This is a genomic window from Actinomycetospora sp. NBC_00405 (genome assembly GCF_036044095.1).
Lineage (GTDB): Bacteria > Actinomycetota > Actinomycetes > Mycobacteriales > Pseudonocardiaceae > Actinomycetospora > Actinomycetospora callitridis.
Genome location: NZ_CP107938.1, coordinates 2,271,493 through 2,326,599, shown reverse-complemented (window position 1 = coordinate 2,326,599; position 55,107 = coordinate 2,271,493). Strand labels below are relative to the sequence as shown.

58 protein-coding genes (2 of these 58 cut by a window edge) are annotated in these 55,107 nt (G+C 74.8%); 38 read left to right on the top strand and 20 right to left on the bottom strand.

Translation table 11 applies throughout. The features are described from left to right. Positions 1-1,245 carry the 5' portion of a 1,4-alpha-glucan branching protein domain-containing protein gene (locus OG774_RS11510; RefSeq protein ID WP_328309515.1) on the bottom strand. It extends 303 nt beyond the left edge of the window, so only the first 1,245 of its 1,548 coding nucleotides appear in the window; its start codon is at positions 1,243-1,245; its stop codon lies off the left edge, out of view. A gap of 163 nt (positions 1,246-1,408) precedes the next feature. Between OG774_RS11510 and OG774_RS11505 the strand changes: the two genes are divergently transcribed. Continuing rightward, the gene (locus OG774_RS11505) at positions 1,409-1,699 is read left to right on the top strand and encodes a hypothetical protein (RefSeq protein ID WP_328309513.1); all 291 of its coding nucleotides are present in this window, start codon (positions 1,409-1,411) and stop codon (positions 1,697-1,699) included. On the opposite strand, the gene OG774_RS11500 is transcribed toward OG774_RS11505, so the two are convergent. Beyond that, on the bottom strand, positions 1,677-2,438 hold the full coding sequence (locus tag OG774_RS11500; RefSeq protein ID WP_328309511.1) for a class I SAM-dependent methyltransferase: 762 nt from the start codon (positions 2,436-2,438) through the stop codon (positions 1,677-1,679). The two genes, OG774_RS11505 and OG774_RS11500, sit on opposite strands and share 23 nt — an antisense overlap. Positions 2,439-2,522: 84 nt before the next feature. Between OG774_RS11500 and OG774_RS11495 the strand changes: the two genes are divergently transcribed. From OG774_RS11495 to OG774_RS11440, 12 genes are all read left to right on the top strand, one after another. Continuing rightward, positions 2,523-2,936 (top strand): DoxX family protein, encoded by a 414-nt coding sequence (locus OG774_RS11495; RefSeq protein ID WP_328309509.1) that lies wholly within the window; start codon positions 2,523-2,525, stop codon positions 2,934-2,936. A 228-nt stretch (positions 2,937-3,164) separates the two neighbouring features. Continuing rightward, positions 3,165-3,473, top strand: coding sequence for a hypothetical protein (locus OG774_RS11490; protein ID WP_328309507.1), 309 nt, complete (start codon positions 3,165-3,167; stop codon positions 3,471-3,473). A gap of 215 nt (positions 3,474-3,688) precedes the next feature. After that, positions 3,689-5,134: a lysine N(6)-hydroxylase/L-ornithine N(5)-oxygenase family protein gene (locus OG774_RS11485; protein ID WP_328309505.1), complete on the top strand. Its 1,446-nt coding sequence runs from the start codon at positions 3,689-3,691 to the stop codon at positions 5,132-5,134. Continuing rightward, positions 5,131-5,892, top strand: coding sequence for an SDR family oxidoreductase (locus tag OG774_RS11480; protein WP_328309503.1), 762 nt, complete (start codon positions 5,131-5,133; stop codon positions 5,890-5,892). Before OG774_RS11485 ends, OG774_RS11480 begins: the two co-directional genes overlap by 4 nt. An 81-nt stretch (positions 5,893-5,973) precedes the next feature. Continuing rightward, on the top strand, positions 5,974-7,236 hold the full coding sequence (locus tag OG774_RS11475) for an isochorismate synthase (protein WP_328309501.1): 1,263 nt from the start codon (positions 5,974-5,976) through the stop codon (positions 7,234-7,236). Beyond that, positions 7,233-8,999 carry a (2,3-dihydroxybenzoyl)adenylate synthase gene (locus OG774_RS11470; RefSeq protein WP_328309499.1) on the top strand — a complete coding sequence of 589 codons (1,767 nt, stop codon included), beginning with the start codon at positions 7,233-7,235 and terminating at the stop codon, positions 8,997-8,999. Before OG774_RS11475 ends, OG774_RS11470 begins: the two co-directional genes overlap by 4 nt. Next, positions 8,996-9,694: an isochorismatase family protein gene (locus OG774_RS11465; RefSeq protein WP_328309497.1), complete on the top strand. Its 699-nt coding sequence runs from the start codon at positions 8,996-8,998 to the stop codon at positions 9,692-9,694. The genes OG774_RS11470 and OG774_RS11465 overlap by 4 nt, the downstream gene beginning before the upstream one ends. Continuing rightward, positions 9,691-10,761, top strand: a complete 1,071-nt coding sequence (locus OG774_RS11460) for a FecCD family ABC transporter permease (RefSeq protein WP_328309495.1) — start codon at positions 9,691-9,693, stop codon at positions 10,759-10,761. The genes OG774_RS11465 and OG774_RS11460 overlap by 4 nt, the downstream gene beginning before the upstream one ends. Continuing rightward, positions 10,758-11,798, top strand: coding sequence for a FecCD family ABC transporter permease (locus tag OG774_RS11455; protein WP_328309493.1), 1,041 nt, complete (start codon positions 10,758-10,760; stop codon positions 11,796-11,798). Before OG774_RS11460 ends, OG774_RS11455 begins: the two co-directional genes overlap by 4 nt. Positions 11,799-11,893: 95 nt before the next feature. Beyond that, positions 11,894-13,198 (top strand): condensation domain-containing protein, encoded by a 1,305-nt coding sequence (locus OG774_RS11450; protein WP_328309491.1) that lies wholly within the window; start codon positions 11,894-11,896, stop codon positions 13,196-13,198. Continuing rightward, a complete protein-coding gene (locus OG774_RS11445) occupies positions 13,195-13,557 on the top strand; it encodes a phosphopantetheine-binding protein (RefSeq protein ID WP_328309490.1) in 363 nt (120 codons plus the stop codon). The genes OG774_RS11450 and OG774_RS11445 overlap by 4 nt, the downstream gene beginning before the upstream one ends. Positions 13,558-13,585: 28 nt before the next feature. Beyond that, a complete protein-coding gene (locus OG774_RS11440; RefSeq protein ID WP_328309489.1) occupies positions 13,586-14,611 on the top strand; it encodes an ABC transporter substrate-binding protein in 1,026 nt (341 codons plus the stop codon). 42 nt (positions 14,612-14,653) lie between these two features. On the opposite strand, the gene OG774_RS11435 is transcribed toward OG774_RS11440, so the two are convergent. Then, positions 14,654-14,827 (bottom strand): hypothetical protein, encoded by a 174-nt coding sequence (locus tag OG774_RS11435; protein WP_328309487.1) that lies wholly within the window; start codon positions 14,825-14,827, stop codon positions 14,654-14,656. Between the two features lie 261 nt (positions 14,828-15,088). Here OG774_RS11435 and OG774_RS11430 point away from each other — a divergent pair, with 261 nt between their 5' ends. From OG774_RS11430 to OG774_RS11405, 6 genes are all read left to right on the top strand, one after another. Further along, positions 15,089-15,871, top strand: coding sequence for an electron transfer flavoprotein subunit beta/FixA family protein (locus OG774_RS11430; RefSeq protein ID WP_328309485.1), 783 nt, complete (start codon positions 15,089-15,091; stop codon positions 15,869-15,871). An 82-nt stretch (positions 15,872-15,953) separates the two neighbouring features. Then, the gene (locus tag OG774_RS11425) at positions 15,954-16,913 is read left to right on the top strand and encodes an electron transfer flavoprotein subunit alpha/FixB family protein (protein ID WP_328309483.1); all 960 of its coding nucleotides are present in this window, start codon (positions 15,954-15,956) and stop codon (positions 16,911-16,913) included. 148 nt (positions 16,914-17,061) lie between these two features. After that, positions 17,062-18,249, top strand: a complete 1,188-nt coding sequence (locus OG774_RS11420) for a cysteine desulfurase family protein (protein WP_328309481.1) — start codon at positions 17,062-17,064, stop codon at positions 18,247-18,249. An 88-nt stretch (positions 18,250-18,337) separates the two neighbouring features. Beyond that, a complete protein-coding gene (gene mnmA, locus OG774_RS11415) occupies positions 18,338-19,411 on the top strand; it encodes a tRNA 2-thiouridine(34) synthase MnmA (RefSeq protein WP_328309479.1) in 1,074 nt (357 codons plus the stop codon). A 55-nt stretch (positions 19,412-19,466) separates the two neighbouring features. Further along, a complete protein-coding gene (locus OG774_RS11410; RefSeq protein ID WP_328309477.1) occupies positions 19,467-19,931 on the top strand; it encodes a hypothetical protein in 465 nt (154 codons plus the stop codon). Positions 19,932-19,942: 11 nt separating this feature from the next. Then, complete coding sequence (locus OG774_RS11405) at positions 19,943-20,299, top strand: PRC-barrel domain-containing protein (protein ID WP_328309475.1); 357 nt, start codon at positions 19,943-19,945, stop codon at positions 20,297-20,299. 4 nt (positions 20,300-20,303) lie between these two features. Here the strand turns inward: OG774_RS11405 and OG774_RS11400 are convergent, their stop codons facing one another. The 4 genes from OG774_RS11400 to OG774_RS11385 are packed head-to-tail and all read right to left on the bottom strand — an operon-like array spanning position 20,304 to position 25,024. Beyond that, positions 20,304-21,197 (bottom strand): cyclase family protein, encoded by an 894-nt coding sequence (locus OG774_RS11400; RefSeq protein WP_328309473.1) that lies wholly within the window; start codon positions 21,195-21,197, stop codon positions 20,304-20,306. Next, complete coding sequence (locus OG774_RS11395) at positions 21,194-23,623, bottom strand: xanthine dehydrogenase family protein molybdopterin-binding subunit (protein ID WP_328309471.1); 2,430 nt, start codon at positions 23,621-23,623, stop codon at positions 21,194-21,196. The genes OG774_RS11400 and OG774_RS11395 overlap by 4 nt, the downstream gene beginning before the upstream one ends. Beyond that, entirely contained in the window at positions 23,620-24,132 is a 513-nt protein-coding gene (locus OG774_RS11390) for a (2Fe-2S)-binding protein (protein ID WP_328309469.1), read from the bottom strand. Before OG774_RS11390 ends, OG774_RS11395 begins: the two co-directional genes overlap by 4 nt. Beyond that, positions 24,125-25,024, bottom strand: a complete 900-nt coding sequence (locus OG774_RS11385; protein WP_328309467.1) for an FAD binding domain-containing protein — start codon at positions 25,022-25,024, stop codon at positions 24,125-24,127. The genes OG774_RS11390 and OG774_RS11385 overlap by 8 nt, the downstream gene beginning before the upstream one ends. Positions 25,025-25,319: 295 nt before the next feature. Here OG774_RS11385 and OG774_RS11380 point away from each other — a divergent pair, with 295 nt between their 5' ends. Both OG774_RS11380 and OG774_RS11375 read left to right on the top strand, forming a co-directional pair. After that, positions 25,320-26,252, top strand: a complete 933-nt coding sequence (locus tag OG774_RS11380) for a 3-keto-5-aminohexanoate cleavage protein (RefSeq protein WP_274193281.1) — start codon at positions 25,320-25,322, stop codon at positions 26,250-26,252. 16 nt (positions 26,253-26,268) lie between these two features. Next, complete coding sequence (locus OG774_RS11375; protein WP_328309463.1) at positions 26,269-27,372, top strand: LacI family DNA-binding transcriptional regulator; 1,104 nt, start codon at positions 26,269-26,271, stop codon at positions 27,370-27,372. Here the strand turns inward: OG774_RS11375 and OG774_RS11370 are convergent. Further along, on the bottom strand, positions 27,317-28,000 hold the full coding sequence (locus tag OG774_RS11370) for a PucR family transcriptional regulator (protein ID WP_328309461.1): 684 nt from the start codon (positions 27,998-28,000) through the stop codon (positions 27,317-27,319). The genes OG774_RS11375 and OG774_RS11370 overlap by 56 nt on opposite strands. On the opposite strand from OG774_RS11370, the gene OG774_RS11365 reads away from it, so the two are divergent. The 3 genes from OG774_RS11365 to OG774_RS11355 all read left to right on the top strand — a co-directional run bounded on the left by OG774_RS11365 (position 27,917) and on the right by OG774_RS11355 (position 29,019). Further along, entirely contained in the window at positions 27,917-28,336 is a 420-nt protein-coding gene (locus OG774_RS11365; protein ID WP_328309459.1) for a hydantoinase B/oxoprolinase family protein, read from the top strand. The genes OG774_RS11370 and OG774_RS11365 overlap by 84 nt on opposite strands. 102 nt (positions 28,337-28,438) lie before the next feature. Beyond that, a complete protein-coding gene (locus OG774_RS11360) occupies positions 28,439-28,789 on the top strand; it encodes a hypothetical protein (RefSeq protein ID WP_328309457.1) in 351 nt (116 codons plus the stop codon). Next, entirely contained in the window at positions 28,786-29,019 is a 234-nt protein-coding gene (locus OG774_RS11355; protein ID WP_442873977.1) for a hypothetical protein, read from the top strand. The genes OG774_RS11360 and OG774_RS11355 overlap by 4 nt, the downstream gene beginning before the upstream one ends. Before the next feature lie 81 nt (positions 29,020-29,100). On the opposite strand, the gene OG774_RS11350 is transcribed toward OG774_RS11355, so the two are convergent. From OG774_RS11350 to OG774_RS11330, 5 genes are read right to left on the bottom strand one after another with little or no spacing between them, the layout of a single operon-like run. After that, positions 29,101-30,264 (bottom strand): xanthine dehydrogenase family Fe-S subunit, encoded by a 1,164-nt coding sequence (locus OG774_RS11350; RefSeq protein ID WP_328309456.1) that lies wholly within the window; start codon positions 30,262-30,264, stop codon positions 29,101-29,103. Further along, entirely contained in the window at positions 30,261-31,103 is an 843-nt protein-coding gene (locus OG774_RS11345) for an FAD binding domain-containing protein (RefSeq protein ID WP_328309454.1), read from the bottom strand. Before OG774_RS11345 ends, OG774_RS11350 begins: the two co-directional genes overlap by 4 nt. A 1-nt stretch (position 31,104) precedes the next feature. Beyond that, positions 31,105-31,884, bottom strand: coding sequence for an enoyl-CoA hydratase/isomerase family protein (locus tag OG774_RS11340; protein ID WP_328309452.1), 780 nt, complete (start codon positions 31,882-31,884; stop codon positions 31,105-31,107). Beyond that, positions 31,875-34,274: a xanthine dehydrogenase family protein molybdopterin-binding subunit gene (locus OG774_RS11335; RefSeq protein ID WP_328309450.1), complete on the bottom strand. Its 2,400-nt coding sequence runs from the start codon at positions 34,272-34,274 to the stop codon at positions 31,875-31,877. Before OG774_RS11335 ends, OG774_RS11340 begins: the two co-directional genes overlap by 10 nt. Further along, positions 34,274-35,806 carry a class I adenylate-forming enzyme family protein gene (locus OG774_RS11330; protein WP_328309448.1) on the bottom strand — a complete coding sequence of 511 codons (1,533 nt, stop codon included), beginning with the start codon at positions 35,804-35,806 and terminating at the stop codon, positions 34,274-34,276. The genes OG774_RS11335 and OG774_RS11330 overlap by 1 nt, the downstream gene beginning before the upstream one ends. A gap of 97 nt (positions 35,807-35,903) precedes the next feature. Here OG774_RS11330 and OG774_RS11325 point away from each other — a divergent pair, with 97 nt between their 5' ends. Next, entirely contained in the window at positions 35,904-36,434 is a 531-nt protein-coding gene (locus OG774_RS11325; protein WP_328309446.1) for a PadR family transcriptional regulator, read from the top strand. Here the strand turns inward: OG774_RS11325 and OG774_RS11320 are convergent. Continuing rightward, positions 36,431-37,657 carry an acyl-CoA dehydrogenase family protein gene (locus tag OG774_RS11320; protein ID WP_328309444.1) on the bottom strand — a complete coding sequence of 409 codons (1,227 nt, stop codon included), beginning with the start codon at positions 37,655-37,657 and terminating at the stop codon, positions 36,431-36,433. The two genes, OG774_RS11325 and OG774_RS11320, sit on opposite strands and share 4 nt — an antisense overlap. A gap of 97 nt (positions 37,658-37,754) precedes the next feature. Further along, positions 37,755-38,723: a helix-turn-helix domain-containing protein gene (locus OG774_RS11315; RefSeq protein ID WP_328309442.1), complete on the bottom strand. Its 969-nt coding sequence runs from the start codon at positions 38,721-38,723 to the stop codon at positions 37,755-37,757. Between the two features lie 367 nt (positions 38,724-39,090). On the opposite strand from OG774_RS11315, the gene OG774_RS11310 reads away from it, so the two are divergent. Then, complete coding sequence (locus OG774_RS11310) at positions 39,091-39,384, top strand: DUF222 domain-containing protein (protein WP_328309440.1); 294 nt, start codon at positions 39,091-39,093, stop codon at positions 39,382-39,384. Here OG774_RS11310 and ykgO read toward each other — a convergent pair. From ykgO to rpmG, 3 genes are read right to left on the bottom strand one after another with little or no spacing between them, the layout of a single operon-like run. After that, the gene (gene ykgO, locus OG774_RS11305) at positions 39,375-39,497 is read right to left on the bottom strand and encodes a type B 50S ribosomal protein L36 (protein WP_274193297.1); all 123 of its coding nucleotides are present in this window, start codon (positions 39,495-39,497) and stop codon (positions 39,375-39,377) included. The genes OG774_RS11310 and ykgO overlap by 10 nt on opposite strands. Positions 39,498-39,512: 15 nt before the next feature. Further along, positions 39,513-39,818: a 30S ribosomal protein S14 gene (gene rpsN / locus OG774_RS11300; protein ID WP_328309436.1), complete on the bottom strand. Its 306-nt coding sequence runs from the start codon at positions 39,816-39,818 to the stop codon at positions 39,513-39,515. A gap of 55 nt (positions 39,819-39,873) precedes the next feature. Continuing rightward, positions 39,874-40,038, bottom strand: a complete 165-nt coding sequence (gene rpmG, locus OG774_RS11295; RefSeq protein WP_274189482.1) for a 50S ribosomal protein L33 — start codon at positions 40,036-40,038, stop codon at positions 39,874-39,876. Between the two features lie 59 nt (positions 40,039-40,097). On the opposite strand from rpmG, the gene mrf reads away from it, so the two are divergent. Together mrf and OG774_RS11285 are read left to right on the top strand one after the other, a co-directional pair. After that, entirely contained in the window at positions 40,098-41,378 is a 1,281-nt protein-coding gene (mrf, locus tag OG774_RS11290) for a ribosome hibernation factor-recruiting GTPase MRF (protein WP_328309434.1), read from the top strand. Beyond that, a complete protein-coding gene (locus tag OG774_RS11285) occupies positions 41,375-41,749 on the top strand; it encodes a hypothetical protein (protein WP_328309432.1) in 375 nt (124 codons plus the stop codon). The genes mrf and OG774_RS11285 overlap by 4 nt, the downstream gene beginning before the upstream one ends. On the opposite strand, the gene OG774_RS11280 is transcribed toward OG774_RS11285, so the two are convergent. Continuing rightward, the gene (locus tag OG774_RS11280; protein ID WP_328309430.1) at positions 41,730-42,611 is read right to left on the bottom strand and encodes a 3-methyladenine DNA glycosylase; all 882 of its coding nucleotides are present in this window, start codon (positions 42,609-42,611) and stop codon (positions 41,730-41,732) included. The genes OG774_RS11285 and OG774_RS11280 overlap by 20 nt on opposite strands. A 102-nt stretch (positions 42,612-42,713) precedes the next feature. Here OG774_RS11280 and OG774_RS11275 point away from each other — a divergent pair, with 102 nt between their 5' ends. The 7 genes from OG774_RS11275 (at position 42,714) to OG774_RS11245 (ending at position 50,784) form a co-directional block, all read left to right on the top strand. After that, entirely contained in the window at positions 42,714-42,884 is a 171-nt protein-coding gene (locus OG774_RS11275) for a hypothetical protein (RefSeq protein WP_328309428.1), read from the top strand. Between the two features lie 52 nt (positions 42,885-42,936). Beyond that, the gene (locus tag OG774_RS11270) at positions 42,937-43,779 is read left to right on the top strand and encodes an ArsR/SmtB family transcription factor (protein ID WP_328309426.1); all 843 of its coding nucleotides are present in this window, start codon (positions 42,937-42,939) and stop codon (positions 43,777-43,779) included. 79 nt (positions 43,780-43,858) lie between these two features. After that, the gene (locus OG774_RS11265) at positions 43,859-44,935 is read left to right on the top strand and encodes a methionine synthase (RefSeq protein WP_442873976.1); all 1,077 of its coding nucleotides are present in this window, start codon (positions 43,859-43,861) and stop codon (positions 44,933-44,935) included. A gap of 28 nt (positions 44,936-44,963) precedes the next feature. Continuing rightward, positions 44,964-45,911, top strand: coding sequence for an NAD(P)-dependent oxidoreductase (locus OG774_RS11260; protein WP_328309424.1), 948 nt, complete (start codon positions 44,964-44,966; stop codon positions 45,909-45,911). An 18-nt stretch (positions 45,912-45,929) separates the two neighbouring features. Next, the gene (gene ligA / locus OG774_RS11255) at positions 45,930-48,158 is read left to right on the top strand and encodes an NAD-dependent DNA ligase LigA (protein ID WP_442873975.1); all 2,229 of its coding nucleotides are present in this window, start codon (positions 45,930-45,932) and stop codon (positions 48,156-48,158) included. A gap of 234 nt (positions 48,159-48,392) precedes the next feature. After that, positions 48,393-49,211 carry a 3-keto-5-aminohexanoate cleavage protein gene (locus tag OG774_RS11250; RefSeq protein WP_328309420.1) on the top strand — a complete coding sequence of 273 codons (819 nt, stop codon included), beginning with the start codon at positions 48,393-48,395 and terminating at the stop codon, positions 49,209-49,211. Between the two features lie 181 nt (positions 49,212-49,392). Then, positions 49,393-50,784 carry an FAD-binding oxidoreductase gene (locus OG774_RS11245; protein ID WP_328309418.1) on the top strand — a complete coding sequence of 464 codons (1,392 nt, stop codon included), beginning with the start codon at positions 49,393-49,395 and terminating at the stop codon, positions 50,782-50,784. Positions 50,785-50,790: 6 nt separating this feature from the next. Here OG774_RS11245 and OG774_RS11240 read toward each other — a convergent pair whose 3' ends face one another. Beyond that, positions 50,791-51,450 carry an ACT domain-containing protein gene (locus tag OG774_RS11240; RefSeq protein ID WP_328309416.1) on the bottom strand — a complete coding sequence of 220 codons (660 nt, stop codon included), beginning with the start codon at positions 51,448-51,450 and terminating at the stop codon, positions 50,791-50,793. Positions 51,451-51,749: 299 nt separating this feature from the next. On the opposite strand from OG774_RS11240, the gene gatC reads away from it, so the two are divergent. The 3 genes in view from gatC to gatB are tightly spaced (each overlapping or abutting the next) and all read left to right on the top strand, a layout consistent with a single transcriptional unit that may run on beyond the window. Further along, positions 51,750-52,046, top strand: a complete 297-nt coding sequence (gene gatC, locus OG774_RS11235) for an Asp-tRNA(Asn)/Glu-tRNA(Gln) amidotransferase subunit GatC (RefSeq protein ID WP_328309414.1) — start codon at positions 51,750-51,752, stop codon at positions 52,044-52,046. Then, positions 52,043-53,605 (top strand): Asp-tRNA(Asn)/Glu-tRNA(Gln) amidotransferase subunit GatA, encoded by a 1,563-nt coding sequence (gene gatA / locus OG774_RS11230; protein WP_328309413.1) that lies wholly within the window; start codon positions 52,043-52,045, stop codon positions 53,603-53,605. Before gatC ends, gatA begins: the two co-directional genes overlap by 4 nt. Beyond that, positions 53,602-55,107 carry the 5' portion of an Asp-tRNA(Asn)/Glu-tRNA(Gln) amidotransferase subunit GatB gene (gene gatB, locus OG774_RS11225; RefSeq protein ID WP_328309411.1) on the top strand. 15 nt of this gene lie beyond the right edge of the window, so only the first 1,506 of its 1,521 coding nucleotides appear in the window; its start codon is at positions 53,602-53,604; the stop codon falls past the right edge of the window. Before gatA ends, gatB begins: the two co-directional genes overlap by 4 nt.

Sequence of the window (55,107 nt, the reverse complement as noted above, 5' to 3'; positions counted from 1 at the left end):
GTCGCGGCCCGCGGACGGTGGGGCGCCGTCGACGGCGGCGAGCAACCGGCGCGCCACGTCCTCGTTGTCGGCCACGAGATCGCGCACCGCGAGCCCGTCCCACACCCGCCAGTCCTTGCCCGACCCCCAGGACGACGCGGGCAGCGCCACCGGCTCCTCGACGTGGCCGGCCTCGACCGCGCCGCGCAGGGTCGTCACCCGGACCCCGGCCGCCGGGAGCGCCGCGAGTACCGCCTCGAGCCACGCGGGGCCCTCGTGCCACCAGTGCCCGAACAGCTCGGTGTCGAACGCGCTGACGACGAGCCCCGGCCGCCCCCGCTGCGCCCGCAACGCCTCGAGCCGCGTCCGGACCACGCCCACGAAGTCCTGCGCGTCGCGCGCCACGGCCGCGGCGGCGCGCGCGGGGTCGTACGGCTTCTTGTCCCCGGTCGCGACCCGCCGGCCGGTGACCCGCGCGGGCTTGAGGCCGGTGTCGTGGTCGTAGGTGTGGAAGTCGCGGTAGTCCGGGCCGCCCGGGTAGCCCGCGCGCGGCGACCACACCCGGTAGGTGACCTCCAGGTCGCGCGCGAAGGCCACCACGGCGGTGCCGTCGACGGGGTGCGCGGCCGCGGTGTCGCCGCGCAGCGCCGGGCCGTCGACGAGGAAGCGCTCGACGCCCGCCGCCGCGTAGTCGTGCTCGAGCCCGGGGGTGTAGCCGCACTCGGGCGCCCAGATCCCCGCCGGCCGCCGGCCCAGGCGCAGGGCGGCGTCGCGCAGGCCCGCGTCGAGCAGGAACCGACGCACGCGCCCGGGCAGCAGCGGCGCGAACGGGTGCGTGGCGGGCCCGCCGAGCAGCTCGACGACCCCGGCGTCGGCGAGACGCCCCAGCACGGGCGAGGCGCCGTGGCGCCAGTCGCGCTCGAAGACCTCGAGCGCATGGGCGGCGGCGCGGTGCTCGCGGGTCGACAGCGCGGGATCGCGCGCCTCGTGCGCGCGCAGCTGCCAGTCCGCGAGCCACGTGTGCATCGACCGCAGGGCCGCGGGGTGGTCGAGCTGGGCGGCCAGTACCGGCGTCACGCCGAGGGTCAGCACGTCACGCTGCCCGCGGGCGGCCAGGCGTTCGAGGGTCTCGACGACGGGCAGGTACGCGTGCGCCCACGCCTGGTAGAGCCAATCCTCGCCCACCGGCCAGGCGCCATGGCGCAGCAGCCAGGGCAGGTGGGAGTGCAGGACCAGGCAGAACGTGCCGACCGGTTCCCTCGACACGCGCGTCCCTCCCGTCGTCCGACCCGCCCGTCCGACCCGCCCCTTCGAGCCCGGCGGCAGAGTTTCCCATCGTCCCCGGACGGCGGAGCGGCGGCGGGGCCATCACGGGAGCGGGCGCGCCTCGTTGGACCGTGAGCGTCACCCCGAACCCGGAAGGGACCCCATGCGGAGCACGTCTCGGATCGTCGCCGGAGCACTCGCCACCGTCTCGGCGGGTGGTGCCCTCCTCGGGCTCGCCGGCACGGCCGTCGCCTCGCCCGTCCCGGGCGTCCCGGTGACCACCGCCGAGCAGTGCACGGGCGGCGGCGGGGAGCTCACCGGGGGCGGCCTGACTTGCACCGGCGGTGGCGACACGGGCGATGTGGTGGTCGGCGAGGCCGCGGCGGGCGCGATGCGTCAGGCGCTGCCCGAGGAGGTCGCCGACCCGGCCCTCACGGCCGTCGGACGGCGCTGACCAGTAGATCCAGCGAGGCGTCGACGTCGTCGGCGCGCAGCTCGAAGTCCCCGGCCGACACCGAGGCCACGTCGGCGGCGAGCTCGTCGGGCCACGGTTCCCCGGACAGCGCGAGCGCGATCTGGGCGTCGATGAGCGAGCCGCCGTGGCGCGCGTCGAGCGCGCGCAGTGCCGGGCCGTGGTGCAGGCCGGTCAGCGACTCCACGGCCAGGCCGGCGTCGGCGACGAGCCCGGCGAGCTCGGGCCCGGTCAGCTCGCGGGTGTGGAACGGGTTGAGCGGGCGGTCCTCGGGCCCGGCGCCGGGCGAGAAGGTCAGCCGGTTCGGGGTCGCGCAGAACAGCCGCCCACCGGGGCGCAGCACGCGCGCGCACTCGGCGAGGAAGCCCGGCTGGTCCCACAGGTGCTCGATCACCTGCAGCGTCACCAGCGCGTCGACCGTCCCGTCGGCCACCGGCAGGGCCTGCAGGTCGGCCCGCATCACGCCCACGGCCGGGTAGCGGGCGGCGACGTGGGCGGCGACGGCCGCGTCCAGTTCGACACCGACCACCCGGCGGGCCGACGAGGCCAGCAGCGCCGCCCCGTACCCCTCGCCGACCCCGGCGTCGAGCACGACCGCCCCCGCGCACGCGGGCGCCAGCGCCAGGTAGACGGCCTCGTGGCGCCGGAACCAGTAGTTCTCGACGTCCAGCCCGGGCACCGTGCGTTCGCCGGTGAGGGGAAGCGCAGCACGATCGCTCATCGCGTCACAGTCTCCGACCCGGCGTCCCGGGCGGCGCCGACTGGGTACCTCCCCGCGACGTCCCCGACGAGGAAGGTGGAACCCATGGCTGCCGAGGCGCCGCCGCTCACCCAGCAACTGGTCCGGTGGGGGTGGGGTGTCGGCCTGGTGCTGACCGGGACCGGTCACCTCACGGTCGTCCGCGAGGAGTTCCGGTCGCAGGTCCCGCCCTGGGTACCGATCGACGCCGACGACGTCGTGCTGCTCAGCGGGGCGGCGGAGATCGCGCTCGGTCTCGGGCTCCTGGCCCTCCCCAAGGAGCGCCGCCGGATGGCGGCGCTGACGGCCGCGTTCCTGGTGGCCGTGTTCCCCGGCAACATCGCGCAGTACCGCAACCGCGTCGACGGTCTCGGGCTCGACACCGACGGCAAGCGTCTCGGGCGCCTGTTCCTCCAGCCCGTGCTGTGCGCGACCGCGCTGCACGCCGGCGGCCTGCTCCCCGGTGCGCGGCGCCGCTGAGCCCAGCAGGCCTGGGCGACAGGGTGAGCACCCACCGGCGAGAGCCACAGAAGGTGACCGAAGGTCACTGCCGACATCGGTGCGTCACTCCGGCGAGGTCCCCTCGTTGAGTGGTGGTCGTCACCGCACGGGCCGGATCGGGCTCGCTCGGGAGCGACGGGGGGACGTCGCCGGGAGAAGGCGGTCGGGGCGTCCCGCTCCCCAGATCCAGCCTCCCGAGGAGTCCTGATGTTGAAGAAGATGGGTGTCGTCACCGTCGGTGTCGCGGCCGGTCTCATGGTGGCCGCCCCGTTCGCGTCGGCCACCGAGTGCCACGACGACTCCGAGCACCACTCGAGCCACGAGAGCAGCAGCGACGGCGACTGCAACGTCACCGGCGGCAGCGCCACCGCCAACGGCGGCATCGACGGCGACTCGGCGCTGGGCAACGTCCTCACGCAGGCGCCCGTCGGCGGCGCCAACCTCGGCAACGTCGTCTGCAACCGGATCCTCAACGACAACCTCAGCGGCAACAACATCGCCATCAGCGTGCTCTGACGAGCGCACCCGAGGTCCACGACCGGGCCCGGCCCCACCGATCGGGGGGCCGGGCCCGTCGCGTTCCGCGTTCTGCTGATCCGGAGCCGGCCCGCGTCTACAACACCCCGTGAGCGTGCGACTACGCGATGTGGGAGGACTGACACCGTCGTCGCCGCATTCGCCCAGTTAGGTTAGGGTTCCCTAACGGTCTGGTGTCGACGCCGGGGAGAACGATGAATCGCGAACCGGGATCGCCCGTGGATGTCGTGGACATCCTCGGGGTGGGGTTCGGGCCCTCGAACCTCGCGCTGGCCCTGGCGGTGCAGGAGCACAACGAACGCGCGTCCGATTCCTCGCGGATCCGTGCGTCGTTCGTCGAGCAGCAGGCCGCGTTCGGCTGGCACCGCGGGATGCTCCTCGACGGGGCCACCATGCAGGTGTCGTTCCTCAAGGACCTCGTGACGATGCGGGACCCGACGAGCCCGCGGTCGTACCTCAACTATCTGCAGGGCCAGGGCCGGCTGGCCGACTTCATCAACAACAAGTCGCTGTTCCCCTCGCGGGTCGAGTTCCACGACTACCTCGAGTGGTGCGCCGCCGACGTCCGCCACCTCGTCTCCTACGGGACGCGGGCGGTCGCGGTGCACCCCGTGACCGGGCCCGACGGCGAGATCGACCAGATCGACGTCGTCCTGCGCGACGCCCAGGGTGACGTCGACGGCTCCCGGGTCGTGCGGACCCGCAACCTCGTGCTCGCCACCGGCCTGGTGCCGTGGCTGCCCGAAGGCGTCCAGCGCGGCGCCCGGATCTGGCACAACAGCGAGCTGCTCTCCCGCCTCGGCGAGCTCCCGCCCGTCGGTCCGCGCCGCCGCCGCTACGTCGTCATCGGCGCCGGGCAGAGCGCGGCGGAGACGACGGCGCACCTGCACGACCGCGAGGACGCGGCCGAGGTGCACTCCGTCTTCTCCCGCTACGGCTACAGCCCGGCCGACGACACGTCGTTCGCCAACCGCATCTTCGATCCGGAGGCGGTGGACCACTTCTTCGCGGCCTCCGGCGAGGTCAAGCAGATGCTGCTCGACTACCACGCCAACACCAACTACTCGGTGGTCGACCCGGAGCTGATCGCCGAGCTCTACCGACGCGCCTACCAGGAGCAGGTCCGCGGGCCGCGGCGCCTGCACGTGCACGGGGCGTCACGGGTGTCGAGCGTGCGCTCCCCGGATCCCGACGTCGACGGCGACGGGCCCGGGGCGGGTGCCGTCGGCCCCGACATCGAGGTCGACGTCGAGGTCCTGACCACCGGCCACCACCACACGATCACCGCCGACGTCGTCGTCTACGCCACCGGCTACCGTCCGATCGACCCGAGCGGGCTGCTCGGCGACGTCGGGGCCTGGTGCCGGCGTGCCGACGACGGCGAGCTGCTGGTCGACCGCGACTACCGGCTGCACACCGTCGAGCCGCTCACGGCCGGCGTCTACCTGCAGGGGCCCACCGAGCACACCCACGGCATCAGCTCCACGCTGCTCTCGACCACGGCCGTGCGGGCGGGCGAGATCCTCGACTCGGTGCTCGGCCACCGGCGTCCGGAGCCCGACCTGCCGGTCGCCCACGCGAGCGGCGAGCCCGCCACCGTGGGCCAGCGGTGGGGCGACCCGGGGGTGGTGACGTCGTGACGGCCCTGGTGACGGGAGCCGCCGGCGGCATCGGGTTCGCGGTCTGCCGGCGCCTCGCCGCCGCGGGCGCGCCGGTCGCCCTGCTCGATCGCGACGCCGAGGCCGTCGAGGCGGCCGCCGCGACGGTGCGCGAGCACGGCGGCACCGCGGTCGCGGTGCCCGCCGACGTCACCGACGCCGCCGCCGTCGAGAAGGCGGTGGACGCCGCCGAGGAGGCGCTGGGGCCGCTGGACACGCTCGTCAACGTCGCCGGCGTCCTGCACGTCGGCCGGGTCACCGAGCTCGACGACGCCGACTGGCGGCACTGCCTCGACGTCAACGCCACCGGCGTCATGCACGCCTGCCGCGCCGTCGGCGCCCGGCTCGCCGACCGCGGACGCGGCTCCGTCGTCACCGTCGCGTCCAACGCCGCCGGCGTCCCGCGGACGGGGATGGCCGCGTACGCCGCGTCGAAGGCGGCCGCGGTGGCGCTCACGCGCGTCCTGGGCCTCGAGCTCGCCGGGCAGGGCGTGCGCGCCAACGTCGTGTGCCCGGGGTCGACCGACACCGAGATGCTCGAGGCGATGGGTGACCTGCCCGCCGACCACGCCGCCCTCGTCCGCGGTTCGGCCGAGACGTTCAAGCTCGGCATCCCCCTCGGGCGGATCGCCGACCCGCAGGACGTGGCCGAGGTCGTCGCGTTCCTCGCCTCCGACGCCGCCCGTCACGTCACCCTCCAGACCGTCTACGTCGACGGCGGGGCCTCCCTCGGGCCCTGAGCCGACCTCTCCGCCACCTCCACCGCTGCCGTCCCCGCACGCCCGACCACAGCCCTCGGCCCGCATCGTGAGAGGACCCCGATGACCAGCACCCCGACCAGCGCCGGTCCGGAGCTCGAGCCCGTGGGGGAGGACGTGTCGGTCGACGTCCCGCCCGGCCCCGGGTCCGGTCCGGGGGCCTTCCTCTTCTCCACCCGCGAGGTGACGCTGCGGACCACCGGGGTGCGGACCCGCGTGCCGGACGCCTCGCCGGGCTCGGTGGGCGCGATGGCCGCGGCGACGCTCGCGGCCGAGCGCGCGGCCGGCAACCCCGACCCGCTGGTGGTGGGGGCGGTCGGGTTCGCGCCCGGCGAGGCCCGCCTCGTGGTCCCGGGGCACGTCCACCGCACGCCGACCATCGCGCGCGAGGAGGGCGACGCCCCGCCCGCGCCGCCGCTGAACGCGCCGCCCTCGGCGCCCGCGTCGGTGGGCACCCGGTGGGACTTCCGCGCCGAGCCGCCGCCGCCGCGCTACGCGGCCGCCGTGCGCCGCGCGCTGGAGATGATCGCCGAGGGCGACCTGGAGAAGGTGGTCCTCGCCCGCGCGGCGACGCTCACCGCGCCCGCGCCACTCGACCTCGCCGTGATCCTCGAGCGCCTCGCCGCCCGCAACCCCACGGGGTACGTGTTCGCCGCCGACGTCACCGACCCAGCCGATGACGCAGCGGATGATCCCGTCGCCCGGACCCTCGTCGGCAACAGCCCGGAGCTGCTCGCGGCCCGGCGCGGCGACCTCGTCGTGTCGCACCCGCTCGCCGGCACGGCCCCCCGCAGCCCCGACCCCGACGAGGACGCGGGCCGCGGCGAGGAGCTCGCGTCGTCGGCCAAGGACCTGCGCGAGCACGCGCTCGTCGTCGACCGGGTCGCCGAGCGCCTCGCGCCCTTCTGCACGTCGCTGGAGGTCCCCGCCGCGCCGAGCGTCACCCGGACCGCCTCCCTGTGGCACCTCGGCACCCGCATCGAGGGGACGCTGCGCGACCCCGCGCTGACCTCGCTGCAGCTCGCCGAGGCGCTGCACCCCACGCCCGCGGTGTGCGGGGAGCCGACCGACGCCGCCCGCGCCGCCATCGAGGAGCTCGAGGAGTTCCCCCGCGGCTTCTACTCCGGCCTCGTCGGCTGGTGCGACGCCGACGGCGACGGCGAGTGGGCGGTCACGATCCGCTGCGCCGAGGTCGCCGGGCGCGCGGTGCGCGTCTACGCGGGGGCCGGGGTCGTCGAGGGCTCCCGTCCCGAGGCGGAGCTGGCGGAGACGGGCGCCAAGTTCCGCACGCTGCTCTCGGCGCTCGGGCTGGAGGCGACGCCGTGACGACCACCGCCCGCCCCGTCGAGGAGGGCGTCGTCCCGTACCCCCCGGAGGTCGCGGAGCGCTACCGGGCCGCGGGCTACTGGACCGGCCAGACCTTCGCCGGCCTGCTCGACGCCGCCGTCGCCGCGCACGGCCCGCGCACGGCCGTCGTCGGCACCGGCCCGTCGGGATCGCAGCGCTGGACCTACGACGAGCTCGACGCCCGCGCCCGAGGCCTCGCCGCCGGGCTGCGCGAGCTCGGCGTGACCCCGGGCGACCGCGTCGTCGTGTGGCTGCCGAACGTGCCCGAGTATCTCGAGGTCGTCTTCGCGCTGTTCCGCCTGGGCGCCCTGCCCGTGTTCGCGCTGCCCGCGCACCGCGCCAGCGAGATCCGCTACTTCGCCGAGCACGCCGAGGCCACCGCGATCGTCACCGTCGGCCGGCACGACCGCTTCGACCACGCCGCGGCGGCGCTCGAGGTCGCCGCGGCCGTCGACGCCGTGCGCCACGTGGTCGTCGCCGCGCCCTCCGCCGGTGACGTGCCGTCCGGCGTCGTCACCCTGGGCTCGCTGCGCCGCACCCCGCCCGCCACCCTGCCCGGCGACGACGCCGACCCCTCGTCGATCGCGTTCCTGCAGCTCTCGGGCGGGACCACGGGCCTGCCCAAGCTGATCCCGCGCACCCACGACGACTACCTCTACAGCGTCCGGGCCAGCGCGGAGATCTGCGGGCTGACGCCGGACACCGTGTACCTCGCGGCCCTGCCCGCCTCGCACAACTTCACGATGAGCTCGCCGGGCCTGCTCGGCGTGGTCCACGCCGGCGGTACCTCGGTGCTCGCGCCCTCGCCGGACGCCGACACGTGCTTCGGGCTGATCGAGGCCGAGGGCGTCACGCTGGCCGCGGTCGTGCCGCCGTTGGCGGCGGCGTGGGTGCAGGCCGCCACCCGCGAAGCGGAGCGGAGCCGGGCCGGAGACGCAGTGTCGACCTCGCGAGACCTCTCCAGCCTGCAGGAGCTGCAGGTCGGCGGGGCCAAGTGTGCCGCGGAGCTCGCGCGCAAGATCGGGCCCGTGCTGGGGGCCCGCCTGCAGCAGGTCTTCGGGATGGCCGAGGGGCTGGTCAACTACACCCGCGCCGACGACCCGGACGACGTCGTCGTCGAGACCCAGGGCCGCCCCATCTCCCCGGACGACGAGGTCCGCGTGGTCGTGCCCGACGACCCCGAGGAGCGCGACGTCGCCCCGGGCGAGGTGGGCGCGCTGCTGACGCGCGGGCCGTACACGATCCGCGGCTACTACCGCGCGGAGGAGCACAACGCGACCGCCTTCACGCCCGACGGCTTCTACCGCACCGGCGACCTGGTCCGGCTCGACCCTGGCGGGAACATCATCGTCTCGGGCCGCGTGAAGGAGCAGATCAACCGCGGCGGCGAGAAGATCGCGGCCGAGGAGGTGGAGAACCACCTGCTGGCCCACCCCGACGTCGTCGACGCCGCCATCGTCGGCGTCCCGGACGACTTCCTCGGCGAGCGCACCCACGCCTACGTCATCCCGGTGCCCGACCGGGAGCCCCCGCGCCCCGCGGCGCTGCGCCGCTTCGTGCGCGACCGCGGCGTCGCCGCCTACAAGGTGCCCGACACCGTCGAGGTGGTCGACGCCTTCCCCGCGACCGGCGTGGGCAAGACCAGCCGCCGGGCGCTGCGGGCCACGCTGGCCGACCACGCGCGCCGCCCGGCCTCCGCAGAAGCCCCCGACCCCGACGCCGACGAGGAGAGCCCGTCGTGAGCCTGCCGACCATCACGCCCTACGCCCTGCCGCAGGCCCACGAGCTGCCGGCGAGCCGCCCGGACTGGTCGCCCGACCCCGCGCGGGCGGTCCTGCTCGTCCACGACATGCAGCGCTACTTCGTGGCCCCGTTCTCGCGCACCGAGGAGCCGGTGAGCCGCTGCGTCGAGAACATCGCCGCGCTCGCGGCCCGCGCCCGGGTCCTCGGCGTGCCGGTCGTCTACACCGCGCAGCCCGGCGAGCAGCCCCCCGCGGAGCGCGGCCTGCTCGACGACTTCTGGGGCCGCGGCCCGGCCGCCGCCTACGCCGAGGACCCCGGCGTGGTGGCGATCCTCGACGAGCTCGCGCCCGAGCCCGGCGACGAGGTGCTGACCAAGTGGCGCTACAGCGCCTTCCAGCGCAGCAACCTCGCCGAGCTGCTCGCCGACGCGGGCCGCGACCAGCTGCTGATCACGGGCATCTACGCCCACATCGGCTGCATGGTGACCGCCGTGGAGGCGTTCATGCGCGACGTGCAGCCGTTCCTCGTGGCCGACGCGACGGCCGACTTCTCCCGCGCCCACCACGAGCAGGCGATCACCTGGACCGCGCAGCGCTGCGGCGTCGTCACCTCGACCGACCGGGTGCTCGACGCGCTGGGGCGCGGGCCCGACGCCGTGGCGGCGACGGGTGCCGAGCGGGAGGCGCCGGCGTGACGCTGCCGGACGCCGACACCACCGGCGCCCGGCGCACCGCTCCCGCGCACCCCACCGCCCGGCGGACCAGCACCCGCGCGGGCGGACTGGTCCTCGCGACCGCCCTGCTGCTCGCGGCCCTGGTGGCGAGCCTCGTCGTCGGCAGCCGTGGCGTCCCGCCCGCCGCGGTGCTCGAGGCGCTCCTGCACGGGCCCGCCTCGCCCACCGACACCGACGCCGTCATCGTGCTCGACCAGCGCCTGCCCCGGACCCTGCTCGGGCTGGCCGTCGGGGTCGCCCTGGGCGCGGCCGGCGCGCTCATGCAGGCGCTCACCCGCAACCCGCTGGCCGACCCGGGCGTGCTGGGCATCAACTGGGGCGCCTCGGCGGCGATCGTCGGCGGCATCGTGCTGTTCGGCATCACCACGCTCGACGGCTACGTCTGGTTCTCGCTCGCCGGCGCGGCCGCCGTCGCCGTCCTGGTCTACCTGCTCGGGGCGACGGGACGCAGCGGCGCCACCCCCGTACGCCTCGCGCTCGCCGGGACCGCGGTCGGCGCCTCGCTGCAGGGCTTCATCTACGCGGTGGCCCTGGTGGACCCCACGACGTTCGACCAGTTCCGGGTGTGGCGCGTCGGGTCCCTCACCGGCCGGGACCCCGGCGCGCTGGTGCAGGTGCTGCCGTTCCTCGCCGTTGGCGCGCTGCTCGCCCTCGGGCTCTCGCGCGCGCTCAACGCGCTGGCGCTGGGGGAGACGACCGCCCGCGCCCTCGGCGTCCCCGTGACGCGCGTCCGGGCGCTGACCGGCCTCGGGATCGTGCTGCTCTGCGGCGGCGCGACCGCGGCCTGCGGACCGATCGCGTTCGTCGGGCTCGCGGTGCCGCACCTCGCACGCGGGATCACCGGCCCCGACCAGCGCTGGGTCGTGCCCTGGTCGATGGTGCTCGGTGGGCTCCTCGTGGTGGGCGCCGACGTGGTGGGCCGTGTGGTCGTGATCCCGGCCGAGCTCGAGGTCGGGGTCGTGACCGCGTTCGTCGGCGCCCCCGTCTTCCTCGCGATCGCCCGCCGGCGGCGGGTGGTGGAGCTGTGACGGCCACCCCGTACCGCGTCCCGGTGCTCCGGGCGGGCGGCCTGTCCGTCCGGGTCCGGCCCCGCGCCGTCGCCGCCACGCTCGGCCTGCTCGCCGCCGCGGTGGTCCTCGGCGCGCTGGCGATGACGCTCGGGGACTACCAGCTCTCGGTCGGCCAGGTGGTCGGCGCGCTGACCGGCACCGGCTCGCGCGCCCAGCAGTACGTGGTGCTGGACCTGCGCGCGCCCCGGGTGGTGCTCGCGCTCGTCGTGGGCGCGGCGCTCGGGGTGGCCGGGGCGCTCTTCCAGTCGCTGGCGCGCAACGACCTCGCGAGCCCGGACCTGCTCGGCTTCACCACCGGGGCGGCGTCGGGCGCCCTCATCGCGATCCTGCTGGCGGGCGGCGGCTCCGCGGGCACCACCGCCGGCGCGCTGCTCGGCACCGTCGTCACGATGCTGGCGGTCCAGGCGCTGCTGGGCGGGGCCACCGGTGGCTACCGCCTCGTGCTCGTCGGCATCGGGGTCAACGCGGTGCTGGCCGCGCTCAACAACGTCCTCATCCTGCGCGCCGACCTGCCGGCCGCGGTCGCCGCGCAGAGCTGGCTCGTGGGCACCCTCAACGGGCGCGGCTGGACCGAGGTGCTCGCCACCGCGATCGCGCTGGCCGTCCTCGTGCCCGTCGCGGTGGGCGTGAGCGGGCGCCTCGACCTCCTCGGGATGGGCGACCTGCTCGCCCGCGGGGTGGGCGTGACCGTCGGGCGCACGCGGGTGGTGACGCTGCTGGCCGGCGTCGCGCTCGTCGGGGTGGCGACGGCCGCGGTCGGTCCCGTCGCGTTCGTGGCGCTGGCGGCCCCGCAGCTCGCCCGCAGGCTCGCCGGGACGACGGGGCCCACCGTGGTCGCGGCCGGGCTGATGGGCGGGGTCCTGCTGCTCGCCGGCGACGTGCTCGGCCAGCGCCTCGTCGCGCCGTTGCAGTTCCCGGCGGGGGCGATGACCGCGGCGATCGGCGGGCTCTACCTCGTGTGGCTGCTCGCTCGTGAGTGGAGGGCGGGCCGGTGACCGCGTGCGCGTCGCGTCCCGACACCTTGTTCTTGATAGGTAAGGCTTGCCAAACTCACCGCGACCGGGGGGCGTCGACAGGCGAGGAGCCGGTGGTGACCGCTGCGCGCGATCTGGCCCTGACGGGTGCCCAGGAGGGCATCTGGTTCGCCCACCACCTCGATCCGATCCCCACGACCGGCGAGCGGATCGACATCACCGGACCGCTCGCGGGCGACGTGCTCGCCGCCGCGATCCACGACGCGGTCGAGGAGACCGAGGCGCTGCACGTGCGCTTCGTCGTGCGCGACGGGGCGCCCCGCCAGGTGCCGCTGCCGCCGGCGGAGCGACCGACGTGGACGGTGGCGCGGGTCGACCTGCGCGACGAGGCGGATCCGGAGGCCGCGGCGGCGGCGTGGATGGAGCGCGCCCTGGCCGAGCCCGCCGACCTGGACGGCGGCCCGCTCTTCGCGCAGGCCCTCCTGCGCCTGGACGAGGCCCACCACGTGTGGTTCCACCGCTACCACCAGGTGGTGATGGACGCGTACGGCTTCTCCCTCATCGCCCGCCGCGTCGCGACGCTCTACACGGCGCGCCTCGCGGCCGACGCCGCGCCGGCGTCCCGGGCCGGCACGCTGGCCGAGCTGGTGGCCGCCGACGCCGAGGCGCGCCGGAGCACCGCGGACGACGACCGGGCGTTCTGGGCGGAGCGCTTCCCCCGGGCGCTCGCGACCGCGACGCTCGCCGGCCGCACCCGGCGCGTGTCGGGGACCTTCCTGCGCCGTAGCGGCACCCTGCCCGCCGGGGTCGTCGCCGACATGGAGATCGCCGCCCGCGCCGGGTCGGGGCACTGGCCGGAGCTGGTGCTCGCCGCCGTCGCGCTGTACCTCCACCGGCGCTCCGACGCGCCCGACATCGTCCTCGGGGTCCCGATGATGGGACGGCTGGGACGGACCGGTCAGCCCGCGGCCCGCACGCCGGGGATGCTGGTCAACATCGTGCCGCTGCGCCTGCACCCGGGCCCGGCGACGACGGTGGGCGAGCTCCTCCGGGAGGTCGTCACCGAGCTCGCCGCCGTCCGCGCGCACCAGCACCACCGCTTCGAGGACCTGCGCCGCGACCTGCGGCTGGACGCCCCTGAGGGATCGGGCGGGACGGGGCCGGACCCCGCGGCGAGGCCGCGCTGGTGGGTCCGTGGGTCGACGTCCTGCCCACCGAGTCGCTGCGCTTCGGCGCCCGGACCACGGGCACCGGCCGCCCCGTCTCCGGCGGCCCGGTGCACGACCTCGCCGTCCACGTGCAGCGCCGCCCCGACGGCAGCCTGTCGCTCGACGTCGACGCCAACCCGGCGACGTACGACGCCGCCGGCGTCGAGGCCCACCGCGACGGCCTGGACGCCCTCCTGCGCACGCTCGTCGTGACTCCGCCCGACCGCCGGCTCGCGGACGTGCCCCTGCCGGACGGTCCCGCGGCGATCGACGGCACCCGGCGGCCGGTGCCCCCGCCGGTGTCCCCGCCCGTGCCCCCGCCGGTCCGGCGCGGGGCCGACCCTGCCGTGCAGGAGGCCCTCGGCGCGATCGTCGCCGAGGTGCTCGGCCTCGACGCAGTGGGCCCGGACGACGACTTCTTCGCCCTCGGCGGCCAGTCGCTCCTGGCCCTGAGCCTCCTCGCCCGCGTCTCCGAGGAGCTCGGGGTGACCCTCACCGTCCGAGATGTCTTCGAGGCGCCGACCGTCGCCGCCCTGGCGGCTCGTCTCCCCGCCGCCGTGCCCAGCCCCTGAGAATCCCCGATCCCGAGGAGTGCCCCTGATGGCGACCGCCACGCCGACCCGACCGACGAGCCGCCCGACGGTCCGCCCGACCGTGCGCCCGGCCCTCCGCAGCGCACTGTCGCGCCGCGGCTTCCTGGCCGGCACGGGCGGCGCGGCCGCCACGCTCGTGCTCGCCGCGTGCGGCGGCGGGGACGCGGGCGGCGCGGGCGGCGCGACGCGCACGGTCACCGGCGCGTCGGGACCCGTGGAGATCCCTGCGAACCCGCAGCGGATCGTCTGCACCGACTTCTACACGACCTACGCCCTGCTCGACGTCGGCGTGACGCCCGCGGCCACCGCGCAGGCCACGGTCGGCGGGGTGCTGCCGGAGTACCAGCAGGCCTACGACGCCATCCCGAAGGTCGGGACGCCGACCGCGCTGAACTTCGAGGCGATCGCGGCGCAGTCGCCGGACCTCATCCTCGGCACCCAGGTGCCGTCACTGCCGGCGGACCTCGGCGCCCAGCTGTCGGGGATCGGGCCGACGCTCCTGCTCCCGGCCGCGGCGAACCCGGGCAGCTGGGGCGAGCGGGCGCTCCGGACCGCCGACGCGGTGAACCGCCTCCCGCAGGGCGAGCAGCTGAGGGCCTCCTACGACCAGCACGCGACGCGGATCCGCGAGCAGCACGCCGCCACCCTGGGACGCACGCGGTGGGCCCTGGTGCGGGGCTCGTCCGGCGGCGGGTTCTTCAGCGACTACCCGACGTCCTGGAGCGGCGTGGTGCTCGCCGACGCGGGCTTCCGGTTCGGGCAGTTCGCGGAGGGGAAGACCGGCGCCGGGGGCCGCCTGTCCTACGAGCAGGCGCCGGCGCAGCTCGAGGACTGCGACGTCGTGCTGCACCTCGCCGACACCCGGGGCGGCGTCGACGCCAACACCCAGACACTGCTCGCCCAGCCCGCGTTCCAGCAGGTCCGCGCCGTGCGCGAGGGGCGGCTCTTCCCGCTGCCGAACTACTACTGCAGCCACTACAAGCAGGGCGACGCCGTGCAGAGCTACCTCGAGACGATCGTGCCGCGGGTCTGAGGGAGCACCCGCGGCACGGCGATCGTCGGCGCTGGGGTGGGCTCAGCGGTGGCCGCCGGCGCCGCCCTGGCCGCCCTTGCCGCGGAACTTGTTGAGCATCCCCTGAGCCTTCTCGCGGTTCTTGGGGTCCGACGCGTAGCGCTTCGCCTGGTCGGTGTACTTGCGGCCCTGCGGGCTGCGCAGGAACTCCTGGACCTTCGAGAACAGACCGGGCACGACGACTCCCTGGGGGTGTCGGGGCGGTCCTGTCCGCCCCGGCGTCGGGTCAGGATATCCCCATGTCGGGCGCGACCAAGTTACTCGTCAGTAGGTCCCTACACCCTACTCGCCGGTAACATGGGAGGGATACGCCACGCTGCCCTCCGCGTGCCGGCGTGGGAGAGTCGGGACAGAACGCAAGTTACCGACAAGTAAGCTACCCGTCGGTAGCCACACGTCCGCGGGACGGATGCGAGCACAGGAGGTCGCAGGAGGCCCATGAACATCGTCGTGCTGATCAAGCAGGTGCCCGACACCTGGTCGGAGCGCACCCTCTCCGACTCCGACAAGACCCTCGACCGCGCGTCGTCCGACGCCGTGCTCGACGAGATCAACGAGCGCGCCGTCGAGGAGGCGCTCAAGATCAAGGAGGCCGGCGACGCGGAGGTCACGGTCCTCACCGTGGGCCCCGACCGCGCCACCGACGCCATCCGCAAGGCCCTCTCGATGGGCGCGGACAAGGCCGTGCACGTCAACGACGAGGCCATCCACGGCTCGGACGCGGTGACCACCGCCAAGGTGCTGGCCAAGGCCGTCGGCACGGTCGGCGACGTCGACCTCGTGCTGGCCGGCAACGAGGCCACCGACGGCCGCAGCGGCGCGATGGCCGGGATGCTCGGCGAGATCCTGGGCTGGCCGTCGCTGACCCACGCGAACTCCCTGACCGTCGAGAACGGCACCGCGAGCGTGAAGCGCGAGACCGACGAGGGCACCTGCGACGTCACGGCGTCGCTGCCCGCCGTCGTCAGCGTCGGCGAGAAGATCAACGAGCCGCGCTACCCCTCCTTCAAGGGGATCATGGCCGCGAAGAAGAAGCCGGTGAGCGCGCTCGGCATCGCCGACCTCGGGCTCGAGACGGGCGAGGTCGGCCTGGCCGGCTCGCTGGTGCAGGTCGACTCGTTCGCGCCGCGTCCGCCGAAGTCCGGTGGCCAGAAGGTCGAGGACGAGGGCGACGGCGGCCAGAAGATCGCCGAGTTCCTCGTGGGCCAGAAGCTCATCTAGCAACCGTCCACTGGACCCGACGCCGGACGGCACACGCGGCGCGCCAGCGCCGCGGAGGCCGCTTCGGCTTGGAGGGAGAGATATGCCTGAGGTTCTCGTCCTCGTCGACCACGTCGACGGGGAGATCAAGAAGAACACGTACGAGATGCTCACGGCGGCCCGCCGCCTGGGCGAGCCGGCGGCCGTCGTCGTCGGCACCCCCGGCACCGCGGCCAAGCTGGCCGAGGGCCTCGCGGCGCACGGCGCCGAGAAGGTCTACGTCGCCGAGTCCGACGACGCGGTGAACTACCTGTCGACCCCGCAGGTCGACGCCCTGGCGGCGCTGGTCGAGCGGGTCTCCCCGCCGGCCGTGCTCATCGCCGCCGGCGCCGACGGCCGCGAGGTCGCCGGGCGTCTGGCCGTCCGCACCAACTCCGGCTGGCTCAACGACCTCGTCGAGGTCGACGGCCAGCGCGAGGGCACCCACTCGATCTTCGGTGGCGCCTTCACCGTGCAGTCCCGCGCGACCACCGACACCGCGGTGATCTCGTGGCGCTCGGGCTCGATCGAGATCGAGGAGAACGCCGGGGCGGGCACGCAGGAGAACGTCGAGGTCCCGGCGATCGACGAGGCGAAGTCGGCGAAGGTGTCGAACCGCGCGCCGATCGTCGGCGGCGACCGCCCGGAGCTCACCGAGGCGAACGTCGTCGTGGCCGGCGGCCGCGGCGTCGGCTCGGCGGACAACTTCAACGTCGTCGAGACCCTCGCGGACTCGCTGCACGCCGCGGTCGGCGCCTCGCGCGCCGCCGTCGACTCCGGCTACTACCCCAACCAGTTCCAGGTGGGGCAGACCGGCAAGACGGTCTCGCCGCAGCTCTACATCGCGCTCGGCATCTCCGGCGCGATCCAGCACCGCGCCGGCATGCAGACCTCGAAGACGATCGTCGCGGTCAACAAGGACCCCGAGGCCCCGATCTTCGAGATCGCCGACTTCGGCGTCGTGGGCGACCTCTTCTCGATCAGCCCGCAGCTGACCGAGGAGGTCGGCAAGCGCAGCTCGTAGGCGCACGGAGTTTCGTGACCGAAGGGCACCTTCGCTCGGATAGATCGAGCGAAGGTGCCCTTCGCTCGTCGTGGGCTCGTCACTGCGCGGGACCGAACCCCGGAGCGGGGGAGCCGATCGTGTACGAGGGGATTACGCTGGCCGGTCGATGACCTATCTCGACCACGCGGCGACCACGCCGATGCTGCCGGAGGCGGCGGCCACCCTCACCGAGGCGCTCGGGCGCGTCGGCAATGCGTCGTCCCTGCACTCGGCCGGCCGCCGCGCGCGGCGGGCGATCGAGGAGTCGCGCGAGTCGATCGCCGAGGCCGTCGGCGCCCTGCCGTCCGAGGTCGTGCTGGCCACCGGGGGCACGGAGGCCGACAACCTCGCCGTCAAGGGCCTCTACTGGGCCCGCCGCGCCGCCGACCCCCGCCGCACCCGCGTGCTCGTCTCGGCCGCGGAGCACCACGCGGTGCTCGACGCGGGGGAGTGGCTCGCCGAGCACGAGGGCGCCACCCTCGACGTGCTGGGCGTCGACGCGACGGGCCGGGTCGACGTCGCGACCCTGCGCGAGGCGCTCGCCGCCCACCCCGGCGAGGTCGCCGTCGTCAGCGTCATGTGGGCCAACAACGAGGTCGGCACCGTCAACGACGTCCGTGCGCTGGCCGAGGTCGCCCACGAGTTCGGCGTCCCGTTCCACACCGACGCCGTGCAGGCCGTCGGCGCCGTGCCCGTCGACTTCGCCGCCAGCGGCGTCGACGCGCTGTCGCTGACCGGGCACAAGCTCGGCGGCCCCGTCGGCGCCGGCGCCCTGCTGCTGCGCCGCGACGCCGCCTGCACCCCGCTGCTGCACGGCGGTGGGCAGGAGCGCGACGTCCGCTCCGGCACCCTCGACGTGCCCGGCGTGATGAGCCTGGCGACGGCCGTGCGGGCCGCCGTCGGCGACATCGAGCGGCGCACCGCCACCCTCACCGCCCTGCGCGACGACCTCGTGGCGCGCGTGGTCGCCGAGGTGCCCGACGCGCGCCTCAACGGCGTCCCGCTCGACCGGCCCGGCGAGCGCCTGCCCGGCAACGCGCACCTGTCGTTCCCCGGCTGCGAGGGCGACAGCCTGCTCATGCTGCTCGACGCCCGGGGCATCGAGTGCTCCACCGGTTCGGCCTGCACCGCGGGCGTCGCCCGCCCCAGCCACGTCCTGCTGGCCATGGGCCTCGACGACGACCTCGCCCGCGGCTCGCTGCGTTTCTCGCTCGGCCACAACTCCACGGCCGCCGACGTCGACGCCGTGGTCGAGGCGATCGGCCCCGTCGTCGAGCGCGCCCGCCGCGCCGGGGACGCGCTGGCGCGGTCATGATGTCCTATCGGCGTGCTGTGCTGACCGGTGCACACGTGAGTGATCTGGGTCGTCATGGCGACCCGTTCCCCTCACGAGGGCTCCGCCCATGAGGGTCCTGGCGGCGATGAGCGGCGGGGTCGACTCGGCGGTGGCGGCGGCGCGGCTGCGCGACGCGGGCCACGAGGTCACCGGCGTCCACCTCGCGCTCTCGGCGAAGCCCGCGACGATGCGCGAGGGCGCGCGGGGCTGCTGCTCGGTGGAGGACTCGCGCGACGCCCGGCGCTGCGCGGACGTCCTCGACCTCCCGTTCTACGTCTGGGACCTCGCGACCCGCTTCCGCGACGACGTCGTCGAGCCCTTCGTCGCCGAGTACGCGGCCGGGCGCACGCCCAACCCGTGCCTGCGGTGCAACGAGAAGATCAAGTTCTCGGCGGTGCTGGAGCGGGCCCGGGCGCTGGGCTTCGACGCCGTCGGGACGGGCCACTACGCCCGACTCCAGGACGGCCTGCTCCGCCGGGCCGTCGACCCCGACAAGGACCAGTCCTACGTCCTCGGCGTGCTGCGCCCCGACCAGCTCGAGGGCGCGCTCTTCCCGCTCGGCGACAGCCCGAAGGCGCAGGTCCGCGCGGAGGCCGCCGAGCGCGGGCTGGTCGTCGCGGAGAAGCCCGACAGCCACGACATCTGCTTCATCCCCTCCGGCGACACCCAGGGGTTCCTCGCCGAGCGCATCGACGAGGCGCCGGGGGAGATGGTCGACCCGTCCGGCGCGGTCGTCGGGCACCACCGCGGCGTCCACGAATTCACCGTCGGCCAGCGCCACGGCCTCGGCATCGCCCGTCCCGCCCCCGACGGGCGACCGCGCTACGTGCTGGGTCTCGAGCCGGTCAGCCGGACGGTGCGCGTCGGCCCGGCCGAGGAGCTCGACGTCACGGAGCTGACCGCGTCCGACCCGGTGTGGCTCGTCGAGCCGCCGGTCGGTCCGCTCACCTGCGCCGTCCAGGTCCGCGCCCACGGCGGTCTCGTCGCGGCGACGGTGCGAGCGGGCGACGACGGCGTCGACGTGGTGCTCGAGCAGCCCCTGCGCGGGGTCGCGCCCGGTCAGGCGGCGGTGTTCTACCGGCCGGACGCCGACGGGGACGTCGTGCTCGGCAGCGCCACGATCGCCACCACCTCGCGCTGACCTCGCTCGTCGCACGCTCCGGCCGTCTAGCGCCAGGAGTAGAATCGGGCTCAGCATGAACATGCACTGCATCGGCTGCGGCGTCGTCCTCGACGCGGAGCGCGCCGAACTCGGATACACCTACTGCACCGCCCCGGCCTGCCAGGCCGAGTACCGCCGGGGCCCGACCGTCACCGCGGTGGCCGTCAACAAGAGCGGCGACGCCTTCCGCGTCGCCGAGCCCGACGAGATCGCCGCGCGCGCCGCCGCGGGCGAGTTCGCGACGAAGAACACCGGCCTGGGGACCGTGCACGAGGCGACCCCCCACATCCCGGCGCCCCGCCGGCCCCGGCAGGCGCGACCGGTCCGCGCCGCGAGGCCGTCCTGGACCCCCGCCCAGGAGAACATCGTCCGGCTCTACGCCGACATGGGCCTCTCGCCCCGGCAGATCGTCGAGCGGGCCCGGCAGAACACGCCACGGCTGGGCGTCACCGAGACCCTCGCAGTGCGGATCCTCTCCTCGGCGCGGCGCTCGCCCTAGGCTGCGCGGCCATGGGCTTCGAGGCGGAGAACATCCGCGACTGGCAGGGCAGGTCCGTCGTCGACCCCGCGGGCGGCAAGATCGGCAGCCTGGAGGCGATCTACGTCGACACGGTGTCCGACGAGCCCGTGTTCGCGACGGTCGTGGTCGGGATGGTCGGTCGCCGCCGGTTGGCGTTCGTGCCGCTGACCGGGGCGACCGTGGCCCCCGACCACGTGCGCGTGACGGTGGCCAAGGACCTCGCCAAGCACGCGCCGTCGATCGACCCCGACGGTGAGCTCGCCGCCGAGGACGAGCCGGCGGTGTTCGAGCACTACGGCCTGCCGGCCGCCTCGGTCGGCGCCGCACGCCGCCTCGCCCGGCGCTGAGCGATCACACGATCGCGACCGGGTCCAGCATCGAGCCGGTCGCACCCTGGATCTTGAGGGGCAGCGCGACGAAGAGGAACTCGTACGCCCCGGCCCGGGCGAGCTCCTCGAGGTAGATGGACTCGAAGAGGTAGATCGCGTGCTCGATGAGCAGCAGGCTGTGGACCGGCTGCGGGTTGGCGGGGTCGCCGTAGTCGGGGGGCGGCTGGACCTCGAAGGTCTCGGTGTCGCTGCCCGCGGCCACGACCCCGCGGTCGAGCAGCCAGCGGGCGGCGGAGAGGTCGGGGCCGGCGGTGGCGTGACGGGTCATCGCCCCGGCGTCCGGCCAGTGCCCGAGGTATCCGGTGCGGATGAGCACGACGTCGCCGGCCCGCACCTCCACGCCCTGGTGCGCCGCGACGGCCGCCAGCTCGTCGGCGTCCACCACCGACGACCGTGGCAGGGCGTCGACCCCGCGGTGGCCCGGGACGTCGAGCAGGACGCCGCGGGAGACGAAGGGCGGCAGCTTCGAGGCGTCGCCGTGGCGCGGGCCGCTGTCACCGAGGTGCTCGCGCGGGTTGCCGCCGCCGTACCAGTGGTCGTCGTCGCCGATCGTGACGTGGGCCAGCGCGTCGACGTGGGCGCCGCTGTGTGACGTCGCGCTGAGCAGCTCGGCCATGTACCCGTAGCCGACGCCGTTGCGCGGACCCCACGGCTGGGCGCCCTCGGCGCGCAGCCCGCCCGGGGTGCGCGCCATGCTCACCCGGAACGGCGGGTGCGCCCCGAACAGCGGCATGTCGGTGAACCGCGGCACCGCCAGCGAGAAGACCTCGCCGCGCGTGGGCAGGGCCAGCGCGGCGAGGATCTCCTCGGGGCGGCGGAAGGCCGCCGGCCCGCGTTCCGGGTCGGCCACGCTCACCGTCGGCCCTCCCGGGCGTCGGCGACCATGCCGACCACGCGCTCGGGCGTCATGGGCAGCTCGTCCACCCACACCCCGAGGGGACGCAGCGCGTCGTCGACGGCGCTCGCGATCGCCGTCGGCGCCACCAGCCGGCCGCCCTCCCCGGCGCCCTTCACCCCGTAGGTGGTGAACGGCGAGGGCGTCTCCAGGTGCTCGAGCACGATCTCGGGGACCTCGTGCATGCTCGGGAGCAGGTACTCCCGCAACGTCGGGGTCTCCAGCGTCCCGTCGGAGTCGCCGTAGCGGTACTCCTCCATCAGCGCCGCCCCGATGCCCTGCACGATGCCGCCGACGACCTGCCCCTCGACCAGGGCCGGGTTCATCACGGTGCCGCAGTCGTTCACGACGTAGTAGGCGCGCAGCGTCACCTCGCCGGTCTCCGGGTCGACCTCGACGATCGGGATGTGGCAGGCGTGGGAGACCATCGGGTAGAAGGCGCCCAGGTCGCTGCGGTCGTCGGTGGGTGGCGTGAAGTACGGGTGGTCGTAGGTGTGCACCGCGACGAGCCCGCTGCTCTCGGCCTTGCTGGTGCCGTCGTTGAACAGGTGGGCCCGCATCCCGACCTCGGCCATGGTCATCGACGTGCCCGGCGCCCCCCTGGCGCGGAAGACGCCCTCGACGCACTCGACGTCCTCGGCGTCCATCTCCATGGCGCTCGCCGCGACCCGGATCATCTTGTCCTTGACGGTCCGCGCGGCGCCGCGGGTCGCGCCCGAGAGCATGATCGTGACGCGGCTGCCGCCGGGGCCGGCCGAGATCGCGCCGCTCGTGGAGTCGGCGTAGGCGACCGAGACGGAGGACGGGTCGATGCCGAACTCCTCGGCGACGACCTGGCCCACGACGGTCTCGGGGCTGTTGCCCCACAGCGGGCAGCCGATCGTCGCGCGGACGCCGCCCATGGCGTCGACGTCGATCTTGCAGCTCTCCGGGGTGCTGGTCGCGGGGAGGGGCGCCTCGTCGCCGTAGAGGAACCACCACTCCGAGGCGTTGTAGCCCGAGCGCTCCTGGCAGGTCGCCAGGCCGATGCCGAGGTAGCGGCCCTCGGCGCGCAGCCGCTCCTGCTCGGTGCGCCATTCGTCGAGCCCGGCGATCTCGAGCGCCCGGTCGAGGACGGCCTCGTAGTCGCCGCTGTCGTAGATGTTGCCCGTCGGGATCTTGTACGGGAACTGGTCGGGCTGGATGAAGTTCCGGCGGCGCAGCTCGACGCGGTCGATGCCCATCTCCAGGGCGGCCTTGTCGACCAGCCGCTCCAGGATGAAGTTGCCCGGGTCGGCGCCCGCGCCGCGGAAGAAGCCCTGCTGGACCTTGTTGGTCAGCACGCACGAGACGTCGTAGCGCAGGCTGCCGATCCGGTAGGGGCCGACGGGCTGGGCCACCGCGTTGCCGTGCTGGCCGTGGGCGAACTGGAAGTAGGCGCCGTAGTCGTCGATGATCCGCAGCACCAGGCCGAGCATCTCGCCGTCCTCGGCCAGCGCGAGCTCGGCGTCGTAGATGCGGTCGCAGCCGACGTTGTCGTTCGCCGCGACGTTGTCGGCGCGGTCCTCGAGGTACTGCACGGGACGGCCGCAGGCCTTGCTGAGCGCCCCGGTGATCGAGACGACCTTGGTGATCAGGTGCTTGCTGCCGAAGCTGCCGCCCACCGTGCACGGGATCATGCGCAGCCGGTTCGTCGACACCCGCAGGATCCCGGCGAACGCCCACGGCAGGAAGTTGATGAAGTTGCTGTTCGACCAGACCGTCATCGACTCGCCGAACGGATCCCAGTGGGCCACCGCGCCGGCCGTCTCGATCGGGTGCGCCCCCATCCGGTGCCACCGCGCGCTCGACCGCACGATCGTGTGCGCCCTAGCCAGGTCGGCATCCACCTCGCCCCAGTCCAGGCTGCGGTGGAAGACGACGTTCGAGTCCAGGGTCTCGTGCACCCGCGTCGCCGACGGGTCCATCGCCGCGACCGGGTCGACGAGGGCGGGCAGGACCTCGTACTCGATGCGGATCCGCGCGCAGGCGTCCTCGGCGATGTAGCGGTCGGTGGCCGCGACGGCGGCGACGGCCTCGCCGGGGTAGCGCACGCGGTCGACGGCGATCGCGCGCTGCTCCACGGGCTCGGCGCAGAACGCCGGCATCGGGTCGACGTACCCGGTGGCCGTCGCGCCCGTCAGCACCACGACCACGCCGGGCAGCGCCTCGGCCTCCGACGTGTCGATCGAGAGGATCCGGGCGTGGGCGTGCGGGCTGCGCAGCACCGCGCCGTGCAGCATCCCGGGCAGGACGACGTCCCCGATGTAGCCGGCTCGCCCGGTCAGCAGCTTCGGGTCCTCCTTGCGGGGGACGCTCTGCCCGACCCAGCGGCGCGTGTCGGTGGCGGGCTCCTCGATGGTGCTCATGCGCGGACCTCGCTCTGCTCGCTGCTGGTCCGGTCGGCCATGAGCCGACCGGCGGCGCACACCGACCGGACGATGTTCTGGTAACCGGTGCAGCGGCACAGGTTGCCGCCCAGCGCCTCCTCGACGTCCTCGCGGTCGGGTTCGGGGACGCGTTCGAGCAGCTCACACGCGCCCATCAGCATCCCGGGGGTGCAGAAGCCGCACTGCAGGCCGTGCTCCTGGGTGAACGCCCGCTGGATGGGGTGCAGGGTGCCGTCGGCCGCGGCCAGCGACTCCACGGTGCGCACGGACGAGCCGTCGAGCTGCGCGGCGAAGACCAGGCAGGAGCGGGTCGCGGTGTCGTCGACGATCACCGTGCACGCGCCACAGACGCCCTGCTCGCACCCCAGGTGCGTGCCCGCGAGGGCCAGGTCGTTGCGCAGCAGGTCGGCCAGGAGCGTGCGCGGCTCGACGAGCAGGTCGTGGCGGGTGCCGTTCACGGTGATCCGGACGCGGACCTTGTCAGGCATCGGTCGTCTCCTTCGGCGAGGCCGCACGGGCGAAGGCGGTGCGCAGGGCGCGGGCGGTCAGCACCCGGGCGAGGTGTCGGCGGAAGTCGGCCGAGCCGTGGCAGCTCGGGATCGGGTTCGTGCCGTCGGCGGCGACCGCCGCGGCGTCGGTGAACGCGGCCGGGCCGTCGGCACCGAGGACCCGGTCCTCGACGGCGGGGACACGGATCGGTCGTTCGTCGGCGCCGCAGAGCGCGACCCGCACGTGGGAGACCCGTCCGTCGTCGCCGACGCCGACGACGGCGGCGGCCCCGCAGACCGGCAGGTCTCCGTGCCGGCGGGTGAGCTCGACGAAGGCGCTCCCGGTCCGGCCGGTCGCGGCGGGCACGTCGACCGCCACCACCATCTCGTCCGGCGCGAGCGAGGTGCGGAACGGTCCGGTGAAGAAGTCGTCGGCGGCGACGGTCCGCTCGGCGGCGCGGCTGCGCACCTTGACGAGCCCGTCGAGCGCGAGCAGGGCCGTCGGCAGCTCGGCGGACGGGTCGGCGAAGGCGACGCTGCCGACGACGGTGCCGCGGGCGCGTACCGGCGCGTGGGCGACGTGCGCGCCGGCCTCGGCCAGCAGCGGGGCGTACGCGGCGACCTCACCGGAGAGCTCGCTGGTGCGCTGGCGGACCGTGGCCCCGAGACGCAGGGTGGACGACCCGTTGTCGCCGAAGAGGCCGAGCGTGTCCAGCCCCGGCACCCGGTTGATGTCGATCACCAAGGCCGGGCTGACCTGGCGCGCGTTCATCATCCGCACGAGGCTCTGCCCGCCCGCCAGCACCCGCGCCTCGTCGCCGTGCTCGGCGAGGAGGTCGAGCGCTTCGTCGAGTTCTCGGGGTGCCGCGTACTCGAACGGCGCAGGCTTCATGGGCACCTCCGGGGTGCTGATGTGCGCGACCGACGTCCCGGTGCCGGGTCGTGGGGGAAGGCCGACGGGTGGTGGACGGATGTCGGCGTATCGCTGCGAGGTGTGCCTCAGATCACAGCGCCCGCGATGCTCGCGGGTCGGTCCGGACTTAAGCAACGTTAAGTCGGGCCGGTTCGCCCCACGGCGTCCGAATGGCCCTCGCCGCTGCGACGGCCAGCCTTAACGTTGCTTAACGGATGACGGCGCCCCGACGCTGACGCGGCCCCCACGCGACTCGAGCCCGAAGGCGGTCGCCATGCCCGCACCGCGCAAAGTGATCATCACCTGTGCCGTGACCGGCGCGATCCACACGCCGTCGATGTCGAAGTACCTGCCGGTGTCGCCGGGCGAGATCGCCGAGGCCGCCCTGGGTGCCGCGGAGGCGGGCGCCGCGATCGTCCATCTCCATGCGCGCGATCCGCACGACGGCCGGCCGTCCCAGGACCCGGCGCACTTCGTGCCGATCCTCGAGGAGCTCAAGCGCCACACCGACGCCGTCGTCAACCTGACCACCGGTGGCTCCCCGCACATGACGGTGGACGAGCGGATGCGACCGGCCCGGGAGTTCGCGCCCGAGCTCGCCTCGCTGAACATGGGGTCGATGAACCTCGGCCTCTACCCGATGCTGGGCCGGTTCACCGAGTTCGAGCACGCGTGGGAGCGCGAGCACCTGGAGAAGAGCCGGGACCTCGTCTTCAAGAACACCTTCGCCGACATCGAGACCGTCCTCGAGATCGGGCGGGCGGGCGGCACCCGGTTCGAGTTCGAGTGCTACGACACCTCCCACCTCTACAACCTCGCGCACTTCCGGGACCGGGGCCTGACGCAGGGCCCGCTGTTCGTCCAGACCGTGATGGGGCTGCTCGGTGGGATCGGGCCGCACCCCGAGGACCTCATGCACCTGCGCCGCACCGCCAACCGCCTGTTCGGCGAGGGCCACGAGTGGTCGGTCCTGGGCGCCGGCCGTCACCAGATGCCGTTGGCGGCCATCGGGGCGGCGGCGGGTTCCCATGTCCGCGTCGGTCTCGAGGACTCGCTGTGGATCGGCCCGGGCCGGCTCGCCGAGAGCAACGCCGAGCAGGTGGGACGCGCGCGGGACATCGTCGAGTCCCTCGGCCTCGAGATCGCCACCCCGGACGAGGCCCGGGCCGTCCTCGGGCTGAAGGGTCGTGACGCGGTCGGGTTCTGACGGCAGGCTGTCCCGGGTGACCGGCGACGCGCGGCCCCGCACGGGCATCCGCGCGCTGCGCGTGTCCGCGGCCGATGTCGCCCGCCGGGCCGGGGTGTCGGCGGCGACCGTCTCCTACGCGCTCAACGGCCGGCCCGGCGTCTCGCCGGAGGTGCGGGCCCGGGTGCTCGCGACGGCGGCCGAGCTCGGTCATCCGCTCGACCGCTACGAGCGCACGCTCGAGCCCGAGCCCTCCCGGGTGCTCGGGCTGGTGCTCACCGACATCAGCAACCCGTTCTACTCGGAGTTCTCGGCCGGGACGATCGACATCGCCCGGGCGCAGGGCTACGAGGTCTTCGTCGCCCACACCCAGGAGAGCTCGCCGACGCTGGACACGGTGGTCCGGACGATGATCGCCCGCCGCGTGGACGGGATGGTCCTGACCTCGCTGCACACCGACGACGGCGACGCCATCCGCACGCTGCGCCGCGCCGAGATGCCGTTCGTGCAGGTGAGCCGCCGGATCCCGGGGCTGCGGGCCGACTTCATCGGGGTGGACGAGACGGCGCTCTCGTCCGACATCCTGCGCCACCTCCTCGGCCACGGGTACACCGATCTCGCGATCATCACCGGCTCGCAGAGCTCGTCGTCGTCGGCGGAGCGGGCCCGGACCTTCGTCGCCACCGCCGCCGAGCTCGGGGTCCCGCTGCCCCCGCACCGGCGGTTCATCGCCTTCCTCAACGCCGAGGGCGGGCGGCGCGTCGCGCAGCACCTCATCGACGCGGACGACCTCCCGCGCGCGATCGCGTGCGGGTCCGACGCGATCGCCTCCGGGGTCATCGGGACGCTGCGCGAGCACGACATCCGGGTGCCCGACGACGTCGCCGTCACCGGCATCGACGGTGTCTTCCCCGGCGCCTCGATGCTGGCCGAGCTCACGACCATCACGCTCGCCCGGCGCACCATGGCCCAGTCGGCGGTGGAACAGCTCATCCGGCGCATCGACGGGCACGGGGGCGTCGCACTGGACGAGACCGTGCCCCACACCATGCGCATCGGCACGAGCTGCGGCTGCCCCCGCTCGGTCATGGCCGGGCTCCGCCCACCTGGACCGCACAGACCTGGACCGCGCGCACCATGAGCGCGACCTGGAGCTCGAACAGGCCCTCCTGACGCCGGGGGTCGGTGCCGGCGAGCTCGGCGACGCGGCGCAGGCGGTAGCTGATCGTGTGCGGGTGCACGTGCAACGTGCGGGCGGTGTCGGCGGTGGAGCACCCGCTGCGCACCCAGACCCGCAGGGTCGCGACGAGGTCGGCGCCCCGGGTGCGGTCGTGCTCCTCGAGGGCGCCCAGCCGGTGCGCGGCCAGACGGCGCAGCCCGTCGGGGGTGCCGGTCTCGAGCAGGAGCGCGGCGACGCCGAGGTCGTCGAGGTCGAGCACGCCGGTCGTCCCGGCCTCGGTCGCCAGCGCGTGGGCGGTGCGGACCATCCGCCAGGCGGACGGATAACCGTCGGTGGCGGTCACCGTCGGACCGATGACCACCGGACCGGGGACCCCGGCGAACGCCGCCGCGAGCCGGGCCCGGTCGGCCTCCGGGACCAGGACGATCAGGGCGCCCTCGTGCTCGCCGATGAGGGGTGACCCGCTGAGCAGGGGTGCGGTGCCGGTCGGGGCCAGCACGACGGTGTGCGGGCGTCGCAGGTCGTGGTGCAGGGCGTCGGAGCGGTCGAGCAGGCTGCGCTCGTCGCCGGTGCCGCTGACCAGCTCCACCGCCAGGTCGCGCGTGAGCCGCAGCTCGGTCTCGACGGCCCCACGGGGTCGGGGCGCAAGCTGTTCGTCGCGCCCATGCTGGCGCTCGGGGGCTTCGGAGCGTCCGCGGAGGGCGACGGCGAGAACTTCGTGTCGATGCGCCAGCAGAACCTCATGGACATGTCGATCGAGTCGATCGAGGAGGACCACCCCATCGTCGTCCTGCGCAAGGAGTTCGTCGCCGATACCGCCGGGCCCGGCGCGCACCGCGGCGGAGTGGGCGTCGTCTACGACCGGATGCTCGTCGGTGAGGCCGATGTCTACCCGATGACCCTGCACCTGCGGATCCTTCCCTAGGGTGCGGACGGCGGGGGTGCCGGGCGACCCGGCGGGGCCTGGATCGGGGAGCCGGACGGGGGTTCCGCCGCCGCACGCTGGCTGCGCTCGTCCGACGAGGACGTGCGCCCGCTGGGCGGGTACTTCGCCGACTCGGGGGCGGCCGCGGCGCCGCACGAGGGACGGTGGCACTCCGGGAACGCCGACATCGCGGCGGCCCCGGGGACGCTCCTGCGCGTGCGCACGCCGGGGGCCGGGGGCTGGGGAGCGGCGTTCGCCCGCGACCCGGAGGCGGTCCTGCGCGACGTGCGCGACGGCTTCGTGACGCCGGGCGGCGCCCGCGTCGACTACGGCGTGGTGATCCTCGGCGACGTCGACGCGGGGCCCGACGAGCTGACCGTGGACCGCGAGGCGACGGAGGCGCTGCGGAGAGACGCCGTGCGACGGAGCTCGACGACGGAGGACGGCTCGTGACGATGCTGTTCGGCCGGCCCGAGGAGCCGGAGCTCACCGTCACGCGGACCGGCCTCGACGAGACGTGCCCGTCGTGCGGGAGCACGGCGGTGCAGGGCTACCCGCTGCTCGAGGTGACCGGCTGGTGCCTCGTCGCGCGCTGCGCCGACTGCCTGCACGTGCTGCGCCGCGAACCCAGCCCGACGCCGTTCGGCTTCGGTTACGTGCCCTACAGCGTCCACCTCCGGTGAGCACGAGGCCTTCCTGCGGGTCGCGTGCACCGACGACGCCCTCGAGGGCCCGGCCGCCTTCGCCGAGGAGCGCCCGCCGCGCTACCGGGAGCGCTGGACCAGGCGGCGGATCCGTGCGAGCAGGGCGCCGAGGGCGAGCCGTAGCGGGCTCGTCCTCGTGGTGGGTGCCTCGCCGGTGCGGGCGGCCTCGTCGACGGCCTCGGCGAACTGCTCGAACAGGCGCCGGGAGACGTCGCCCGCGAGCGCCCGGCCGAACTGCGCGACCCGGCCGGACAGGTGCACGTCGGCGTCGGCCCACAGCACCGTCCCGCCGCCCTCCGCCGGGTCCGCAGCCAGCCGGATGACGGCCTGGGTGCTCGAGCCACCGCGGTCGGTGCCCTGCGCGAGCACCCGCATCCGGCGCGTCGACGGGTCGTGCTCGACGACGTGCGCGAGCCCGTCGAAGCGCAGCGACACGGGTCCGAGGCCGACGGTCGCGCGGCCCCGGTAGCGGTCGTCGCCGAGGTCGGCGGTCATCTCCGCGCCGGGCAGGCAGGCCGCGAGGCGGTCGAAGTCGGCGAGCACGGCCCACACGTCGTCCACCCCGGACGCGAGCTCGCTGCGGACCTCGACGGTGGCCGTGGGAACGCCCGACGGGATCGCGATCTCCTCGGTCGTCTGCGTGGCGTTGCGGACACTGGGTGTCTGCGGCGCCACGCCGCTGACGTTCCCGAGGCGCCCGACGAGCGCCGGCGGCACGGCCGCGCGCGGTGGCGGGACGCCGTCGGGGTGGGTCTCCGCGACGTCGGCGACCGCGGCGAGGATCCCGCGGTAACCCGTGCAGCGGCAGAGCACCCCGGACATGTCCTCGGGCAGGGTGTCGGGGGAGTAGGTGCCGCCCGCGAGCAGGTCGTAGGAGCTCATGAGCATCCCCGGCGTGCAGAACCCGCACTGCAGCGCGTGGTGGTGGGAGAACGCCTGCTGCAGCGGGTGCTGGTCGTCGGCGGAGCCCAGGCCCTCGACGGTGGTCAGCGACGTGCCGTCGCACTGCACGGCGAACAGCAGACACGCGCGCACCGCCTCGCCGTCGAGCAGCACCGTGCACATCCCGCACACCCCGTGCTCGCACCCGACGTGCGTGCCGGTGAGCCCGAGGCGGTCGCGCAGGACGTCGGAGAGCGTCGTGCGCGGAGCCACGGCGAGCGTCACCGCGCGCCCGTTGACGGTCACGGTCACGTCGACGGTGCCGTCCGCCTCGACCCTCATGCGTGCGCCTCCCGGTACGCGCGGACCAGTTCGCGCGCGGCGAGCACGCCCAGCAGGCGGGCCCGGTAGCCGCGCGAGCCGTGGGAGTCGCCGGCGGTGTCGACGATCTCGTCGGCCAGGGCGTCGGTCGCCGGGCGCAGACCGGCCTCGGTCGGGTCGGTCCCGAGCAGCGCCGTCACGTCGCGCACCACCGGGCGGTCGGAGACCCCGAACGCCGCGAGCGTCGCCCCACCGTCGCGGCGCACGTGCACGGCCACCCCGGCCAGCGCGAAGTCGCCGTGCCGTCGCGCGATCTCGGCGAAGCCGAACCCGTCCCCGGACGCCGCCGCCGGGAAGCGCACCTCCGTGATCAGCTCGTCCGGACCGGCCGCGGTGGTCATCGCGCCGACGACGAGCTCGCGCGCCGGGACCTCGCGCGTGCCCCGCGGCCCGCGGAGCACGACGGTCGCGTCGAGGCAGGCGGCGACGGCGGGCAGCTCGGCGGCCGGGTCGGCGTGGGCGAGGCTGCCGCAGACGGTGCCGCGGCTGCGCAGCTCGCGGTGCCCGACGAAGGGCATCGCGCGCCCGATCAGCGGGACCGCCCGCGCGGCCTCGGACCGCTCCACCGTGCGCTGGCGCACGGCCGCGCCGATCCGCAGGACCCCGCCGGTGACCTCCAGGTCGTCCAGTCCCGGCAGCCGGGTGATGTCGACCAGCGTCCCGGGCCTGCCGAGGCGCATCGCCAGCACCGGGACCAGCGACTGCCCGCCGGCGAGCACCTTGGCGTCCCCGCCGGCCAGGGCGTCCACGGCCTCGTCCACCGAGTCCGGCCGGTGGTAGGCGAAGGGTGCGGCCTTCATCTCAGCGCCCGGTGAACGACGGCGTGCGCTTCTCGCCGAAGGCCGCGACGCCCTCGGCGAAGTCGTGGCTCGCGCGCAGCATCGCGTAGGCCTTGCGCTCGAGCTCGATCCCGGAGGAGAGCGGCGCGTCGATCCCGCGGTCGAGCACCTCCTTGGCCGAGCGCAGTGCCATCGGCGAGAAGCCCAGCAGGGTCGTGACCAGGGCCTCGGTCGCCTCGTCCAGCGCCGCGCGGTCGGGGTGCAGCTCGGCGACGACTCCCCAGTCGGCGGCCTCCTGCCCCGTCATGCGTCGAGCGGTCATGATGTGGTGCTTCGCCCGCGAGAGCCCGATCAGCCGGGACAGGCGCTGCGTGCCGCCGGACCCGGGGATCATGCCGAGGTTCATCTCGGGCAGGGCGAAGCGGCTGCGCTCGGTCGCCAGGCGGATGTCGCAGGACAGCGCGAGCTCCAGGCCGACGCCGAAGCAGTAGCCGTCGACCGCCACGACCACCGGCTTCGTGCTGCGCGCCGGGGCCGTCACGTTGTGCCCGAGGTCGGTGAAGTCGACGGGGTCGACCTCCATGAACCCCGCGATGTCGCCGCCGGAGGAGAAGTGCTCGCCGTCGGAGCGGAGGACCACCACCCGCACGTCGTGGTCGCGGTCGATCTCGGCGAAGCGCTCGGCCATCAGCTGGCGCATCTCCCAGGTGATCACCGTGTAGCGCCCGTGGGACAGGGTCACCTCCGCGACCCGCCCGTCGTGCGACCGCTCGAGCCGCACCTCGCCACCGGTCAGCGCCATGAGACGTCTCCCCTCAGGAGTTGGTGGACGACCTCGCCGTGCAGGGGCAGCGAGTCGATCGTGACGCCGGCGGGCGCGAGGGCGTCGGCGACGGCGTTGGCGTAGGCCACGGGCAGGCTCATCGAGCTCCCTTCGCCGCACCCCTTGGCGCCGAGCGGCGTGAGCGGGGACGGGGACGAGACGTGGTCGGAGACCAGCTCGAACGCCGTCTCGGCGCTGGTCGGGCAGAGGTAGTCCAGGAACGTGGCCGAGGTCGGCTGGCCGGCGGGGGAGTACCGGAACTCCTCGTACGCGGCGCCACCGAGCCCGTGGACGAGCGCGCCGAGCACCTGGCCCTCGACCAGCACCGGGTCGAGCACCGTGCCCGCGTCGTGCACCGTCGCGACCCGGTCCAGGGTGACGAGCAGGGTGTCGGGGTCGATGCGCACGCCGACCATCTCCGCGACGAAGCCGTAGCAGAGCGACGAGTTGATCCTGTCCTCCGCGGTGGCCGCGACGGCCTCGGGCGGCACGAACTCGCCCTCGGTCGCCAGCCGCGCGGGGGCACCCTCCGGCAGCGACCCCGGGTCCCAGTGCACGACACCGGCCGCGTGCCGGAAGAGGCACGACGCCCCGGACGACGGGTCGCGCACGGAGCCGTCCGCCAGCTCCAGGCCGGCCGGGTCGACGCCGAGCAGGACCGAGGCCCCGGCGCGCACCGTCTCCGCGAGCCGGTCGACCGCGGCGACCACGGCGCTCGTGACCAGCGGCGCGAACCGCGAGGAGTAGCTGCCCGAGGTCACCGTCCACGGCGTGGAGGCGGTGTCCATGTCGACCACCGCGCGCACCTGCTCGACCGGCAGGCCCAGTCGCCGCGCGGCCACCCGCCGGGCCACGGTGGCGTGGCCCTGGCCCTGCGGGACCGAGCCGAGCAGCACCGTCACGACGCCCTGCAGGTCCACCGAGGCACGCACGATCTCGGTCGATCCGGACTTGTCCCGCCCCGGCTTCCGCTCGGACGCGGGCGTCGCGAGCCCGACGTAGCCGATGTTCGTGCCCGACGGGTCGACGACGAGCGCCAGGCCGACGCCGTAGTACGCGCCCTCCCCGCGGGCGCTCTCCTGGCGGGCGCGCAGCTCGTCGTACCCACCCTCGGCGAGCAGCAGGTCGAGCGCGGCCGGGTAGTCGCCGGAGTCGTAGAGCCCGCCGGTCGGGGTGCGGTGCGGGAACGCGCGCACGAGGTTGCGGCGCCGCACCTCGGCGACGTCGAGCCCGGTCCGCGCGGCGACCGCGTCCATCAGGCGCTCGAGCCCGAAGTAGAGCTGCTGGCCGCCGAAGCCGCGGTTGAGCCCCGTCGGCGCCCGGTTGGTGACGGCGGCGCGCGCCCGGATCGCCACCGCCGGGACGTCGTACGCGCCGGTGATGTTGCCGAAGCAGCGGTAGAGCGTGCTCGGCTCCGGCGGGCGCAGGTAGGCGCCGACGTCGTCGACGAGGTCCACGCGCAACGCCTCGACGGCCCCGTCGCGGGACACCGCGGCGGAGAACGCCATCGCCCGCCCCGCGCCCGACGAGCTGGCCAGCAGGTGCTCGGACCGGTCCTCGGTCCAGCGCACCGGGCGCCCGGCGTGCTTCGACGCCAGCGCCATCAGCACGACGTAGGGGTAGATGCCCGACTTGATGCCGAAGCTGCCGCCGATGTCGGCCGGCACGTGCAGCCGGAACCGCGAGACCGGCACGCCGAGGGATCCGGCGGCCACCGGCACCATCGTGAACGGTCCGTGGAAGTTGGCCCAGCACTCGACGGCGGGGCCCTCGGACTCCTCGCGCCACTGCGCCACGACGCCGTAGCACTCCATCGGGACCGAGGAGTAGCGCGGGAACGTGTACTCGCCGTGCACGACGTGGTCGGCGCGCGCGAAGGCGTCGTCGACGGCCCCGAACGAGAACGTGCGGTCGGTGGCGACGTTGGTGCCCGCCTCCGGGTGCAGCAGGACGGCCCCGGGCTCCAGCGCCGCGTGGGTGTCGACGACGACGTCGAGCGGCTCGTAGTCGACCTCGACGAGCTCGGCGGCGTCCTCGGCGACGTAGCGGTCGCCCGCGACGACCACCGCGACGGGCTCACCGACGTAGCGCGCGGTGTCGACGGCGCTGGGCAGGTACGGCATGGGTGTCGTGGTGGACAGCGGGAACGGGCGCACCGCCGCGCCGATCTCCTCGGGGCCGATCACCGCGGCGACGCCGGGGTGCGCGCGGGCCCGCGCGAGGTCGACGCCCCGGATGCCGGCGTGCGGGTGCGGGCTGCGCACGATCGCCGCCACCAGGGTGCCGGGCAGCGGGTCGAGGTCGTCGACGAAACGGCCGGCGCCGCTGACCAGGGCGGCGTCCTCGTCGCGGGCGGGTGTCCAGGTCATCACGCGACCCCGGCGGTGTCCGCGAGAGGGACGAAGTCCCCGTCGACGAGCACGCGGCGCAGCGTCTTGCCGACCGCGGAGCGGGGCACGGCGTCGACGGCGACCACACGCTTCGGGCGTCGCAGCGAGGGCAGGATCCGGCGGGCCCAGGCGTCCGTCGCGGCGACGGCCTCGCCGGGGGCGACGTCGGCGGCGGGGACGACGAACGCCGTGACCGCCTGGCCCCAGCGCTCGTCGGGAAGGCCGACCACGACGACGTCCGCGACCGCCGGGCAGCACACGAGCGCCGCCTCGATCTCGTCGGGGTACACGTTCTCCCCGCCGGTGTTGATCATGTCGTCGACGCGCCCGGAGACCCACAGGTCGCCGTCGTCGTCGGCCACGGCGAGGTCGCCGGTGAAGTACCAGCCGTCGCGGACCGCCCGCTCGGTGGCGTCGGGCCGCATCCAGTAGCCGGCGAAGGCCTCGGGGCTCGCCATCGACACCGCCACCTGCCCCGGCTCGCCCGCGGCGACCTCGGCGTCGGGGGAGGCCCCGGGCGACGGGTCGACGAGACGGACCCGGCTGAACATCCCCGGCCGGCCCGCGCAGCCCGGCTTGGCCGCGACGTCCGGGCCGATGGTGAACGTGTAGATCTCGGTGGAGCCGAAGTGGTTGACGAACGTCTCCGGGGCCACCGCCTCGGTGAGCTGCTGGGCCAGCACCGGAGCCATCGCCGCGCCCGCGTAGGCGAGGCGCCGGACGCCGGCGAGCGCGACCGGGTCGGCGTCGCGCAGCAGTGACCAGTACATCGTCGGGACGAGGTAGAGCGAGCTGATCTGCTCCCGGACGATGAGCTCGGCGGCCTCGCCGGCGTCGAACCGGGCCTGGGGCACCCACGTGCCGCCCGCCAGGACGGTGGCGAGCAGCGTGCGCAGGCCCATGGTGTGGAACAGCGGCATGACGCCGAGCGCCACCTCGCCGGAGCGCTGGCCGGTCTGCACGAGGTGCGCGACGGCCGCGGCGTGCTCGGCCCGGTGGGTGCGCGGCACGCCCTTCGGTCGGCCGGTGGTGCCGGACGTGAAGAGCATGACGCTGAGGTCGTCGGGGCCCGGCGTGACGAGCGGGGCGGCGTCGGACCGGTCGACGGCCCGGCGCTCGAGCTCGGCGAGGTCGAGGTGGGTCACGGGACGGATGCGCTCGTCGGCGAGGGCCGTCGTCGTCGCCTCGGCGGTGGCGGGCTCGCTGACGACGAGTGCGGGCGCGGCGTCGGCCAGGCAGTGCGCCAGCTCCGGCGGGCCGAACCGGTGGGACAGGGGCGCCGCGATCGCCCCGAGCCGCTGGAGCGCGAGGTGCAGCGACGCCGCCGGCTCGCCGCCGATCAGCACCAGGGCGACCCGGTCGGCGGGGCGCACCCCGAGGTCGGTCAGCGCGTGCGCCAGACGGGCGGTCCGGGCGTCCCACTCGGCGTAGGTCATCGGTCGCGGCCCGCCGACGGCGCGTCGCGTCGGATGGCGCTCGACCGCCCAGGCCCAGGCCGTCGCGAGGTCCATCGGAGCCCGCCTCCCGATCATGCTCCAGCGCATACGATCTGTTTCGGACGGTATGGCACGTATGCTGAGAGGGCAAGGATCGGTACGCTCCGTGCTCGTGGCCGACCGGCTGTCCCCGACCTCGTACGTCGTGCTCGGCACGATCGCGCTCCGCGGCCCGTCGACGTCCTACGACCTCAAGCGGGCCGTCGGACGGTCCATCGGCTACTTCTGGCACTTCCCGCACGCACAGCTCTACTCCGAGCCGCAGCGGCTGGTGGAGCTCGGCCTGCTCGACGCCGAGACCGAGGCCGAAGGTCGCCGTCGGCGCACGTTCCGTCTCACGGACGCGGGCCGTGAGGAACTGCGCGCGTGGCTCGCCGAGCCGACGCCCGAGCACTTCCAGATGCGCGACATCGCCGAGCTCAAGCTGTTCTTCAACGAGGTCGGCGAGCCGGGCGACGTCGCCCGGCTCGCCCGCGAGCAGGTGGCCGCGCACCGCGAGCGCATCGCGGTCTACGAGGACATGCAGGCGCGCTACACCGACCTCGACGCCGTCGCCAAGCGCATGATCACCCTGCGGCTCGGCCTCGAGATGGAGCACGCCGCCCTGCGCTTCTGGTCGGCGCTGCTCGACGAGGTCGGCTAACTCATCCCCGACGCGGCGAGCGGGTCGTAGCCCGGCGTGCGCAGGAGGTCCTGGAGCTGACGGCGGCGCACGCCGATGTTGCTGCCCTCGATCACCGGGTAGGCGAGCGCCTCGTGGAGGTACTCGACGATCGGGTTCGTGGCGTCGTACGCCGTGACCCCGACCAGCTTGACCAGGTCGTTGAGCACCTCGACGCCGGTCTCGGAGCCGAAGACCTTGGCGTGCAGGGCCAGCTCGTGCGCCGCGGGGTGCTGGGCCATGACGGCGTCGAGCGCGCGCCAGGTCAGGAGGCGGACGGCCTCGATCTTCCCCTTGGCGTCGGCGAGGACGTCGGACACCGCCTGGTGGTCGATGATCGGGACGGCACCGCCGCGGGTCTCGGTGGTCGCGAACCGCAGGGCGACGTCGAAGGCCCCGCGCATGGCGGCGACGGCGAAGATGCCGATGGACGCGCCACTGGGCAGGAAGGCGTTGCGGGTCAGCGCGACGCCCTGTCCCTCGGCGCCGAGGAGGTTCGCGCGCGGCACCCGCACGTCGTGCAGGCGGACCCGGGACGTCAGGCATCCGCGCAGGCCCGGCAGGTCGTAGTGCTCCTCGACCTCGATGTGCCCGGCCAGGTGCTCGCGCTCGGCGACGATCAGCGAGACGCCGCCCGGGGCCCGGCAGACGATGGTCATGAGGTCGGGGCCGTCGCCGTCCCAGCCCGACAGGTGGGACGCCCAGGCCTTGCGGCCGTTGATCACGTAGTCGTCGCCGTCGGGCGTCGCGGTCGTGCGCGTGCCGGTGGGCGCGTCGAAGTTGGCGCTGCCCTCGGGCTCGCTGAAGGCCATCGCCGCCAGCGGCGCGCCGAAGTCGGCGAGGAAGGGCGCGACGAAGCGCCGGATCTGCTCCGGCGTCCCGGCCTCGTAGACGGGCGCGAGCGCGATGAGCGGGCCGGCCAGGGAGATCGTCACGTCGGGGCTGTGCACCGCCCACTCCTCGATGAAGATCGCCGCGTCCACGCCGCTGGACGCCGAGCCGCCGAACGGCGCCGGGACGAGGCCCTTGAGGAAGCCGAGCCCGACCGCCTTCTCGATCACCGGGCGGGCCAGCATCGCCCGGGTCAGCGGGTCCGGCTCGGCGCGCACGGCGGTGGCGAGGTCACGCAGGTGCTCCTCGGCGAAGCCGCGAGCCGCGGCCTTGAGCTGCTCTTGCTCGGGGCCCAGCAGGAACGACACGGCCATGGGGACTCCTCGGGTGCGGGGTCTCCATCCTGGCCCCGCGGGAGGTCGCCGTCTCGGCCGTCCGTGCAGCGGTGCCGTGCCGTTCGTGCACGGGCCCTCAGGAGCGGACTTCCCGCGGCGCGACCCCGAAGCGGCGGCGGAACGCGCGGCTGAAGGCCGTGGGGTCGTCGAAGCCGTGCGCCGCGGCGATCTCGAGGACGGTCGCCGCGGTGCCCGGGTCCGCCAGCGCCGCCGCGGCCCGCTCGAGACGGAGGGTCCGCACCGTTGCGGCGAACGAGGTGTCCGCGTCGGCGAACAGGTTGTGCAGCGTCCGCGGGGAGATCGCGAAGCGGCGGCAGACGCCCGTGACGGTGAGGTCGCGGTCGCCGAGGTGGCGTTCGACGTGGGCGAGGACGGCGGCGCGGGTGACACCGGTGGGCGTCCTCGTCTCGGTGCTCGTGGTGCTCGTGGCCGCGGCGACGGCGGTGGCGAAGGAGTCGACGAGCTCGCCGGCGCCGGGTGTGGCGGCGTCGAGCGACCAGAGGGCGGGCATCAGCGCGCGCACCGCCGCGCCGGCCCCGGCCGCGGTCACGGGCCGGCCGAGGTCCGGACGGCGTCCGCGCAGGGCGGCGTCGAGGGCGGCGTGCGGCACCCGGAAGGAGAGCATCTGCCAGGGCCGGTCGAGGTGGAAGAAATAGGGCTCGGCGGTGTCGACGACGACGATCTCGCCGCGCCGGACGACGGTGGTGCGGCCCTCGACGGTGGTGATGCAGCGGCCCGCGAGCTGGAGGTTGACAAAGTAGTACGCGCCGTCGGTGCGCGCCACCTCACGCGGGCCGTGGTCGGTGCGCTGGGGGCGGGAGCGCAGGCGAGCCCGATTCATCCCCGCGAGGCGACGGGTCTCGACCTTCGCGGCGAAGCCCTCCTCGTCCAGTGTGCGGTGGGGCGTCAGCGGCACGAATGCCTGGCAGATGACCTCGTGCCAGTAGCTGAACTGCTCCCGCTCGGGCAGCGCCGCGATGTCCCAGACGCCCACGACCCACCACCCCTCGTGGCGACCCCGCGCGGCGGCTCGATCCGGCGTCACGGGCTCCGGGAGGACGGTACCCAGCGCCCGAGCCGTGGCGGAACGGCTGCGACGGCGACGGTCCCGACGGCGAGGGGCACGTTGCGCATGATCGTCGGACGCGCAGGGCTGCCGAACGTGCCCTTCGCGGATCTCGTGCCGGCGGTCTCGCCGTTCTGGCCCCGGCTGTCAGGGTCGGCTCTAGAGTCGAACACATGAGCGAACGGGTGCTGGGGACGGTCGAGCGGGAGGCGCTCGACCGCGCCTGGTCGCGCTGCGGCTCGGGGTGGTCGAGCAGACCGGGGACCGCCGGCCTGGATCGACCCCGACCAGCACCCCCGCCTCGGCGGACGACCCCGCGTTCCCCTTGAGATCGAGAGAGGCCGTCATGACCACACCCCACGCCGACCTGGTGGCCGGCGAGCCGCGTTCCGTGCTGCGCGAGGCGCTCGCGCACCTGAGCACGCACCGCCACGACGACGGGTCGCTCGAGCTCGTCGGCGAGGTGCCCCCCGAGCTCTCGGACCCGCTCGTCCGCGCGCTCGAGACCGTCGCCGACGAGCTGCGCGCCGACGACGAGCGACGTGGCGTGCGGCCCCGCAGCGGCGGGCACCTGCACGCGGACGCGCTGATCGCCCTGCTGCTGCGGGTCACCGACACCGGAAGAGCGGATCAGCCCTGACGGGCCTTCCACTGCGGGTTCTTCTTGTTGATCACCAGGACCCGTCCGTGACGGCGCACGACGCTCGATCCGGGCTTCTGCTTGAGGGCCTTCAGGGATGCGCGGACCTTCATGCCGACCTCCTCAGGTCACCAGCTGGACTTCGTCACGCCCGGCAGGTAGCCGGCGTGGGCGTACTCGCGCATCCGGACCCGGGAGAGGCCGAACGCGCGCACGTGGCCACGGGGGCGGCCGTCCACCGCGTCCCGGTTCCGGATGCGCGTGGCGCTCGCGTCACGCGGCTGGGCGTCGAGCTCGCGCCGGGCCGACGCGCGCTCCTCGTCGGACGTCGCCGGGTGCTTGATCGTCGCGACGAGCTCGCCCCGTCGCGGCGCGTACCGGGCCACGACGGCCCGGCGCCGCTCGTTCGCGGCGATCTTCGACTTCTTCGCCATCAGACACGCTCCCCGGCAGCGCGCAGGCGCGCCACGACGGCGTCGACGCGGCGGCTCATCGCTCCTCGCGGAAGTCAACGTGCCGGCGCACGCGCGGGTCGTACTTGCTGAGCACGAGGCGGTCGGGGTCGTTCCGGCGGTTCTTGCGGGTCACGTAGGTCGTGCCCGTCCCGGCCGTCGAGCGGAGCTTGACGATCGGACGGATGTCGTTGCGGGCCACTACTTGCCTCCTATTTGAGAATGATTATCGTTCACGTTAACGCAGACGGAGGGAGCTCTATGCCCGAGGGTCCGGAGTCCGAGCTGACCCGGCTGACCGTGGTGTGCGGCGTGGATCGGACGGCGGCGGCCGAGGTCGCGGCGGCGCTGCGCGCTCGGCACGCGGGGACGGCCGTGCTCGTCACCCACGACATGCGCGCGCTGGGTGAGGGCGTGGTGCGCCGACGGGTCGTGGAGGACGACGGCGAGCACGACGCGGTGCTCGAGCTGGCCCACGCCTGCGTGTCCTGCACGCTGCGCGAGGACCTGCTGCCGCTGCTGGTCCGTCTCGCCCGCGACCCGGACGTGGCGCACGTGGTGCTGCTGCTCGACCCGGGCGTGGAGGTCGAGGCGACGTGCGAGGCGCTGCACGGCCTGGTCCCCGAGGGGCTCGACCGCCCGGTCACGGACCTGTTCGCGCTGCGCGGTGTGGTCGCCGTGCTCGGTGCCGCCACCTGGCTCGACGACGCGGGCAGCGACGACGCGCTGGTCGAGCGCGGGCTCGCCCTCACCGCCGACGACGAGCGCACGGTCGCACAGATCGTGGTGGGCCAGGCCGAGTTCGCCGACGTCCTGGTGGTCGTCGGGCGCTGCTCCGGCGCCTGGGACCGCGTCCGGCTCGACGCCGTGCTCGCCCGGCTCGCGCCGCGGGCCGGTCAGGCCGACGTGGTCGACGGACCGCGAGCGGGGCGCGACGAGATCGCCGCACGACTCGACGATCTGCTCGACGCCCTGCCCGGCGACGCCCGCCGGGGCGTCCCCGACGACGCGCACGTGTCGCTCCTGCGCGGGCAGCCGCCCCTGGCGCGCGACGCCGGGGTGTCGTTGCTGCCCGTCGGCCACCGGCGTCCGTTCCACCCCGAACGCCTGCACGCGGCGTTCGACGTCCTCCTGCACGGCACGATCCGGATCCGCGGCCGGGTGTGGGTGGCCTCGCAGCCCGAGCACGTGCTGTGGCTCGAGTCCGCGGGCGGCGCCCTGCAGATCGGCGTCGCGGGCACCTGGCTCGCCGCCGACCCGACGGCGTGGGACGACGCCGACGACGAGCGTCGCGCCGCCGCGTCCCTGTCCTGGCACGAGCGCTGGGGCGACCGCGAGCAGCAGCTCGTGGCTCTCGTGCACGACGCCGACCCGGCGGGGCTCGTCGAGGCCCTCGACGCCGCGCTGCTCACCGACGAGGAGCTGGCCCTCGGCGAGGACGCCTGGCGTCGCCTCCCCGACCCGTTCGAGCACCGGCACACCGACCCGTGCCCCGACCTCGACACCGGCGTCGAGACCCGTCGTGGCGAGGGATGGGGATGAGCGACACCGTCGGCTTCACCGCTGTGCACTGCGGCGCGGCGGGCTGTCCTCACCACCAGCGTCCCGCGCCGGACGCCGAGGCCGTCGGCGACGCCCTCCGCGGGGCGGTGCGCCGCTGCCCGCACGGGGTGCTCGTGCGCGCGTCCTGCCTCACCGCGACGGCGTGCGGACACGGCACCGCGCCTGTGGGCGCCGGCGCCCTGGTCCTGGTGCAGCCCTGCGACCACGAGCGCACGCCCACGCGACCGGCCGTGATGGCCGGTCCGCTGCACGAACCGGCCGACGTCGACGACCTGTGCTCCTGGCTGGCCGCCGGCGCCGCCGACCCGCTGCCGCCGCACCTCGACGCGGTCAGCCCACCGGGGCGCTGAGGGGAGTGCCGAGGGGATCGCTGAGGGGATCGAGGACGGCGAGCAGCCGCGTGCGCAGCGCCCGGCCCCGGTCGGCGAAGGCGCGCTGGGCGTCGACGTAGGCGGCCTTGCCCTCGGGTGTCTCGATGCGCACCGGCTCGTACCCGAGGTCGGCGAGGTCGTAGGGCGACGCGCGCATGTCGAGCTCGCGGATGTCGCGGGCGAGGGTGAACGCGTCGAGCAGGAGCTCGCCGGGCACGAGTGGGCCGAGCTTGTCCGCCCACTTGTAGAGGTCCATCCCGGCGTGCAGGCACCCCGGCTGCTCGAGCTCGACCTGGCGTTCCCGCGTCGGACGCAGCGTGTTCCGCGGCGCGGCCGTGGGCGTGAAGAAGCGGTAGGCGTCGAAGTGCGAGCAGCGGATCCGGTGGGTCTCGACGACCTCGTCGGTGCCGGCCGCGCCGAGCCGCAGCGGGACGGGGTGCCGGGTGGCGTCGTCGCGGTGCACCATCGCCCACTCGTGCAGGCCGAAGCACCCGAGCTGGGGCGCCCGGTCCGCGGTGGCCCGCAGCAGCGCGGCGACGAAGTCGACCGTGGCGGCCCGCTCGCGGAGCAGGGTCGCGTGGTCGACGCGGACGCCCTCGCCCTGTGCGACGTAGTGCCGCCAGCCGGCGCGCTCGGCGGCGCCCACGAGGACGGTCCCCGCCCCCGGGTGCCAGCGGCGCAGCCGCGACGGGCGGGTGGGGTAGTAGGTGTAGAGGAAGTCCTCGACGGGGTGGCTCTCGCCCCGCGCCTTCCGCGCCCGGTGGCCGGCGGTCAGGTCGTCGGCCCGGGCGGTGTGCGCGTCCGCCCGCGCCCGCCACTCCCGTTCCGCCACGACCCGCATCGGGACCATGCTGCCAGCGGTGGCGGCGGCAACGATCCAGGCGGTCGGCCGGGGTGTGACGCGGGTAACCCGCACGTGTCCCACCACGCGAGGAGGTCACCGATGACCGAGCACCCCGACACCGAGACGGGCACCGACCGCGCCACCGTCGTCCCCGACGCCGCGCCCCTGACCGGCCGGCCCGCCGAGCCCGACCAGCCCGACCCCGCGGACGTGCTGCCCGTGGGCGGCGCGAGCGAGGTCGAGCACCTCGTGGAGGACGACGAGCGCTGAGCCCGGCCTCGCTTCGGCCCACGCCGCAGCGTCCCGCTCCTACGGTCGGGGCATGACGGGACGCCGCGAGACCGGGGGCACCGAGACCGGCGGAGACGTCGACATGGCCGCGGTCGGCGAACTGCTCGCCGACCGCAGTCGCTGCCGCATGCTGCTCGCGCTCGCGGACGGCCGGGCCCTGCCGGCCAGCGTCCTGGCGTCCGAGGCGGGGGTCGCCCCGTCGACGGCCAGCGGGCACCTCGCGCGGCTGACCGGGCGCGGGCTCACCGAGGTCGTCGCCACCGGGAAGTACCGCTACTACCGGCTCGCCGGCCCCGAGGTCGCCCGGCTCGTGGAGGTCCTCGGACGGATCGCGCCGGCCCGCCCCGTCCGGTCGCTGCGGGAGGGCACGCACGCGCACGCCCTGCGGATGGCGCGCCGCTGCTACGACCACCTGGCCGGGCGCCTCGGCGTCGCCGTCACCGACGCCCTGCGCGACCGCGCCTGGATCGAGGGCTCCGACGGCACCGTCGATCCGACCGAGCGTCCCGGGCACCAGCTGCCCGGCCGCCTCCCCGAGGACGGCGCCTACCGCCTCACCGACGCCGGCCGCGACGGGCTCGCGGGGCTCGGCGTCCGGGTGCCCGCCGGCCTGAGCGCCGTGCGCTGCTGCGTCGACTGGACCGAGCAGCGCCACCACCTCGCCGGGCCGCTCGCCGAGGGGCTCCTGGCCCGCTTCGACGCGGACGGCTGGCTGCGCTCCACCCCCGGCCACCGGGCGCTGCGCGTCACCGACGACGGCGTCGCGGGGCTGGCGGCGAGCCTCGGTGTCGGCTGGCCGCCGCCGGCCGCGGACCTCGCCCGGGTCGGCGGCGGGGTCGGCAGCGGTGGCGAAGGGCGTCCCTCGCCCCTCTAGTCGGCCGAAGGTGCCCTTCGCGCGGAACCGGCCCGGCCCGCGCGGCGCACGGTCGCCCGCCGGGGAGGACGCTGGGCACGTGAGCGAGACGACCGACACCGTGGTCCCCCGTGCCCCCCGCGAGCCGCAGCCCGGCGACCGCGCCACCGGCCTGGGCTCGTGGCCCGGCACCGACGCCCGGGAGGCCGCGCGGACGGTGGTCGGCGAGCTCCCCGGCCTGCCCCACGTGCCCGAGCTGCCCGCGCGCGGCGTCGGCGCCGACATGATCGGGCGCACCGCGGCCCTCCTGATCGACATCGCCACCGAGGTCTGGCCGTCGGGCTACCGCGTCGTGCGCCGGCCCGGCGGCGACCACCGGCGCGGGGTCGAGCTGCTCGCCCGCGACGTCGACACCCTCGACGAGGCGCTGGGCGAGGCGGGCGCCACCCCGGCCGCCGTGAAGTGCCAGGTCGCGGGCCCGTGGACGCTCACCGCCGGCGTCGAGCTGCACTCCGGGCACCGGGTGCTCACCGACCACGGCGCCGTCACCGAGTTCGCCGCGAGCCTCGCCGAGGGCCTCCGGGTCCACGTCGCAGAGCTCGGCCGGCGGGCGAACGCCCCCGTCGTCGTCCAGATCGACGAGCCGACGCTGCCTGCCGTCCTCGCGGGCTCGCTGAGCACCCCGTCGGGCTACGGCACCGTCGGCGCGGTGCCGGGGGGCGAGGCCCGCGCCGTGCTGGCCGGAGCGGTCGCCGCGGCCCGGGACGCGGGCGCGGCGCAGGTGGTCGTGCACTGCTGCCACCCCACGCCGCCGCTGGCGCTGCTCGGCGCGGTCGGCGCCGACGCCGTGGCCGTGGACCTCGGGGCGCTGGGCGGCGCCGACGCTCCGAAGGACGTCCTCGACGCCCTGGGCGAGCTCTGGGAGGCCGGCACCGAGCTCTGGCTGGGCATCGTCCCGTCGACCGACCCCGACGCGCCGCCGCCCCTGCACGACCTCGCGACGCCCGCGCTCGGGCTGGCCGACCGCCTCGGCTTCGACCGCGCCCGCCTCGCCGACCGGGCCGTCATCACCCCGGCGTGCGGGCTGGCCGGCGCGAGCCCGCGGTGGGCCCGGACGGCGACGGGCACGACCGTCGAGCTCGCCCGCGCGTTCGTCGACCCACCCGCGAGCTGGTGACCCTGCGCGCGGTGATCCACTGAGGGACGTGCGGATCGGACTGGTGGGTGGCGGGTTCGCCGCCCTGAGCGGAGCCCTCGCCACGGCGTTCGAGGACGTCGGGTGGTCGGGGATCGAGATCGTCGACGTCCCCGTGGACGTGCCCCCGGGCGGGCTCGAGCGGGTCGATGTGCTGTGCCCGATGGGCAGCTCGATCTCCGGTGCGCTGATGGACGCGACGGCGCCGCGCATGGTCCAGCAGTTCGGGGTGGGCCTGTCCGGGGTGGACATGCCGGCGGCCGCCGAGCGCGGCATCCCCGTCGACAACGTCTCGGGCGCGGAGTCGGGCAACGCCGTCGCCGTCGCGGAGATCGCGCTGCTGCACCTGCTCGCCCTCCTGCGCCGGTTCACCGAGGCACAGGCGAACGTCGCGCGCCGCGTCGTCGGGGAGCCGTCGGGCACGACGCTGGCGGGCCGCACGGTCGGCGTCCTGGGGGTCGGTGACATCGGCGCGGAGGTGATCGTGCGGCTGCGCGCCTTCGACGCCGTGCCCGTCGGCATCGGGCGTCGCCCGCGGACCGAGACGCCGCGGGCCGCCACCCTGCTCGACGACGAGCACTACCACCGCACCGGCGACCTGCTCGCCGCCCTCGCCCGCTGCGACGACCTCGTCGTGGCCTGCCCGCTCACCGGCGAGACGCGGGGGATCGTCGGCGCCGACGCGCTGGAGGCGCTCGGTCCCCGCGGGCACGTGGTCAACGTGGCGCGCGGGCCGGTGGTCGACCGCGACGCCCTGCTCGCCGCGCTGCGCGCGGGACGGGTGGCCGGCGCGGGCCTCGACGTCACGTGGGTGGAGCCGATCGACCCCGACGAGGAGCTGCTCGCCGAGAACGTCGCGGTCACCCCGCACATCGGCGGCGTCACCGAGACCTCGTACGCCGGGATCGCGCGCGGTTTCGTGGCGTCGGTGGAACGCCACCTCGGACGGGATCTCTAGCGCGTCGAGGACGGTTCGTTGTCGGGGGCGGCGGCTAATCTCACCCCCGTGACCAGCGAGACCGCGCCGATCGCGCCCGGGACGGGGCAGACCCACGTGCCCGCGGAGGCCGCGCAGCGCCACCGCGAGCTGTCCGAGGTCGTGGCCGACCACCAGTTCCGCTACTACGTCCTCGACGCCCCGATCGTCACCGACGGGGAGTTCGACGAGCTCTTCGGCGAGCTGCAGGGTCTCGAGGAGCGGCACCCGTCGCTGGTCACGCCCGCCTCGCCCACGCAGCGGGTGGGCGGTGGCTTCTCCACGGACTTCGTCGCGGTGGACCACCTCGAGCGGATGCTCTCGCTCGACAACGCCTTCGCGCCCGAGGAGCTGCGCGAGTGGGTCCTGCGGGTGCAGCGCGAGCTCGACCACCCGACCGAGGAGCTGCTCTACCTCTGCGAGCTCAAGATCGACGGCCTGGCGGTGAACCTGCTCTACGAGGACGGGCACCTCACGCGCGCGCTCACCCGGGGTGACGGGCGCACGGGCGAGGACATCACGCTCAACATGCGCACGCTGGCCGACGTGCCCACCGAGCTGACGGGCACCGACGAGTTCCCCGTGCCCGAGCTGATGGAGGTGCGCGGCGAGGTGTTCTTCCGCCTCGCGGACTTCGAGGAGCTCAACGCCGGCCTCGTCGCGGCGGGCAAGCAGCCGTTCGCCAACCCGCGGAACTCCGCGGCCGGCTCGCTGCGCCAGAAGGATCCACGGGTCACCGCGACGCGTCCGCTGCGGCTGATCTGCCACGGCCTGGGCAAGCGGCGCGGCTTCACCCCGGTGCGTCAGTCGCAGGCCTACGACGCGCTGGCGGCGTGGGGGCTGCCGGTGTCCACGCACACCCGGGTGCTGCACGGCGTCGACGCGGTCATCGAGCACGTCGGGTACTGGGGCGAGCACCGCCACGACGCGGAGCACGAGATCGACGGGGTGGTCGTCAAGGTCGACGACGTCTCCCTGCAGCGCCGGCTCGGGTCGACGTCGCGGGCCCCGCGCTGGGCGATCGCCTACAAGTACCCGCCGGAGCAGGCGACGACGACGCTCAAGGGCATCAGCGTCAACGTCGGGCGCACGGGGCGCGTGACGCCGTTCGCCGAGATGGAGCCGGTGCTCGTCGCCGGGTCGACGGTCTCGCTGGCGACGCTGCACAACGCGGGCGAGGTCGAGCGCAAGGGCGTCCTCATCGGCGACCGCGTGATCATCCGCAAGGCGGGCGACGTCATCCCCGAGGTCCTCGGCCCGGTCGTCGAGGCACGCACCGGCGACGAGTACGCGTTCGTCATGCCGACGCACTGTCCCGAGTGCGGCACCGAGCTGCGGCAGATGCGCGAGGGCGACAAGGATCTGCGCTGCCCCAACGCCCGCTCCTGCCCCGCGCAGCTGCGGGAGCGGCTGTTCCACGTCGCCGGCCGCGGCGCGTTCGACATCGAGGTGCTCGGCTACGAGGCCGCCACCGCGCTGCTCGACGCCGGCGTGGTGCAGGACGAGGGCGACGTCTTCCGCCTCACCGAGGACGACCTCGGCCGGGTCGACCTCTTCCGCACCAAGGCCGGCAACGTCTCGGCCAACGGCCGCAAGCTGCTGACCAACCTCGAGACGGCCCGGCACCGCCCGCTGTGGAAGGTGCTCGTGGGCCTGTCGATCCGCCACGTCGGGCCCACCGCGGCCCAGGCCCTGGCGCGGCACTTCCGGTCGGTCGACGCCATCGACGCCGCGAGCGAGGAGGAGCTGGCCGCGGTCGACGGGGTCGGCCCGACCATCGCGCACGCGGTGCGCGAGTGGTTCTCGGTCGACTGGCACCGCGAGGTCGTCGAGAAGTGGCGCGCCGCGGGCGTCGAGCTCGAGGAGGAGGTCGACGAGTCGGTGCCCCGCAACCTCGAGGGGCTCTCGATCGTCGTCACCGGTTCGCTGCCCACGCTCTCGCGCGACGAGGCGAAGGAGGCGATCCTCGCCCGGGGCGGGCGCGCAGCGGGGTCGGTGTCGAAGAAGACGGCGTTCGTGGTGGTCGGCGACGAGCCGGGCTCGAAGTACGACAAGGCGATCGCCGCCAAGGTGCCGATCCTCGACGAGGACGGCTTCCGCGTGCTCCTGGAGCAGGGGCCGGACGCGGCGGCCGGTGTCGCGTTGGTCACGGGAACGGACGGGACGGACGAGGCTGACGGGGCCGACGGGTCGGGCGAGGCGCCGGCGGAGGAGGACGCGAGCGCCTGAGAGCGGACGGTGATCACCCGAGGTCCGAGGGTGCTGGGGCATCCGTGGCCGCGTGCGGCACACTCACACCGACGGGTGACGAGAGATGCGACCGTCCGGGTGGCAGTGGCGATTCGAGCCGCTGACGGCGCGACGGCTCGCGGCTCGGCGTTGCCCTCGTCGCCGAGAGCGTCGAAGCTGGACACCAGCTGGAACTCAGGGCCCTGGGTCGCAGGTGGAGGGAGGGTCGCCGCGGTGCTGCAGTGCTGCCTCAACGGTGCCCGACCCGCCGACGTGTACCCCGCGGTCCCCATGAGTCCGCGCCACCTCGCCCGGGACGCCCGCGCCGTGGCCGCCCTCGGCGTCGCGAGCCTGCACGTCCACCCGCGTGACCGCGACGGGCAGGAGAGCCTCGACCCACGCGTGATCGGCACGGTCGTCGACGCCATCCGCCGGGAGGCCCCGGAGATCGAGATCGGGATCACCACCGCGCGGTGGGTCGAGCCGGACCCCATGCGGCGCACCGAGATCATCGCCCAGTGGGGCCGCCTGCCCGAGCACGCCCGCCCCGACGTCGCCGCCGTCAACGTGCACGAGCGGGGCTGGCAGCGGGTCTGCGAGGCGCTCCACGCCGTCGACATCGGCATCGAGCTGGGTGTCTGGACCACCGGCGACGCCGTGCAGCTCAAACAGGCCGGTCTCCCGCGGGGCACCGCCCGCGTCCTCGCGGAGGTCACGGTCACCGACCCCGACACCGCGGTCGCCGAGGCCGTCCGCATCCTCAAGGCCCTCGGTCCCGTGCCGGCGCCGATCCTGCTGCACGGCGAGGAGGCCGGCGCCTGGCCGGTGCTCGACTACGCGAAGCGCAACAACCTCGACACCCGCATCGGCTTCGAGGACACCCTCAAGGGCCCCGACGGCACGTGGCTCGCCACGGGCAACGAGGAGCTCGTGCGCTACGCCCTGGGCAAGGACGTGGCCGGGCGCTACGAGCGCCGCCGCAACGGCACCCGCGCGGGCGGCCTGCGGTCCTCGCCGCTCTGGCCCGGCTCCCGGGCCGAGCACCGCCGCTGACCCTGCGGTCGTCACCCCTCGTCACCATGCGGAGGCGGGGCTCTTCGTAGTTCTACGTATGGGGCCCCGTCCGGCGCAGCGCGACGATACGGAGAGTCGCGCGGCCGGAGTCCGTCGGGACGCCAGGAGCCCCGGACCCAGATCGCTCCGCTGACGCGATCCACGGGGACGGAGCACGGCCATGACCTACGTCGTTTCGCGGTTCGACGATCTGCGCGCCTCGCTGTCCGGCACCGTCGTCACCCCGGAGGACCCGGGGTACGACGAGGCCCGGCGGGTGTGGAACGCCGACATCGACCGGAGACCGGCCGTCGTCGTCTACTGCGCCACCACCGAGGACGTCGCGACGGCGGTGTCCTTCGCGCGCGACTCCTCGCTCGAGATGTCGGTGCGGAGCGGCGCCCATTCGATGGCGGGGATGTGCGTGGGGGACGCCGGGATCGTCATCGACCTCAGCCGCATGAACGACGTCGCGGTCGACGCGGGCGCTCGCCGCGCCACGGCCGGAGGTGGGGCCCTGCTGCGCGACCTCGACGCTGCCACGCAGATCCACGGGCTGGCCGTGCCGTCCGGCGAGGTCGGCCACACCGGGGTCGCCGGGATCACCCTCGGCGGGGGCATGGGCTGGCTGACGCGCCAGCACGGACTGACGATCGACAACCTCGTGTCGGCGTGCGTCGTGCTCGCCGATGCGCGCATCCTGCGTGTGGCGGCCGACGAGAACCCCGATCTGTTCTGGGCGATCCGGGGCGGCGGCGGGAACTTCGGGATCGTCACCGAGTTCGAGTTCGCGCTGCACGAGGTGGGACCGCAGATCGACATGGCGCTGCTCTTCTACGGCATGGACCAGGCGGCCGACGCCTTCCGGATGGCGCGTGAGGTCATCCCCGATCTCCCGCCCGACGTGAGCTTCGAGGTGATCGCTCTGCACGCGCCCCCCGAACCCTTCGTGCCCGAGGAGCACCACTTCCGCCTCGGGATCGCTCTCGTCGCGGTGGGCTTCGGCGGCGAGGAGAGCCACCGGGCCGTCGTGGACCACGTGCGGGACGGACTGCCTCCGCTGTTCGAGATGGTCGCGCCGATGCCGTACACGGCGCTCCAGCAGATGTTCGACGAGGGATTCGGGTGGGGTGTCCATGCCTACGAGAAGTCCCTGTACCTCGAGTCCTTCACGGACGAGGCCATCGACGTGATCGTCGAGCGGGTCGCCGACATGGTCTCGCCGATGTCGGCCGTCCTCTTCTACGTGCTCGGCGGGGCGTTCTCCGCGGCCGATGACGAGAGCACGGCGTTCAGCGGCGGGCGCTCTCCGCGGTTGGCCATGTTCATCGTCGGGATGGCGCCCGACGCCGGCGCGCAGTCAGTCGAGCGCGCCTGGGTGCGGGGCTTCTTCGACGCGATCGCGTCCCAAGCCATGGGCACGGGCATGTACGTCAACGGGATGGGCAGCGACGACGCCCACCGCGTGCCGAGCGCCTACGGCACGAAGTACGCGCGCCTGCAGCGCATCAAGGCCGCCTACGACCCGGAGAACGTCTTCCACCGCAACAGCAACATCCTCCCCGCGCCCTGAGGGGCGTCAGCCCACGATCGTCGCCACGATCCCGGCGAGGTGGGAGAGGCGGGCGAGCTCGGAGGGCCGGAACGCGGGCCCGCCGGGGCGGCCGACGACGAGCGCCCGCTCGGGGCGGCCGACGGGCGCGGCGGCCAGCTCGGTGTCGAGGGCGGTCCAGGCCTCGGGCACGACGTGCCCGCCGGCGGGGTCGAGCACGGTCGCCTTGTCCAGCGGCAGCCAGGCGAGCTCGGTGGCCTCGGTCTCCGGCGCGGCGGCGCTCGAGGCCACCCGGCGCACCCCGGTCCCGGTGCCCGTGGCCTCGGTCACCAGCGCCCACGCGGAGCGGAAGAGGCCCGGCACGCCCTCGGCCAGCAGCGTCACGCCCATCTCGGGCCGGGCGGCGACGGCCTCGACCAGCTCCAGCTCGCGCGTGGTGTCCAGGGCACCCGCGAACGGCCGCACCGACTCGACCACCACGCCGTGCACGGACTCCGCGGCGGTGATCAGCACGTCGGGGGGCCGCGAGCTGGGCATGTCCACGACGAGGTCGTCCACGGCCGTCCCGGCGCCGCGCTCGACGACGTCGACGGAGAGGATGTCCGCGCCCTCGGTACCGAGCGCCGAGGCCAGGGCCCCGAGGGTGCCGGGCCTGTCGGGCAGCACCACGCGCAGCAAGTAGGTCACGGCCCTCCTCGACCCCCCGAGACTCCCGCGAGTCTCCCGACACCGATGTGGACCCCGCGTGCGCCCTGGTACCCGCCGCGGACCCGGCGCATCCTCCCAGGCCGACCCCCGCGGGGGCGAGTGACGATCACACCCCGCCTCCCGGCAAACCTCGTCGAGGCCCGGGTCGGCGCGGTCCTAGACTGGGTGTTTCGCGTGCGGGAGACGCAACGGAGCTCGGCCCGACGTCCCGGGAGACGACCTCTCACCCGACGCCGCGCGGAGCCCGACCCGACCATCGTGCACGACCCCGGAGGGACATGTCCGACATCACCCGCGACGACGTCGCCCACCTCGCCCGCCTGGCCCGCCTCGCGGTGACCGACGACGAGCTGGACACGTTCTCGCGCCAGATCGACGCGATCGTGGACACGGTCTCGGCGGTGGGCGACATCCCGGACGACATCCCGCCGACGGCGCAGGTGGTGCCGCAGACGAACGTGCTGCGCCCCGACACCACGGAGCCCTCGCTGCCGCGCGAGGCCGCTCTGGCGGGTGCGCCCGCCGCCGAGGAGGGCCGCTTCCGCGTGCCGCGCATCCTGGGGGAGGAGCTGTGAGAGGGGCGAGCGCAGCGACGGGAGGACAGAGCGAGCTGATCTCCCTCGACGCCGGTGAGCTGGCCCGGCGCATCCACGCCCGGGAGGTCTCGTCGGTCGAGGTCACCCGGGCCCACCTGGAGCGGATCGAGGCCGTCGACGGCGCTGGTGGTGGCGACGGCGTGCACGCCTTCCTGCACGTCGACGCCGAGGGCGCCCTCGCGGCGGCCGAGGCGGTCGACCGCGCGGTGGCCGAGGGCGGGCCCGTCTCGCCCCTGGCCGGGGTCCCGGTGGCGGTCAAGGACAACATGACCACTCTCGACATGCCCACCACCTGCGGGTCGGCGATCCTCGACGGCTGGCGCCCGCCCTACGACGCCACCGTCGTCGCCCGGCTGCGGGCGGCCGGCCTGGTGCCGCTGGGCAAGACCAACCTCGACGAGTTCGCCATGGGCAGCTCGACCGAGAACTCGGCGTTCGGCACCACCCGCAACCCCTGGGACCTCGCGCGCATCCCCGGCGGCTCCGGGGGTGGGTCGTCGGCGGCGGTCGCCGCGGGCGAGGCGCCGCTGGCCCTCGGTTCGGACACCGGCGGCTCGATCCGCCAGCCCGGCGCGGTCACCGGCACCGTCGGGGTCAAGCCCACCTACGGCACGGTCTCGCGCTTCGGGCTCGTCGCGTTCTCGTCGTCGCTGGACCAGATCGGGCCGTGCGCCCGGTCGGTGCTCGACGCCGCGCTGCTCCACGAGGTGATCGGCGGGCACGACCCGCGCGACCAGACGTCCGTCGACGGCCCGCTGCCGCCGGTGGTCGAGGCCGCGCTGGCCGGCGCCCGGGGCGACCTCGCGGGGGTGCGCGTCGGCATCGTCACCGAGTTCTCCGGCGAGGGCTACCAGCCCGGCGTGCTCGCCGCGTTCACCGACGCCGTGCGCGTGCTGGGGGAGCTGGGCGCGGACGTCGTCGAGGTCGCGTGCCCGTCGTTCTCCTACGCCCTGCCGGCCTACTACCTCATCGCGCCGAGCGAGGCCTCGAGCAACCTGGCCCGCTTCGACGCCATGCGCTACGGGCTGCGCGTCGGCGACGACGGCTCGCAGTCCACCGACGAGGTGATGTCGCAGACGCGCGAGAAGGGGTTCGGCGCCGAGGTCAAACGCCGCATCATGATCGGGACGCACGCCCTGTCGGCCGGCTCGTACGACGCGCTCTACGGCAAGGCGCTCAAGGCCCGCACACTGATCGTTCGCGACTTCACCGCCGCGTTCGAGACGTGCGACGTGCTGGTGTCGCCGACGACGCCCACCACGGCGTTCCCGATCGGCGAGCGCACCGACGACCCGCTGGCGATGTACCTCGCCGACCTCTGCACGATCCCGTCGAACCTCGCCGGCAACGCCGCGCTCTCCGTGCCCTGCGGCCTCGCGGCCGACGACCAGCTGCCGGTCGGCATGCAGATCATGGCGCCCGCCCTCGCCGACGACCGCGCCTACCGCGTCGCGGCGGCCTACGAGACCGCGCGCGCCTCGGCGTCGGACGCCGGCCCCCGCATCCCCGAACTCCGTGCTCTGGAGGGCTCCCGATGACGGCTGTGTCGACCCCTGGCGTGGAGTCCGCGCCCTACACCGTCGAGGAGGTCTGCGAGCAGTTCGACCCCGTCATGGGGCTCGAGGTGCACGTGGAGCTCAACACCGAGACGAAGATGTTCTGCGGCTGCGCGAACGCCTTCGGCGCGGAGCCCAACACCCACGTCTGCCCGGTGTGCCTGGGCCTGCCGGGCTCGTTGCCGCGGCTGAACGGCACCGCCGTCGAGTCGGCGATCAAGATCGGCCTGGCGCTGAACTGCCGGGTCCGGGAGCGCTCCGGCTTCGCCCGGAAGAACTACTTCTACCCGGACATGCCGAAGAACTTCCAGATCTCCCAGTACGAGGACCCGATCGTCTTCGACGGCTACCTCGACGTGCCGCTCGACGACGGCACCACCTGGCGCGTGGAGATCGAGCGCGCGCACATGGAGGAGGACACCGGCAAGTCCCTGCACGTCGGCGGGGCCACCGGGCGCATCCACGGCGCGGACTACTCGCTGCTCGACTACAACCGCTCCGGCGTCCCGCTGATCGAGATCGTCACCAAGCCGATCATCGGGGCCGGCGTCCGCGCCCCCGAGGTGGCGCGCGCCTACGTCACGGCGCTGCGCGACGTCCTGCGCGGCCTCGGGGTGTCCGACGTCCGGATGGACCAGGGCTCGATGCGCTGCGACGCCAACGTGTCGCTCATGCCGAAGGACGCGACGGAGTTCGGCACCCGCACCGAGACCAAGAACGTCAACTCGCTGCGGTCGGTGGAGCGCGCGGTGCGCTACGAGATGGGCCGCCACGCCGGCGTGCTGCTCTCCGGCGGCACCATCCGGCAGGAGACCCGGCACTTCGACGAGCAGTCGGGGACCACCTCGCCGGGCCGGCCGAAGGAGACCTTCGCCGACTACCGCTTCTTCCCCGAGCCCGACCTCCCGCCGCTGGAGCCCTCGCGCGACTGGGTGGAGACGTTGCGCGCCGCCCTGCCCGAGCGCCCCTGGGAGCGCCGCGCGCGCATCCAGACCGACTGGGGCCTCTCGGACGAGGAGCTGCGCGACCTGGTCAACGCCGACGCGCTCGACCTCGTCGCCGACACCGTCGAGGCCGGCGCACCGCCGGAGGCCGCGCGCTCGTGGTGGGTCTCGTACCTGTCCCAGCAGGCCAACACGGCGGGCGTCGCCCTGACCGGGCTCGCGATCACGTCGGCGCAGGTCGCCCGGGTCATTGCGCTGGTCGAGGACGGGACGCTGACCAACAAGCTGGCGCGCCAGGTCGTCGACGGCGTCCTCGCGGGCGAGGGCGAGCCCGACGACGTGGTCAGCGGGCGGGGTCTGGCCGTGGTCAGCGACGAGAGCGCGCTGGCCGCCGCGGTGGACGAGGCGCTGGCCGCCCAGCCGGCCGTGGCCGAGAAGATCCGGGCCGGCAAGACCAAGGCGGCCGGGGCGATCGTCGGCGCGGTGATGAAGGCCACGCGGGGGCAGGCGGACGCCGCGCGTGTCCAGGAGCTGGTGCTC

Bases quoted from the DNA above. Each gene is read 5' to 3' on its own strand.
- OG774_RS11505 (WP_328309513.1), top strand. From the start codon at position 1,409: ATGCGGAGCACGTCTCGGATCGTCGCCGGAGCACTCGCCACCGTCTCG.
- OG774_RS11500 (WP_328309511.1), bottom strand. From the start codon at position 2,438: ATGAGCGATCGTGCTGCGCTTCCCCTCACCGGCGAACGCACGGTGCCC.
- OG774_RS11495 (WP_328309509.1), top strand. From the start codon at position 2,523: ATGGCTGCCGAGGCGCCGCCGCTCACCCAGCAACTGGTCCGGTGGGGG.
- OG774_RS11490 (WP_328309507.1), top strand. From the start codon at position 3,165: ATGTTGAAGAAGATGGGTGTCGTCACCGTCGGTGTCGCGGCCGGTCTC.
- OG774_RS11485 (WP_328309505.1), top strand. From the start codon at position 3,689: ATGAATCGCGAACCGGGATCGCCCGTGGATGTCGTGGACATCCTCGGG.
- OG774_RS11475 (WP_328309501.1), top strand. From the start codon at position 5,974: ATGACCAGCACCCCGACCAGCGCCGGTCCGGAGCTCGAGCCCGTGGGG.
- OG774_RS11440 (WP_328309489.1), top strand. From the start codon at position 13,586: ATGGCGACCGCCACGCCGACCCGACCGACGAGCCGCCCGACGGTCCGC.
- OG774_RS11430 (WP_328309485.1), top strand. From the start codon at position 15,089: ATGAACATCGTCGTGCTGATCAAGCAGGTGCCCGACACCTGGTCGGAG.
- OG774_RS11425 (WP_328309483.1), top strand. From the start codon at position 15,954: ATGCCTGAGGTTCTCGTCCTCGTCGACCACGTCGACGGGGAGATCAAG.
- OG774_RS11420 (WP_328309481.1), top strand. From the start codon at position 17,062: ATGACCTATCTCGACCACGCGGCGACCACGCCGATGCTGCCGGAGGCG.
- mnmA (WP_328309479.1), top strand. From the start codon at position 18,338: ATGAGGGTCCTGGCGGCGATGAGCGGCGGGGTCGACTCGGCGGTGGCG.
- OG774_RS11410 (WP_328309477.1), top strand. From the start codon at position 19,467: ATGAACATGCACTGCATCGGCTGCGGCGTCGTCCTCGACGCGGAGCGC.
- OG774_RS11405 (WP_328309475.1), top strand. From the start codon at position 19,943: ATGGGCTTCGAGGCGGAGAACATCCGCGACTGGCAGGGCAGGTCCGTC.
- OG774_RS11395 (WP_328309471.1), bottom strand. From the start codon at position 23,623: ATGAGCACCATCGAGGAGCCCGCCACCGACACGCGCCGCTGGGTCGGG.
- OG774_RS11390 (WP_328309469.1), bottom strand. From the start codon at position 24,132: ATGCCTGACAAGGTCCGCGTCCGGATCACCGTGAACGGCACCCGCCAC.
- OG774_RS11385 (WP_328309467.1), bottom strand. From the start codon at position 25,024: ATGAAGCCTGCGCCGTTCGAGTACGCGGCACCCCGAGAACTCGACGAA.
- OG774_RS11380 (WP_274193281.1), top strand. From the start codon at position 25,320: ATGCCCGCACCGCGCAAAGTGATCATCACCTGTGCCGTGACCGGCGCG.
- OG774_RS11350 (WP_328309456.1), bottom strand. From the start codon at position 30,264: ATGAGGGTCGAGGCGGACGGCACCGTCGACGTGACCGTGACCGTCAAC.
- OG774_RS11345 (WP_328309454.1), bottom strand. From the start codon at position 31,103: ATGAAGGCCGCACCCTTCGCCTACCACCGGCCGGACTCGGTGGACGAG.
- OG774_RS11340 (WP_328309452.1), bottom strand. From the start codon at position 31,884: ATGGCGCTGACCGGTGGCGAGGTGCGGCTCGAGCGGTCGCACGACGGG.
- OG774_RS11335 (WP_328309450.1), bottom strand. From the start codon at position 34,274: ATGACCTGGACACCCGCCCGCGACGAGGACGCCGCCCTGGTCAGCGGC.
- OG774_RS11330 (WP_328309448.1), bottom strand. From the start codon at position 35,806: ATGGACCTCGCGACGGCCTGGGCCTGGGCGGTCGAGCGCCATCCGACG.
- OG774_RS11320 (WP_328309444.1), bottom strand. From the start codon at position 37,657: ATGGCCGTGTCGTTCCTGCTGGGCCCCGAGCAAGAGCAGCTCAAGGCC.
- OG774_RS11310 (WP_328309440.1), top strand. From the start codon at position 39,091: ATGACCACACCCCACGCCGACCTGGTGGCCGGCGAGCCGCGTTCCGTG.
- ykgO (WP_274193297.1), bottom strand. From the start codon at position 39,497: ATGAAGGTCCGCGCATCCCTGAAGGCCCTCAAGCAGAAGCCCGGATCG.
- rpsN (WP_328309436.1), bottom strand. From the start codon at position 39,818: ATGGCGAAGAAGTCGAAGATCGCCGCGAACGAGCGGCGCCGGGCCGTC.
- mrf (WP_328309434.1), top strand. From the start codon at position 40,098: ATGCCCGAGGGTCCGGAGTCCGAGCTGACCCGGCTGACCGTGGTGTGC.
- OG774_RS11285 (WP_328309432.1), top strand. From the start codon at position 41,375: ATGAGCGACACCGTCGGCTTCACCGCTGTGCACTGCGGCGCGGCGGGC.
- OG774_RS11280 (WP_328309430.1), bottom strand. From the start codon at position 42,611: ATGCGGGTCGTGGCGGAACGGGAGTGGCGGGCGCGGGCGGACGCGCAC.
- OG774_RS11275 (WP_328309428.1), top strand. From the start codon at position 42,714: ATGACCGAGCACCCCGACACCGAGACGGGCACCGACCGCGCCACCGTC.
- OG774_RS11270 (WP_328309426.1), top strand. From the start codon at position 42,937: ATGACGGGACGCCGCGAGACCGGGGGCACCGAGACCGGCGGAGACGTC.
- OG774_RS11245 (WP_328309418.1), top strand. From the start codon at position 49,393: ATGACCTACGTCGTTTCGCGGTTCGACGATCTGCGCGCCTCGCTGTCC.
- gatC (WP_328309414.1), top strand. From the start codon at position 51,750: ATGTCCGACATCACCCGCGACGACGTCGCCCACCTCGCCCGCCTGGCC.